Source organism: Arthrobacter sp. GCM10027362, assembly GCF_042679445.1.
Classification (GTDB): domain Bacteria; phylum Actinomycetota; class Actinomycetes; order Actinomycetales; family Micrococcaceae; genus Crystallibacter.
Map to the genome: position 1 here is coordinate 1 of NZ_JBHTML010000002.1, position 57,671 is coordinate 57,671.

Annotated in this window: 46 protein-coding genes and 4 pseudogenes (1 of these 50 running past the window's edge); 23 read left to right on the top strand and 27 right to left on the bottom strand. The window is 65.3% G+C overall.

Features of this window, described 5'->3' with window-relative positions; all coding sequences use genetic code 11:
• Positions 1-1,102: 1,102 nt before the first annotated feature.
• From ACFQ36_RS00505 to ACFQ36_RS00525, 5 genes and pseudogenes are all read left to right on the top strand, one after another.
• Positions 1,103-1,918 (top strand): annotated as a pseudogene (locus ACFQ36_RS00505) (NAD(P)/FAD-dependent oxidoreductase); the annotation flags it as partial.
• Positions 1,919-1,991: 73 nt separating this feature from the next.
• Positions 1,992-2,285, top strand: coding sequence for an oxidoreductase C-terminal domain-containing protein (locus ACFQ36_RS00510; protein WP_377009495.1), 294 nt, complete (start codon positions 1,992-1,994; stop codon positions 2,283-2,285).
• 62 nt (positions 2,286-2,347) lie between these two features.
• Positions 2,348-2,506, top strand: a complete 159-nt coding sequence (locus tag ACFQ36_RS00515; protein ID WP_377009647.1) for a hypothetical protein — start codon at positions 2,348-2,350, stop codon at positions 2,504-2,506.
• Entirely contained in the window at positions 2,496-4,178 is a 1,683-nt protein-coding gene (locus ACFQ36_RS00520) for an MFS transporter (protein WP_377009497.1), read from the top strand. Before ACFQ36_RS00515 ends, ACFQ36_RS00520 begins: the two co-directional genes overlap by 11 nt.
• Before the next feature lie 1,190 nt (positions 4,179-5,368).
• Positions 5,369-6,883: an MFS transporter gene (locus ACFQ36_RS00525; RefSeq protein WP_377009499.1), complete on the top strand. Its 1,515-nt coding sequence runs from the start codon at positions 5,369-5,371 to the stop codon at positions 6,881-6,883.
• Between the two features lie 724 nt (positions 6,884-7,607).
• On the opposite strand, the gene ACFQ36_RS00530 is transcribed toward ACFQ36_RS00525, so the two are convergent.
• Positions 7,608-7,991, bottom strand: a complete 384-nt coding sequence (locus ACFQ36_RS00530) for a MerR family transcriptional regulator (protein WP_377009501.1) — start codon at positions 7,989-7,991, stop codon at positions 7,608-7,610.
• 183 nt (positions 7,992-8,174) lie between these two features.
• On the opposite strand from ACFQ36_RS00530, the gene ACFQ36_RS00535 reads away from it, so the two are divergent.
• A complete protein-coding gene (locus ACFQ36_RS00535) occupies positions 8,175-9,698 on the top strand; it encodes a SulP family inorganic anion transporter (protein WP_377009503.1) in 1,524 nt (507 codons plus the stop codon).
• 524 nt (positions 9,699-10,222) lie between these two features.
• On the top strand, positions 10,223-10,588 hold the full coding sequence (locus tag ACFQ36_RS00540; protein WP_377009505.1) for a CGNR zinc finger domain-containing protein: 366 nt from the start codon (positions 10,223-10,225) through the stop codon (positions 10,586-10,588).
• Here ACFQ36_RS00540 and ACFQ36_RS00545 read toward each other — a convergent pair.
• The 10 genes from ACFQ36_RS00545 to ACFQ36_RS00590 form a co-directional block, all read right to left on the bottom strand.
• The gene (locus ACFQ36_RS00545) at positions 10,556-11,248 is read right to left on the bottom strand and encodes a GntR family transcriptional regulator (RefSeq protein ID WP_377009507.1); all 693 of its coding nucleotides are present in this window, start codon (positions 11,246-11,248) and stop codon (positions 10,556-10,558) included. The two genes, ACFQ36_RS00540 and ACFQ36_RS00545, sit on opposite strands and share 33 nt — an antisense overlap.
• Positions 11,249-11,404: 156 nt before the next feature.
• Positions 11,405-12,643, bottom strand: coding sequence for an FAD-dependent oxidoreductase (locus ACFQ36_RS00550; RefSeq protein ID WP_377009509.1), 1,239 nt, complete (start codon positions 12,641-12,643; stop codon positions 11,405-11,407).
• A gap of 47 nt (positions 12,644-12,690) precedes the next feature.
• Entirely contained in the window at positions 12,691-13,650 is a 960-nt protein-coding gene (locus tag ACFQ36_RS00555) for an ornithine cyclodeaminase family protein (RefSeq protein ID WP_377009511.1), read from the bottom strand.
• Positions 13,651-13,688: 38 nt separating this feature from the next.
• Positions 13,689-14,534, bottom strand: coding sequence for a substrate-binding periplasmic protein (locus ACFQ36_RS00560; protein WP_377009513.1), 846 nt, complete (start codon positions 14,532-14,534; stop codon positions 13,689-13,691).
• Between the two features lie 51 nt (positions 14,535-14,585).
• Complete coding sequence (locus tag ACFQ36_RS00565; protein WP_377009515.1) at positions 14,586-15,251, bottom strand: amino acid ABC transporter permease; 666 nt, start codon at positions 15,249-15,251, stop codon at positions 14,586-14,588.
• Positions 15,248-15,895, bottom strand: a complete 648-nt coding sequence (locus ACFQ36_RS00570) for an amino acid ABC transporter permease (RefSeq protein ID WP_377009517.1) — start codon at positions 15,893-15,895, stop codon at positions 15,248-15,250. Before ACFQ36_RS00570 ends, ACFQ36_RS00565 begins: the two co-directional genes overlap by 4 nt.
• Before the next feature lie 2 nt (positions 15,896-15,897).
• Positions 15,898-16,665, bottom strand: coding sequence for an amino acid ABC transporter ATP-binding protein (locus tag ACFQ36_RS00575; RefSeq protein WP_377009519.1), 768 nt, complete (start codon positions 16,663-16,665; stop codon positions 15,898-15,900).
• Positions 16,666-17,606: 941 nt separating this feature from the next.
• A complete protein-coding gene (locus tag ACFQ36_RS00580; RefSeq protein WP_377009521.1) occupies positions 17,607-18,299 on the bottom strand; it encodes a GntR family transcriptional regulator in 693 nt (230 codons plus the stop codon).
• A 173-nt stretch (positions 18,300-18,472) separates the two neighbouring features.
• Positions 18,473-19,573, bottom strand: a complete 1,101-nt coding sequence (locus tag ACFQ36_RS00585; protein ID WP_377009523.1) for a mandelate racemase/muconate lactonizing enzyme family protein — start codon at positions 19,571-19,573, stop codon at positions 18,473-18,475.
• 674 nt (positions 19,574-20,247) lie between these two features.
• Positions 20,248-23,826 (bottom strand): bifunctional proline dehydrogenase/L-glutamate gamma-semialdehyde dehydrogenase, encoded by a 3,579-nt coding sequence (locus tag ACFQ36_RS00590; RefSeq protein WP_377009524.1) that lies wholly within the window; start codon positions 23,824-23,826, stop codon positions 20,248-20,250.
• A gap of 205 nt (positions 23,827-24,031) precedes the next feature.
• On the opposite strand from ACFQ36_RS00590, the gene ACFQ36_RS00595 reads away from it, so the two are divergent.
• The 3 genes from ACFQ36_RS00595 (at position 24,032) to ACFQ36_RS00605 (ending at position 28,009) form a co-directional block, all read left to right on the top strand.
• The gene (locus tag ACFQ36_RS00595; protein WP_377009525.1) at positions 24,032-24,955 is read left to right on the top strand and encodes a LysR family transcriptional regulator; all 924 of its coding nucleotides are present in this window, start codon (positions 24,032-24,034) and stop codon (positions 24,953-24,955) included.
• Positions 24,956-25,597: 642 nt separating this feature from the next.
• Positions 25,598-26,887 (top strand): Glu/Leu/Phe/Val dehydrogenase, encoded by a 1,290-nt coding sequence (locus tag ACFQ36_RS00600; protein ID WP_377009527.1) that lies wholly within the window; start codon positions 25,598-25,600, stop codon positions 26,885-26,887.
• A 105-nt stretch (positions 26,888-26,992) separates the two neighbouring features.
• The gene (locus tag ACFQ36_RS00605) at positions 26,993-28,009 is read left to right on the top strand and encodes a proline racemase family protein (RefSeq protein WP_377009529.1); all 1,017 of its coding nucleotides are present in this window, start codon (positions 26,993-26,995) and stop codon (positions 28,007-28,009) included.
• 138 nt (positions 28,010-28,147) lie between these two features.
• On the opposite strand, the gene ACFQ36_RS00610 is transcribed toward ACFQ36_RS00605, so the two are convergent.
• Positions 28,148-28,294, bottom strand: a complete 147-nt coding sequence (locus ACFQ36_RS00610; protein ID WP_377009531.1) for a hypothetical protein — start codon at positions 28,292-28,294, stop codon at positions 28,148-28,150.
• 174 nt (positions 28,295-28,468) lie between these two features.
• On the opposite strand from ACFQ36_RS00610, the gene ACFQ36_RS00615 reads away from it, so the two are divergent.
• Positions 28,469-28,909 (top strand): nuclear transport factor 2 family protein, encoded by a 441-nt coding sequence (locus tag ACFQ36_RS00615; protein ID WP_377009533.1) that lies wholly within the window; start codon positions 28,469-28,471, stop codon positions 28,907-28,909.
• On the opposite strand, the gene ACFQ36_RS00620 is transcribed toward ACFQ36_RS00615, so the two are convergent.
• On the bottom strand, positions 28,906-29,037 hold the full coding sequence (locus ACFQ36_RS00620; protein WP_377009535.1) for a DUF4113 domain-containing protein: 132 nt from the start codon (positions 29,035-29,037) through the stop codon (positions 28,906-28,908). The genes ACFQ36_RS00615 and ACFQ36_RS00620 overlap by 4 nt on opposite strands.
• A 223-nt stretch (positions 29,038-29,260) precedes the next feature.
• Here ACFQ36_RS00620 and ACFQ36_RS00625 point away from each other — a divergent pair, with 223 nt between their 5' ends.
• A complete protein-coding gene (locus ACFQ36_RS00625) occupies positions 29,261-29,557 on the top strand; it encodes a hypothetical protein (RefSeq protein ID WP_377009536.1) in 297 nt (98 codons plus the stop codon).
• Positions 29,558-29,609: 52 nt separating this feature from the next.
• On the opposite strand, the gene ACFQ36_RS00630 is transcribed toward ACFQ36_RS00625, so the two are convergent.
• Both ACFQ36_RS00630 and ACFQ36_RS00635 read right to left on the bottom strand, forming a co-directional pair.
• Positions 29,610-30,077 carry a GNAT family N-acetyltransferase gene (locus tag ACFQ36_RS00630; RefSeq protein ID WP_377009538.1) on the bottom strand — a complete coding sequence of 156 codons (468 nt, stop codon included), beginning with the start codon at positions 30,075-30,077 and terminating at the stop codon, positions 29,610-29,612.
• 762 nt (positions 30,078-30,839) lie between these two features.
• Positions 30,840-33,404 (bottom strand): FAD-dependent oxidoreductase, encoded by a 2,565-nt coding sequence (locus ACFQ36_RS00635; RefSeq protein WP_377009540.1) that lies wholly within the window; start codon positions 33,402-33,404, stop codon positions 30,840-30,842.
• Between the two features lie 199 nt (positions 33,405-33,603).
• Here ACFQ36_RS00635 and ACFQ36_RS00640 point away from each other — a divergent pair.
• Positions 33,604-33,792 (top strand): annotated as a pseudogene (locus ACFQ36_RS00640) (IS110 family transposase); the annotation flags it as partial.
• 10 nt (positions 33,793-33,802) lie between these two features.
• Positions 33,803-33,985: pseudogene (locus ACFQ36_RS00645) on the top strand (transposase); the annotation flags it as partial.
• An 86-nt stretch (positions 33,986-34,071) separates the two neighbouring features.
• On the opposite strand, the gene ACFQ36_RS00650 reads toward ACFQ36_RS00645, so the two are convergent.
• The 7 genes and pseudogenes from ACFQ36_RS00650 to ACFQ36_RS00680 form a co-directional block, all read right to left on the bottom strand.
• Positions 34,072-34,827 carry a GntR family transcriptional regulator gene (locus ACFQ36_RS00650; protein ID WP_377009542.1) on the bottom strand — a complete coding sequence of 252 codons (756 nt, stop codon included), beginning with the start codon at positions 34,825-34,827 and terminating at the stop codon, positions 34,072-34,074.
• A 326-nt stretch (positions 34,828-35,153) separates the two neighbouring features.
• Positions 35,154-36,800 (bottom strand): L-glutamate gamma-semialdehyde dehydrogenase, encoded by a 1,647-nt coding sequence (gene pruA, locus ACFQ36_RS00655; RefSeq protein WP_377009544.1) that lies wholly within the window; start codon positions 36,798-36,800, stop codon positions 35,154-35,156.
• A 56-nt stretch (positions 36,801-36,856) separates the two neighbouring features.
• On the bottom strand, positions 36,857-37,531 hold the full coding sequence (locus ACFQ36_RS00660) for a GntR family transcriptional regulator (RefSeq protein ID WP_377009546.1): 675 nt from the start codon (positions 37,529-37,531) through the stop codon (positions 36,857-36,859).
• Between the two features lie 88 nt (positions 37,532-37,619).
• On the bottom strand, positions 37,620-38,531 hold the full coding sequence (locus ACFQ36_RS00665) for a proline dehydrogenase family protein (protein WP_377009548.1): 912 nt from the start codon (positions 38,529-38,531) through the stop codon (positions 37,620-37,622).
• A 381-nt stretch (positions 38,532-38,912) separates the two neighbouring features.
• A pseudogene (locus ACFQ36_RS00670) lies at positions 38,913-39,007 on the bottom strand (IS5/IS1182 family transposase); the annotation flags it as partial.
• A gap of 19 nt (positions 39,008-39,026) precedes the next feature.
• Positions 39,027-40,064, bottom strand: coding sequence for an FUSC family protein (locus ACFQ36_RS00675; protein WP_377009549.1), 1,038 nt, complete (start codon positions 40,062-40,064; stop codon positions 39,027-39,029).
• A 27-nt stretch (positions 40,065-40,091) separates the two neighbouring features.
• On the bottom strand, positions 40,092-40,712 hold the full coding sequence (locus ACFQ36_RS00680; protein ID WP_377009551.1) for a HutD family protein: 621 nt from the start codon (positions 40,710-40,712) through the stop codon (positions 40,092-40,094).
• A gap of 267 nt (positions 40,713-40,979) precedes the next feature.
• Here ACFQ36_RS00680 and ACFQ36_RS00685 point away from each other — a divergent pair, with 267 nt between their 5' ends.
• The 5 genes from ACFQ36_RS00685 to lysA all read left to right on the top strand — a co-directional run bounded on the left by ACFQ36_RS00685 (position 40,980) and on the right by lysA (position 45,669).
• The gene (locus ACFQ36_RS00685; protein WP_377009553.1) at positions 40,980-41,729 is read left to right on the top strand and encodes an amino acid ABC transporter ATP-binding protein; all 750 of its coding nucleotides are present in this window, start codon (positions 40,980-40,982) and stop codon (positions 41,727-41,729) included.
• Positions 41,726-42,364: an amino acid ABC transporter permease gene (locus ACFQ36_RS00690; protein ID WP_377009555.1), complete on the top strand. Its 639-nt coding sequence runs from the start codon at positions 41,726-41,728 to the stop codon at positions 42,362-42,364. The genes ACFQ36_RS00685 and ACFQ36_RS00690 overlap by 4 nt, the downstream gene beginning before the upstream one ends.
• A 2-nt stretch (positions 42,365-42,366) precedes the next feature.
• Positions 42,367-43,005 (top strand): amino acid ABC transporter permease, encoded by a 639-nt coding sequence (locus ACFQ36_RS00695; RefSeq protein WP_377009557.1) that lies wholly within the window; start codon positions 42,367-42,369, stop codon positions 43,003-43,005.
• A gap of 30 nt (positions 43,006-43,035) precedes the next feature.
• Positions 43,036-43,884: a substrate-binding periplasmic protein gene (locus tag ACFQ36_RS00700; protein WP_377009559.1), complete on the top strand. Its 849-nt coding sequence runs from the start codon at positions 43,036-43,038 to the stop codon at positions 43,882-43,884.
• Between the two features lie 498 nt (positions 43,885-44,382).
• Positions 44,383-45,669, top strand: coding sequence for a diaminopimelate decarboxylase (lysA, locus tag ACFQ36_RS00705; RefSeq protein WP_377009561.1), 1,287 nt, complete (start codon positions 44,383-44,385; stop codon positions 45,667-45,669).
• Between the two features lie 936 nt (positions 45,670-46,605).
• Here lysA and ACFQ36_RS00710 read toward each other — a convergent pair.
• The gene (locus tag ACFQ36_RS00710; RefSeq protein WP_377009563.1) at positions 46,606-46,839 is read right to left on the bottom strand and encodes a hypothetical protein; all 234 of its coding nucleotides are present in this window, start codon (positions 46,837-46,839) and stop codon (positions 46,606-46,608) included.
• 75 nt (positions 46,840-46,914) lie between these two features.
• Positions 46,915-48,219, bottom strand: a complete 1,305-nt coding sequence (locus ACFQ36_RS00715) for a Glu/Leu/Phe/Val dehydrogenase (RefSeq protein ID WP_377009565.1) — start codon at positions 48,217-48,219, stop codon at positions 46,915-46,917.
• Between the two features lie 417 nt (positions 48,220-48,636).
• Between ACFQ36_RS00715 and ACFQ36_RS00720 the strand changes: the two genes are divergently transcribed.
• On the top strand, positions 48,637-48,909 hold the full coding sequence (locus ACFQ36_RS00720) for a hypothetical protein (RefSeq protein ID WP_377009567.1): 273 nt from the start codon (positions 48,637-48,639) through the stop codon (positions 48,907-48,909).
• Positions 48,910-49,150: 241 nt separating this feature from the next.
• Here the strand turns inward: ACFQ36_RS00720 and ACFQ36_RS00725 are convergent, their stop codons facing one another.
• The 3 genes from ACFQ36_RS00725 to ACFQ36_RS00735 form a co-directional block, all read right to left on the bottom strand.
• Positions 49,151-51,931 (bottom strand): aminotransferase class I/II-fold pyridoxal phosphate-dependent enzyme, encoded by a 2,781-nt coding sequence (locus tag ACFQ36_RS00725; RefSeq protein WP_377009569.1) that lies wholly within the window; start codon positions 51,929-51,931, stop codon positions 49,151-49,153.
• A gap of 121 nt (positions 51,932-52,052) precedes the next feature.
• Entirely contained in the window at positions 52,053-53,309 is a 1,257-nt protein-coding gene (locus ACFQ36_RS00730; RefSeq protein ID WP_377009571.1) for an allantoate amidohydrolase, read from the bottom strand.
• Positions 53,309-54,451, bottom strand: coding sequence for an FAD-dependent oxidoreductase (locus ACFQ36_RS00735; protein ID WP_377009573.1), 1,143 nt, complete (start codon positions 54,449-54,451; stop codon positions 53,309-53,311). The genes ACFQ36_RS00730 and ACFQ36_RS00735 overlap by 1 nt, the downstream gene beginning before the upstream one ends.
• A gap of 132 nt (positions 54,452-54,583) precedes the next feature.
• Between ACFQ36_RS00735 and ACFQ36_RS00740 the strand changes: the two genes are divergently transcribed.
• The 3 genes from ACFQ36_RS00740 to ACFQ36_RS00750 form a co-directional block, all read left to right on the top strand.
• Positions 54,584-55,474, top strand: coding sequence for a LysR family transcriptional regulator (locus ACFQ36_RS00740; RefSeq protein WP_377009575.1), 891 nt, complete (start codon positions 54,584-54,586; stop codon positions 55,472-55,474).
• Positions 55,475-55,900: 426 nt separating this feature from the next.
• Positions 55,901-57,277 carry a flavin monoamine oxidase family protein gene (locus ACFQ36_RS00745; RefSeq protein WP_377009577.1) on the top strand — a complete coding sequence of 459 codons (1,377 nt, stop codon included), beginning with the start codon at positions 55,901-55,903 and terminating at the stop codon, positions 57,275-57,277.
• On the top strand, positions 57,274-57,671 hold the beginning of the coding sequence (locus ACFQ36_RS00750) for an Ldh family oxidoreductase (protein WP_377009579.1). The gene runs 580 nt beyond the window's last position; only the first 398 of its 978 coding nucleotides appear in the window; the start codon lies at positions 57,274-57,276; the stop codon falls past the right edge of the window. Before ACFQ36_RS00745 ends, ACFQ36_RS00750 begins: the two co-directional genes overlap by 4 nt.

Below are 57,671 nucleotides of genomic sequence, written 5' to 3' on the forward strand. Positions count from 1 at the left end.
CGGGGAAGGGTGGGGGAAGTGCTCATGGCGTCCGGTTCCTCCTGAGGGATCAGAGCGGGGCATTGGCGGTGCTGCGGTCTCAAATGGCGGCGGCGGTGCTGCGCTGCAGCGAAGCGTCGGCCGTGGTGGAGTCCGGCGGGCCGGTTCCGGCTGAACACACAACTGATATATAAGCACCGTAGTGTTCCGCCCCCTAGCTGTCAACGGCTTTTCGCGGCATCGCCCTCTGGCAGTTCCGACGAAGCCTGCGCTGCAGGACGCTAGCGAGGACGGCGCAACGAATTGCGGCGGCCTCCCAGGTGTGAGGTCTCGGCTTCCAATGTAAGGCCGTAAGGGACTTGCTCGCTGAGCTCGACAGTGAATTGTCCGGCTCCTGTTCTTGTGACCAAGATGCCGCAGTCGTGATCCCGTCGGGCCAGGTGCTGGACTTCCTCCGCCACAAGGTTCAGCAGCTTGTCTGCCTCGTTGGCAGGGGAGGCAGTGATATTTGTGGAGGTCAGTGATGGGGACATAAGGCTTCGTCTTTCTAGTGGTGCTTCCGTTGGTTACACCTCCGGGTCTCAGGAACTTCCGAGAGCCTGATTGGTTAGGCGGGACGCCGTGTCTGTCCGGAAATTCACGCGCCGATAACTGCCGCTATGTCCGGATGCGTGGCGGAGCAGGAGATGGACCGGCATGGGGACCGTGGGGCAGCTGGCTGCCGTGCCCGGCATGCCGGTGCTTGGCAATTCGGCGCCGGAGGTTTATGGCGGCGGCACCGGCGCTGACAACGGTGAGGGCGGCGGCCGCGAGCATCAGATGCAGCCACACCAGCGCCGATACCGGCGATTCGGGGCCGCGCAGCACTGTCAGCAGGCCGGACCAGCCCCGCTGTCCAGAACACCGCCACGCCGCCCGGCACCGTCAGGGGCGGCCCCAGGCCTGGCCAGCGCCGCGGCCTGGGGCCACCGCTTCGCCGGACTTTTCCTGACCGCCGATCCATGCGCCCAGTATTCAGGCGCTTGACATCACGCTGTGGCGTGGCTCACCGTTGTGTATCATGAAGCGTGTTGCGTCAAACGCAACCATCCCCCTCGAACCGCCCGCTCACGTCAGGAGCATGATGACGACCCTTGCCATTGTCGGTTCGTCCCTTGCGGGCCTCTCAGTCGCCCGCGCCGAGGGGTTCGATGGCAGACTCGTCCTGGTCGGCGACGAGTCCCACCGTCCCTACGACCGCCCCCCGCTGAGCAAGGATTTCCTGAGCGGCAAGATCGCCTCGGATGCACTGCGGCTCGAGGACGACGAGGAGGACCTCGCCGCCGACTGGCTCCTCGGCCAGAGCGCTGTCGCGCTCGATGCCGGGGAGCGGGCTGTCGTGCTCGACGACGGCGCGCGGCTCACAGCTGACGGGGTCGTGCTGGCCACCGGCTCGACCGCGCGGATGCTCCCGGTGTTCGACGGATTCGAGAACGTCCACACCCTGCGCACCCTCGACGACGCGGAGCGCCTCCGCAGCGATCTCGTTCCGGGCGCGCAGCTGCTAGTCATCGGCGCGGGCGTCATCGGCGCCGACATAGCCTCGATTGCACCGGCTGCCGGGGCGGACGTCGTGATCCTCGCCGGTGCGGGCGTACCCCTCGGCCGGTGCGTCGGCGTGAAGATAGGGGCGGTCCTCGCCGGGCTCCACGCGGCGCACTGCGTCGAGCCCATTCAAGGTCCCCCGGTCGAAGCCGTGCGCGCCGCGGGAGCGCGCGTCCAAGCGGCCGAGTTCAGCGACGGACGGGTAATCGAGGTCGACGCCGTGCTGGTCGCCGCGGGCGGCGAAGCCGCCACCGGGTGGCTCGCCGGTTCAAGCGTCGAGGTGGCGGACGTTGTGGTCTGCGACGAGCACGGCCGGACCCGGCTCCCCGGCGTCGTGGCTGTCCGGGACTGCCCGGCTTGGCACGACCAGCACCTGGGCCGCCCGCACCGGCTCGGGCACTGGAACGCCGCGCTCACCCAGCCGCCCCGTGCCGTCCGGGCCCTCCTTAACGCGCCCGACCCCAGGCCGCTCTCCGTACTTCTGGTCCCACCAGTACGGCATCCGCATCCAGTTCAGCGGCCACGCCGAGCTGTCCGGCCGGATCGAGATCGAGGCAGGCGACGCCGAGGGCCACAGCTTCCTGGCCTTCTACTACCGCGGGGACGACCCTGTGGGGATGCTCAGCAGCGCCCAGACGAGGCTCTTCGCCAAGCGGCGCGGCGACGTCGAGCGCTCCCAGCGCGCCCGCCGCGCGGAGACACACGGCGCGCCCCTGAACTAGGCACCGCCCACCGCCACCATCCTGACCTTTCCCCTTTCATCCCCACCCGAATAGGAGAAGAAATGACCACTGCACCTGGGAAGACCGAGGCCGCCAAGGGCGGAGTGCAGATCCTCGACAGCTTCATCGCGACCCTGCCGGGCTCGGCATACGTCGAACCTCCTGCCTGGCATCACGGTGGACGGCCGCGCTTGAACAGGAGCGAAAACTATGAACGCTGAACCTGGACAGAAAGTGGCCGAGCCCAACACTCATGGAGTGGCCTCCGGCCGCACCCACATCACGTTCCGGAAGCGCCGACTCAGGGTCGGCGACGTCAACGTCGTGGACAAGTCCATGCTGCGCCGGGCGGTCGGGGGAGCCGTCGTCGGCAACACGATGGAGTGGTACGACGTGGGCATCTTCGGCTACCTCATCACCACCATGGGCCCGGTCTTCCTGCCCGAGGCGGACAAAGTGGTCCAGACCCTCTTCCTGCTCGGGACCTTCGCCGCGACGTTCGTTGCCCGGCCCATCGGAGGCATCTTCTTCGGATGGCTCGGCGACCGGGTGGGCCGGCAAAAGGTCCTCGTTGCCACGCTTATCGTGATGTCTGTCGCGACGTTCTCCCTCGGCCTCCTGCCGGGTTACTCGACGATCGGAGTTTGGGCCGCGGTGCTGCTGGTCGCGATCAAGCTCCTCCAGGGTTTCTCGACGGGCGGCGAGTACGCCGGGGCCACGACGTTCGTGAGCGAGTACGCCGCGGACAAGCGCCGGGGCTACTTCACGAGCTTCCTCGACATGGGCTCGTACCTCGGATTCGCGGCCGGTGCCGCCCTCGTCTCGGTCCTGCAGCTGACGCTCGGCCATGCTGCCATGGGCGAGTACGGCTGGCGCATCCCGTTCCTCGTCGCGGGGCCGTTGGGAGCGATCGCCATCTACTTCCGCCTGCGGATCGAGGAGAGCCCCACGTTCCAGGCCGCCCTCGACGCCCAGGAGCGGCTGGCGAACGAGCGCATCGCCAAAGATGAAACGGCGGCGCAGGGGCCCATCGCCATCCTGCGCGCCAACTGGAAGCCGATCCTGGTGGCCATCATCGTTGTGGCGGCCGCGAACACCGTCGGCTACGCGCTGACGTCCTACATGCCCACGTACCTGACGGAATCAAAAGGCTACGACGAGGTCCACGGGACCCTCCTGACCATCCCGGTCCTCGTGGCCATGAGCCTGTGCATTCCGTTCGCGGGCAGGCTCTCTGACCGGATCGGGCGCCGACCCGCCCTGTGGATCGGCGCCGTGAGCACGGTCGTCCTCGCGATGCCGGCCTTCCTGCTGGTGGGGATCGGTACCGTTCCGGCCACGCTCGCGGGGCTCGCGATGGTGGCGTTCCCCGTGGCGTTCTACGTGCCCATCCTCGCCTCGACACTGCCGGCTCAGTTCTCGACCGGCTGCCGGTTCTTCAGCATGGGCATCGCATACAACCTTGCAGTGGCGATCTTCGGCGGCACGACCCCGCTGATCATCGATGCCCTCATCCAGTCCACGGGCAACGATATGATGCCGGCGTACTACCTCATGGGGACCTCGCTGGTTGGCGCCGTCGCGGTGCTGTTCCTGCGCGAGTCGGCGGGGCGCCACCTGCCCGGGTCGATGCCGAGCGTCGACACGCTCGACGAGGCACGCGCCATCGTCGCCCATCAGGAGGACGACCTGCGCATCGATCTCGAGAGCATGCCGCTCACCAACGTTCCCGTCGCCGTGAGGCGCGACGGCGCGGCGGCGCAACTGCCGCTCGACGACCCGAACGCCCTCGAGGCGGCGCAGCGGGAGGGGGTGGACCTCGAAGCGACCCTGCTCGAGGCACAATCGTGCGAAGAGCAGCCCGTGGCCTCCGGGCTATCAGGGGCGGCCTGAGCCCGACAACGTGGGCGGTCCGGACGCTCAGGAGCGACCCTGAGCGTCCGGACCTCCTCCCAGGACTTCACTGATCTCCGCAGGCCCTGCGGCGACCGCCGTGACGACGCCTCCCTTCGCCTTCACTTCCGTGCAGTCTTTGAAGACGTCAAACGCATCCAAGCCGCCACACCAAAGTTCTTTTCCGACGGCAGCGCACCGTGCCCGACCCGCCGCAGCGCCGCCCGCCTCGGCTAGCTGCCTGCTGCCGCCAGCCCGGGTTGTCTTGCACCTGCGCAGGCCGGGAATGGTTCCGGCCATCCACTTCTTTACTGCTGATAACGGGCGTCATGAAATTTCGCGGCCTTCCACAATCGCAGCGGCTGTATGTCATTTTTGCTGACGGGGCGCGCTGAAGGGTGGGCTTGTGCGTTCAGGTCTCGTGAAGGTGCTTCGGCCTGCGAGGCTAGGGAACCTTATGTCTGGTGGAGGTGCCGCGGTGAAGTATCCACGAGGAAGACCTGGCATAACGTCCGTTACGGACCGCATCCACGTGCCTCACGCTAAAGCGCCGATAACCGTGACTATGTGGAGTCCGGGTTGGATGCCTGAGGGACCGGTCCCTGGTATCAAAGCGGCTTGGGAAGTCGGGTCCGACCGACCAATGGCCGAGCTCGATGTAAAAAGAACCAACTGGTTTGACAATGGGAAGCTCCGGCCGAGCCCATTCCGCAGCGTAAACGTAGGGGAGGGGAATGGCCCTGTTTGCAGAAGGCATGATCTTGGCAGGTGCTTTCAGCATTTCCGGGTGAAGGCCCAGGCTGCAAGGCTTTTCAGGATCTTGGGAGATCCTTCAGCCTGCACATAGATGCGTTAGGCAACAACGCCTTGTGCAGCGGGATGGGAAGGGCCCCGGCCGCAGCGAGGAGAACGCTGTGAAAAGGGGGGAAGTGGTCGGCGGTATCCCCGGCTCCGGCATAGGCCGGCCGGTATGCGGGTTATTGCCGGATTCGCATGGCTGCCCGGTATGCCGGTGGCTCACCCCCGGGCCACGACGGAGGCCGGGTCGTGGGGGAAGGCCGCGGTTTTCATTGTTGTGCTTGGCCGGTGGTGGGAAGATGGTCGGAGAGTTGGGCTTGTCCCGACCAGGGATACCGGCAGTACGAACGGCACGTGCCCAGCCTGAAGACCGAGGCGGCGGTGACTGAGCCATGACAGAGCACCATCTGCAGCAGCGGCGGCTGCGCGTGTCCGACATCATCGTCGTCGACCACCGCACCCTGCGGAAAGCGCTCGGCGGGACCATCGTGGGCAACACGATGGAATGGTACGACGTCGGCGTGTTCGGCTACCTGATCACCACCATGGGTCCGGTGTTCCTGCCCGAGGCGGATCGGGCCGTGCAGAACCTGTTCCTGCTGGGTACCTTCGCCGCCACGTTCATCGCCCGGCCGTTGGGCGGCATCTTCTTCGGCTGGCTGGGTGACAAGATTGGCCGGCAGAAGGTCCTGGCTATGACCCTGCTGCTAATGGCGGCGGCGACGTTCGTCGTCGGCCTGCTGCCCGGGTACAGGGTGCTCGGCATCTGGTCCGCGGTGCTGCTGGTGGCCACCAAGCTGGTCCAGGGCTTCTCCACCGGCGGCGAGTACTCCGGCGCCACCACGTTCGTGTGCGAGCACGCGCCGGACCGCCGCCGCGGCTTCTTCGTCAGCTTCCTGGACATGGGCAGCTATCTCGGCTTTGCACTGGGCGCGGCGTTGGTGTCAGTCCTCCAGCTGCTCCTGGGGGAAGCACAGATGGAGGCGTGGGGCTGGCGCATCCCGTTTCTGGTCGCGGGTCCGCTGGGCGCGGTCGCCATCTACTTCCGGATGAAGATCGAGGAGTCGCCCGCCTTCAAGGCGACCCTGGAGGCCGAAGCCGTGGCCGCTGCCCACCACGAGACCGGAGACGAGCTCCGCCCGTTGGGCCCGGTGGGGATCTTCAAGGACCACTGGCAGAAGATCGTGCTGGCCATGATTCTCGTGGCGGCCGGCAACACGGTGGGCTACGCGCTCACGTCCTATATGCCTACATATTTGACGAGCACCAAGGGATACGACGAGATCCACGGGACGCTGCTGACCGTGCCCGTCCTGGTGGTCATGGCTGCGTGCATCCCGCTGGCGGGACGCCTCGCCGACCGGATCGGGCGGCGTCCCGTGCTCTGGATTGGGGCCATCAGCACGGTGGTGCTGGCACTTCCGGCGTTCCTGCTGATTGCAATCGGGACCGTTCCGGCGACGCTCGCCGGCTTGGCCCTGGTCGCGTTTCCCGTGACCTTCTTCGTGCCGAACCTGGCCTCGGCGCTGCCTGCGCTGTTCCCCACGGCCCACCGCTATGCGGCCATGGGCATCGCGTACAACTTCGCGGTGGCGATCTTCGGCGGCACCACGCCGTTCATCGTCGCCTCGCTCATCCAGGCGACGGGCAACGACCTGATGCCTGCCTTCTACCTCATGGCGACGTCGGCCATCGCCGCCGTCACCATCTACTTCCTGCCGGAATCCGCCCGGCGGCACCTGCCCGGTTCCATGCCCAGCGTGGACTCGGTTGACGCGGCCCGGGAGCTGGTCGCGACCCAGGACTCAAACCCCCTGCTGGAGATGGACACACTGCCGTTCGACAGCAGCTACGAGGCGGCGCGGGCGTCTCATCGGGGACGCCCTGACCGGCCGACGGCCATGTGAGCACGGCGAAACCATCCGCCAACCGGCCTTTCCGGGTACGGTATCCCGGCCGCAGCTTTGTCGAAACGCCAAAAACTTATCGTCTTCCCATGCGTGTTTGTCGGAGTTTGGGAATCAGCAGTGGTGCCACTGCACTTGTTGCCTGGCAAACCAAGACGGCAGCGCGGCAAGAAGCATCGTCCGATTCAATTCCGAGAACAGCGCAGATGCCAAGTGCATCATCAACGAGTCTTGACGACAGTCCCACGGACATCCACTTGCGAGACATTTCGAGGGGCTGAGGATCCAAGGGCCAGGAGTGTCTGACTGATTTGTCTTGCAAGCCACGGCCTGCAAGAGGGGGCCTCTAATAGCTGCTGCACTCGAGACACCTTCACGGGCATATTTGCGGGCGGGGCATACGCCGGTCCGGGAACGTCGGAAACACGGCGTTTTCAGCGTCTGGATTTTGCCGGGGAGGGGTGTGCCGGAGGACCGGCTTATACGACTGCAGGACCTGTGAGTTGAGCGGCCTCCTGCCTTTCCAAATAACCGGTAACCACGAATGGGTCCGGACGGTCCCGGACGCAGTTGTCGGCATCCGGAGGTCCGCAATCGGCATGAGGCCGGTCTGACGCTGGTCCGCTTCGTCCTCCATGCTGCCGACATGCAGGACAACAGCAGGAGTGTCAGGGACCCTGAAAACCGGATCCCGTCCACGGGCAGCAGCTGAGGATGCGTTTGGTCAGCTGTCCCGGTTGAGTCTGCTTATGAACTCGTCCGCCTGGGCGAGGTTGCGGGCCATTTTGGCCCGTTGGTGGACGGCCTCCTCCAGGAATTCCGCGAGCCTGGCCTTGTCTGCTTCCGGGCGGTCCGCGCCTTCGCGGGAGGAGAGTATCGAGAGGATCTCGGCCATTTCCTCCAGTGAGAACCCCAGGGGCTTCATCTGCTTGATGACCATGAGACGCTCGAAGTCGTCCTCGGAATACACGCGGAAGCCGCCCCCGGTCCGTGCCGTGGCTGGCAGGAGCCCCACCTCGTCGTAATGCCGGATCGTCCGCAGGGACAGGCCCGTCCGTTCTGCCAGTTCACCGATGTGCATGGTGGAACTGCCGGTTCTTGCCGTCATCGGATAGGCCTCCGTCCTTATCGTCGAGTCAAACTCTACCATCACGTTAGGGTAGGGTTGCTGGCAGGCGGCGAGACCTCCGAGGCTGGTTTCCCCTTCCCCGGCGCGGTGCCGCGCCCCCTCATTCTTCGACCAAGCGAAGGCGCATGTAGTGCGTCCTCCCAACCATGAACGGAGCCGGCAATGGCCGCCAAAACCGCCGGGGACGCCCCGGCCTTCACCCCCGAACAGCTGCAGTCTGTCCGGGAAACCCTGAAGTCCCCGCGCCGGCTCAAGACCGAAGTGCTCGCCGGCCTGGTGGTGGCGCTGGCGCTGATCCCGGAGGCGATTGCCTTCTCCATCATCGCCGGCGTCGATCCCCGGATCGGATTGTTCGCGTCCTTCACGATGGCCGTGACCATCGCCTTCGTCGGCGGCCGCCCGGCCATGATCTCGGCCGCGACCGGGGCCATCGCCCTGGTCATCGCCCCGCTGGTGAAATCCCACGGCCTGGACTACTTCGTCGCCGCGGTGATCCTGGCCGGGATCTTCCAGGTCATCCTGGGCCTGTCCGGGGTCGCGAAGCTGATGCGCTTCATCCCGCGCTCGGTCATGGTCGGCTTCGTCAACGCCCTGGCGATCCTGATCTTCCTGGCCCAGGTCCCCGAACTGATCAACGTCCCGTGGCCGGTCTACCCGCTCGCCGCGCTCGGGCTGGTGATCGTCTTCGGGCTTCCCAGGCTGACGAAGGCCGTGCCGGCGCCGCTGGTCGCCATCGTCGTCCTGACCCTCATCACCGTTTTGGCCTCGGTTGCCGTGCCGACCGTGGGCGACAAGGGCGACCTTCCGGAATCGCTGCCGTCCCTGTTCATCCCGAACGTCCCGTTCACCCTGGAAACCCTGCAGGTGATCTTCCCGTTCGCCCTGGCCATGGCGTTCGTCGGGCTTCTGGAGTCCCTGATGACCGCCAAGCTGGTCGATGATGTCACGGATACCCGCTCGCACAAGTCCCGCGAGGCCTGGGGACAAGGCGTGGCGAACATCGTCACCGGCTTCACCGGCGGGATGGGCGGCTGCGCGATGATCGGCCAGACCATGATCAACGTCAAGGCCTCCGGTGCCCGCACCCGGATCTCCACCTTCCTGGCCGGGGTCTTCCTGCTCATCCTCGTCGTGGCCCTCGGCAGCGTGGTCTCGGTCATCCCCATGGCCGCCCTGGTCGCGGTGATGATCTTCGTCTCCTGGGCCACCTTCGACTGGCACAGCATCCACCCCCGCACCCTGAAGATGATGCCCAAGAGCGAAACCATCGTCATGGCCGCCACCGTCATCGTGGTCGTGGCCACCCACAACCTCGCGATCGGCGTCGGCGTCGGCATCCTCGTGGCCGTGGTCCTTTTCGCCCGCAGGGTGGCGCACTTCGTCACCGTCGAACGCACCGTCCAGACCGTCGACGGCCGCGAAACCGCCACCTACGTGGTCAATGGCGAGCTGTTTTTCGCCTCCTCCAACGACCTCTACACCCAGTTCGACTACGCGATGGACCCGGACCGGGTGATCATCGACCTGCACGCCTCCCACCTCTGGGACGCCTCCACCATCGCGGCGCTGGACGCCATCATCGAGAAGTACCGCCGCCACGGCACGGATGTGACAATCACCGGCCTCAACGACGCCAGCACCGCCATGCGTGATCGCCTCGGCGGCAAACTCGACGCCGGCCACTGACCAACCCGGCGACCGAGCGAAGGATCCTGACCGGAAATATTTGGTCCGGGTCCTTTGCCGTTCAGCACGATGCCCGCGCATCCGCCGCTCCAGGCCGGGGGCCACGGATGTGAAATCCGTGCACCCCCTTGATCGAGGGAAGCCTGATGTCCCCTGATACTTCACGCCTGCCCATCAACCCTCAATCTGACGCGGAATCCGCCAGGCGCTCAAACAGGACACCGTCGGCGGCGCGATCCTGCTTGGTGCAACCGTCCTGGCCCTGAACCTCGCCAATTCCCCCGCCGCCGGATGATGGTACCGGATTGGATATTCCGGCCCTCCTGCCAGCCGGGCCGAGCGGTGCCGCACAGGACACTACGGTGTCATGGGTTTATGCAGTTCAACCATGACAACATGCCAGGGGTGTGACTGGCCGAGGAACTGGCCAACATCCTGGATGCGGACACCTGGGAAATTCCCGCGCTGGAGGACCGCCTGAAGCGCTACCTGTGCCGGCAGGCCGGGCTGGACCCTGTAGCCGGATGGGAGCTGCGGGAGTGGGCGGACCGGCTGCGCCCGGTCTTCAACGCCCCCAACAAGGGGGCACGCTGCGCGGCGGTCAACGAGCAGTTCGCCGACGCCGGCGACACTGTGCTCGAACGCCTGCGCTCAATGTCCGCCGGGGGCTTGGCCATTTTCATCGCCGAGGCAGGAGGCGCCGGCTCGGCTCCTGCGCCGGAAAGGAATGCCGGTGTGTTGTCGCCGACGTCAGCCGCGGCGGCCGCCGCGCCTACTGCTTGGCCCGCCGCGGCAATACCGATGCCGTCCAACGCTACCGTGACCGCCAAAGAGTTCTACGACACCGCGCTCGGAGCCTAAGTCAGTCTGCCTACCTCAAGTGCCGATAAACGTGACCATGTCCGCACCGGCGCTGGAAGAGGCCGCCGGCATTGAGTGTGTCGGTCGTGGTCCTCCATGGCGTCGAGGATCAGTTCATGTTCCTTCGTGGACTGCCGGAAGGAAATGGATCCGGCCATCTTGTCCAGGCCGAAGAGCCGGCTCTGGTCGCGCAGGGAGCCAACGATCTCGAGCAGTTTGGGATTGTCGAGGGCGGCGAGGATGGACAGATGGAATTCCCGGTCGGTATCCAGGAACCCCACCCATTCCCCGGCTTCGGCGAAAACCTGCGTCTTGCGGCTCAGGCTGCGAAGCGGGGCGAAGTCCTTGATGAGTCCCCGCTCGGTAATCTCGCGTACCGAGGAGACCTCGAGCATGGCCCGGATCTGGACGATGTCGTCCAGTTCCTTGCTGGAAGGCGTGCGCACCAGGAAGCCGCGGTTGCGCTTCATCTCGATCAAGCCCTCGCGGGCCAGGTCGTGCAGGGCTTCGCGCACCGGGGTGATCGAGACGTTGAGCCTTTCGGCGATCTCCCCGATGGAGTGCATGGAGCCTGGCTCAAGCCGCCCCGAGACGATCTGGGCCCGGATGATCCGTGCTGCCTGCTCGCGGTAACTCTGCCTGGCGACAGACTCTGCCGGGGCATCGTTCCAAGTCAACGGGAGGCTCACGATTTCCTTCTCCCCGTAAAGCGCCGTCCGTCGGCCGCCTTTTCGGGCCTTGGCGGTCCCGGCGAATGCCTCGCAGATCGGGGAAATGGCCGGGCGTTCAAAGGCTCGAGGCAAGCTACGTGCCGGGATGTACGCCCGGTGACTCTTTTGCTTCCGCTAGAAGCGGTCGGCCGCCAGAGCGGCCCGGTGGCGGGCGGGAAGTTGGCCGGTGACCATCTCGGCGATCAGCCGGCCGGTGGGCGGGGCGAGGCTCACACCCAGCATCGCGTGGCCTGTCGCGACGAGGACGTGCGGTTGGCGCGGCAGGGGGCCGATGATCGGCAGCCCGTCAGGAGTCATCGGGCGCAGCCCGGTCCACGGATGCGGCGGCCGGGGAAGGGCGGGCCACTGCGTGAAGTACGAGGGCAGGCTGGAGAGCAGGCCTCCTGCGCGGATGGAGTTGATACGTTCATCGATCCCGCCGAATCCCATCGTGCCGGCAAAGCGGACCTTGCTCTGCAGGGGAGTGATGGCCACCTTCGCCTCGGCCAGGTACAGGGGGTGCGTAGGGCCGCCTGGCTGGCACGGCAGGTCGTAGCCGTAACCCTTGCCCGCCTGCAGGGCGACACCCTCGTTGATGTCGGCCAGTACCTCATTGGTCCAGACTCCGGCGGCCACCACGACCCGGTTGGCCTGGAGCACCTCCCCTCCGACGACCACCGAGATGGAGGCATTGCTCTCCTGCTGCAGGGAGGCGCGCCGACCCAGGCGGAACTCGACGTCCTCGCGCGCACAGGCGGCAGCGAGCCCCTTGGTGAAGGACTCGGGATCGAGGGAGCGGTCACCGAGGGTTTGCAGCCCGCCGGCCACGCCGGCGGCTACATGGGGGAGTTCCCGGGCGAGGTCCTGGCGGTCCAAGGCCCGCCAGGAGAAGCCCGGAATGAGCTTCGCCATGGTTTCGAGCTCGGCTGCGTGGGCGTCAAGTTTCCGCGCGTCCTTGAACAGCATTGTCAGGGGACCGGTATGGCTTTCGAACCGCACCCCGTCGGCGGCCATCTCGTCGAACAGCTGCAGGGTTTCGGCGCTCAGCTCGGCCAGGACTTTCAGTCCTGCCTCGAACCGGGCGGTGGTGCAGTGGCGCAGCATGGTCAGCATGAACCGGAGGAACTGCGGGTTGACGGCGGGGGAGATGTAGAGCGGGCTGTCCCGGCGCAGCATCCAGCGCAGGGCCTGGGGCAGGACCCCCGGGGCCGGCACCGGGGTTGACATGCTGGGCACCACCCATCCTGCATTGTGGCTGGAGGCTTTTGAACCGGGCGGTGCCGGGTCCACGATGGTGACCTCGACCCCGCTCTTGCGCAGGTAGTATGCGGCGGACAGCCCGATGGCTCCGGCGCCGATGACGATTGTTTTCATGTATTCCTCCTGAGGCGTGGGTGGCGTCGGGACAGTCCGGGAGGTCCTCAGTGGCCGGTGGTGCCGGGGCTGGGGGCGAGGTCCTCATAGACGACACAGGCGGTAACCAGGTCCTGCCATCCCATGCCCACGCTCTTGAAGAAGGCAGGGCCCCGGCGGGGTTGGGGACCGGTGCGGACCAGGGACGAGAGACCGTGCAGGTCCTCGCGGGTGATGGTCCCGTTCCGGACGCTGATGATCACGTCGCCGGCCTCGCGCAGGGCCGTCTCGACGTCCTCCACGTAGACAGTGCTGCGGGCGACGAGGACGTCGTCGACCTCTCGGGCATCGGGCTCGTGCGAGCCCATGGCCACGACTACCGCGTCGTCGGGCACAAGGGAACCGTCGAAGAGGGGCTCCCGGGCGCTGGTGCAGCACGTGATCACGTCGGCGTAGGCTACGTCGGCGGCGGTGCCGCGGCGGGCGTCATAGCCTTCGGCCCGTAGCTGGTCAACGAAGGTGCCGGTCCTTGTCTCCGACCGCCCCACCACCGTCACCGTGTTCAGCTTCCGTACCGCCGCGACTGCCCGCACGTGGTACAGGGCCTGCGGCCCGGTCCCGAACACGAGCAGGGAGACGGGATTGGCGGGGGCCAGGTGGTGGATGGCCAAAGCCGAGATCGCCGGCGTGCGGATGGCGGTGAGGGCGACTCCGTCGATCAGCACCAACGGACGGAGGGTATCGGAGTCGAAGAGCAGGTAGCTGCCCTGGATCTTCGGCAGCCGCCGTTTGTGATTCTCCGGCGCCACCGTGAGGATCTTCACGCCGGCGTATCCGCCGTGCTCCCCGGGCATGAGCAGGAAGCTGCCCCGTTCCAGGGGGACGCTGCTGCGGGCCAGGGACTTCTCGGGTTCCAGTCCGGATTTCAGCGCGTGTTCCAAGGCCGAGATGGCCCGGTCCATGGGCAGGTGCTCGGGCACCTGGTCTGCGCTGACCACCGCGATGTCAGGGGATTGGATGAGTGGCACGTGTGCTTCTCCAGGCTGTCGTGTGAGATGGGGGCGGGTCAGCCGATCAGGCGGGGCTTGCCCACCTCGGCGGCCGAGTCCGGCAGTCCGTGCTGCTTGAGGATCTCCACCATCCGGCCCGTGCTGTGGAGGTTGTTGATCGCCTCGTCCAGGGCGGTGCCCATCCCGGTGTTGTCCTTGGTGTAGGGCAGGGTTGTCTGTGCCGGCTGCACGGTCGCAGCCACCGCCGGGTCCGGCTTGACGGTGGTGACCTTGTACTTGGAGTCCTTGAAGTTGTACAGCGCGGTTCCGTAGGCGTCGACGCCCACGTCGAGGCGGCCGGCCTCGATGTCCTGCTTCAGCTCCACGCTGGAGGGGTAGACCTTCAGGTCCCCGCCCAGCATTTTCCTCATGTCGCTCACCCACATGTAGCCGTCGATGGTGCCCACCTGCTTGCCCTTGAGCTGCTCCATGGAGGTAATCCCTTCCTTGGAGATCACGCCCAGTTCGTCAAGGTACATGGGAGCGGACAGGTTGACGATCTCGGTGCGTGCCTTGGTGCGGTACCAGTCTCCGACGGTCAGATCGATGCGCTTGTTCTGCACGGAGGGGACGGCGGCGGTGTAGGCCACCGGCTGGTACTTCACCTCCAGGCAGTTGGCCTTGGCGAATTCGTTAACGATGTCCACGTCGACGCCGGTGGGTTTGCCGTCCTTGGTGTAGCTGAAGGGCGGGATTTCCGGCAGCCCGACGGTGAGGGTGCCCTTGGAGACCGTGGGGAAGGTGTGGGCGGGCTTGCAGTCCGCCGCCACCGTGCTCTCGGCGTTGCGGCTGCATGCACCGGCGGTGAGGGCCACCCCGCAGGCGAGGGCGGCGGCGGTGAGGGTGCGGAACATCTTGTTCATGGGAATCTCCTGAGTAGCGGAAGGAGTTGGTGGGAAGGGGGCGGCGCGGCATTACGCGGCGCGGGCCAGGTGCTTGGACATCCTTTTTTCGGTGACCTCCACGAGCCAGGATGCCGGGATGGTGATGACTGCGTAGAGAATGCCGGCCAGGGTCAGCACGCTGAGGTATTTGAAGGTCGAGGAACCAATCGAGTAGGCCTGGCTGAGCAGCTCGGGCACGGCGATGGTGAAGCACAGCGAGGTTGCCTGGAAGATGAGGATGGCGAACCCCATCAGGGCCGGCAGGGCGATGCGCAGTCCCTGGGGCACCACGACGAACCGGAGGGTGTCCAGGCGGGACACGCCCAGGACCTGGCAGGCCTCCGTCTCCCCGGCCGGTACGGCCTGGAGCCCGGCGCGGAGGATCTCGCTGGTGTAGGCGGCGGTAGTCAGGCCCAGGGCGCAGAAGGCGGCGACGAAGGAGGACATGGTGATTCCGGTGCTGGGCAGGCCGAAGTAGAACAGCTGCAGGACCACCAGGGCCGGGGCCCCGCGGCCGATTTCCACCACCGCCACGCAGGTGGTGCGGAGGACCGTGTTGCGCGAGGACGCCAGTACGGCCAGCAGCAGGCCCACGGGCAGGCCCAGTGCCAGGCTGAGGCCGGTGATCTGCAGGCTCAGCCACAATCCGTGCAGCAGGGTGGGGAGCCATTCTGCCCAGTCGGTGAGGACGTTCATCGGGACACCTTCTTTCGCAGGGAGGCGTCGAGCTTCCGGGACAGCAGGCCCAGGGGAATGCTCAGCACCACGTACATCACCGCGGCCAGAATGTAGACGGTCAGCCCCCCGCCGCCGGAGCGCGCGTTCTGGGTGGTGTAGAAGACGATCTCGGTCACCCCGATGGTGGAGGCGATCGAAGAGTCCTTGAGCAGGCTGATCGCGTAGGAAGCCATGGAGGGAATCGACACGCGCAGCGCTTGGGGGCCGACGATACGGGAGAATGTCGTCCAGTTGCTCACGCCCAGGGCGTGGCCTGCCTCCCACTGGCCGTGGTGGACGGCCGAGATGCCGCCGCGGTAGATCTCGGCCAGGTAGGCGGCCGAGATGAGCCCCAGTCCCAGGATGGCTGCCGGGACGGAGGCGAACTGGTAGGCTCCGATGCTGACGCCGAAGTAGATGATGAACAGCCACACGATCGCCGGGATGCCGCGCAGCAGGTTGACCAGGTAACGGCAGCCTGCCCGAACCGCAACATTGCGCGATCGCAGCCCGAGGACCAGGGGAACGCCCAGTACCGCGCCGATGGCCAGGGACGCGGCCATCACCAGCAGGGTCAGGGGCACGCCCACGAGCACCGCTTCAAGAGCGTCGAGAAATTGCATCGTCACCTCCCCAGAACGGCCCGCAGGAACAGCTTCGTGCGGTCGTGCACGGGCTCGGACAGGATCCGGCGGGGATCTCCGCGCTCGATAATCTGGCCGTCGGCCATGACCACCAGGGTGTCCGAGACATCCCGGGCGAAGCCCATCTCGTGGGTGACGATCATCATCGTCATGCCCTCGCGGGCCAACTCCTTCATCACCGCCAGGACCTCCAGCCCCACTTCCGGGTCCAGGGCCGAGGTGGGCTCGTCGAAGAGCATCACCTCCGGGTCCATCGCCAGGGCACGCGCAATCGCGATGCGCTGCTGCTGGCCGCCGGAGCAGCGGGCGGGATAGGAGCCGGCGAAGTCGGCAAGCCCAACACGGTCCAGCAGGGCCAGTGAGCGCTTGTTCGCCTCCTCCCGGCTGCGCTTGAGTACCCGCACCTGGGCGAAGGACACGTTGTCCAGAACGGTCATGTGCGGGAAGAGGTTGAAGTGCTGGAAGACCATGCCGGCCTTCCGGCGCAAGGCCTCCACCTCCCTGCGCGGAGCGTTCTGCCCCGCCTGGATGGTGTGTCCGGCCACCGTAATCTGCCCGCTGGTGGGCTCCTCAAGAAGGTTGATGCACCGCAGCAGGGTGCTTTTGCCGGCCCCGCTGGGCCCGATGATCGCCATGACCTCGCCCGGGGCGACGTCGAGGTCGATACCGCTGAAGATGGTGCGCTGGCCGTAGTTCTTGGAGACACCACGCAGGCTCACCATGTACTGCGGCCGAGGGGAAGCGTCCATGTTCCGTCCTGCCGTGTTTGTGGTTGGCGGGTGATGAGAGTGTGAGCTGGATCTCATGCAAAGAATCCTAACACCCGGGTGTAATACCTCACTACTATTTTGTGGAACTTTTTCCAAGACTGGAAGAGAGCGGTTTCCCGGCCTCCGCAGACCAAACCATCCGCCCTTGAACATCAAGGTCTTTGCCGGCATTGAACAGCCGCCCGGGGGCAGAACCGCGGGCGGTCGACTCGCGTTCGCCGATGGTCGGGTTGGCCGGTACCTGGATGACCGGGGTGGCGGCCAGGTGCAGCCACGGTCGTCAGTATCAGCGGTGGTGGGAGCAGGAGAAGCCGTAGACGGTGGTTCCGGCCAGCGTCGAGCCTTGGGGGTCTCCGGGTAGGCCCCACATGGCACAGGGGTCGAATGCAAGAGCCTCGGGTTCCGATCCCAGGATGAGACATCGTGGGCCATAGCCGTGACCGCCACGGCAATCAGCGGCCCGGCGGCCCGGAGGTGCCCCTTATAGCCGAGACTGGGGGCACATGCCGGCCAAACAGGCCCGGGCATACGGGATCCACCGGGCCTCGGGGGAGGCCGAGTGGGTGCCGGGCCACCGTCAGGCACAGCAGCTCTGCGTCCGTGAGCACCGGCCGGGGCCCGGGCCGGTGCTCACGCGAGACGCCGAGAGCGGGCAAGACCCGGCCCGCAGAAAAAAGGTACAGCGAAGTCGGGAAAGTGATCAGTTTTGATTCCACAAACCCGGCTTAACGCTCTCTGCCTCACGTCTGCAGTTCCGGCCGGCCTTTTCTGCGAAAGGAAGAGATCATCCAGGCGACATGGAGCGGGTGCTGGGATGCCTTTTGTGATGCCCGGCCTTCGGCCCGCGAATGGAACCCGGGACCGCCCAAATCACGAACGTCACCAGAAGGAAGGCGCGGCGCAACCCTGAGGGATTTGCCTCAGGGTTGCGCCGGTTCGCTCTGTCCGGCCCAGATGCCCCGGACGTGGCGCAGATGGGTGGCCATGATCGAGGCGGCCCGTTCGGGGTCGTGGTCCTCCATGGCGTCGAGGATCAGTTCATGTTCCTTCGTGGACTGCCGGAAGGAAATGGATCCGGCCATCTTGTCCAGGCCGAAGAGCCGGCTCTGGTCGCGCAGGGAGCCAACGATCTCGAGCAGTTTGGGATTGTCGAGGGCGGCGAGGATGGACAGATGGAATTCCCGGTCGGTATCCAGGAACCCCACCCATTCCCCGGCTTCGGCGAAAACCTGCGTCTTGCGGCTCAGGCTGCGAAGCGGGGCGAAGTCCTTGATGAGTCCCCGCTCGGTAATCTCGCGTACCGAGGAGACCTCGAGCATGGCCCGGATCTGGACGATGTCGTCCAGTTCCTTGCTGGAAGGCGTGCGCACCAGGAAGCCGCGGTTGCGCTTCATCTCGATCAAGCCCTCGCGGGCCAGGTCGTGCAGGGCTTCGCGCACCGGGGTGATCGAGACGTTGAGCCTTTCGGCGATCTCCCCGATGGAGTGCATGGAGCCTGGCTCAAGCCGCCCCGAGACGATCTGGGCCCGGATGATCCGTGCTGCCTGCTCGCGGTAACTCTGCCTGGCGACAGACTCTGCCGGGGCATCGTTCCAAGTCAACGGGAGGCTCACGATTTCCTTCTCTGCAGTCCGGGGTATGACACCCAGCATAACGTGTCGGCCGCTTCGAATCTTTCGGAATCAATCATTCCGAGCAAGTGTGCGCGCTGCACCGGCACCAGCGCGTGCCCGGAGGTGCCGGAGGGCCGGCATGGCAGGAACGCCGAGCCTCCGGAGGTGTGCTTCTACTGGAAAGTTGCCAACGGCTCCAGCTGGCTTTCGTCCACCTCGACGCCCAAACCTGCGCCTGTGGGCGCGCTTCCCCGGCCATTGGCGGATCGGGGCTGGTGCCCGGCGATGTGCTCCAGGTTCCAGTCGTTGAAGAAGGACACGTTGAAAAGGCTGTCAGGCCTGGTGCTGGCGGCCAGATGGCTCACCGCCGCAGACGTCAGATCGCCGCCCCAGGTGTCTTCCATCGAGACCTTGAGTCCGATGGTCTGCGCGGCGTTGCGGAGGAGTGCCGCCTGGGTCAATCCGCCGACCCGGCTCAGCTTGATGTTGATTGCCACAGCGCGTGCATCGTACTTGACCCGGTACAGGTCATCGAGAGTGGTGACGCACTCGTCCAGGATCATGGGAAGCTCCATGCTCTGTTTGACGATGATGTTGTCCTCCATCGAACGGCAGGGCTGTTCGATATAAACCGGGAGCCCCTTCATGGCGTCCGCGGCGGCGGTGGCGTCGGCCACGTCCCAGCCGCCGTTGGAATCGGCGATGATCCGCACCCTTCCACCAAAGGCTTCGGCCACGCTGCGTGCACGGGCGGCATCATCGAGGGGATCGTTGCCCACCTTCAGCTGGAAGCTGCGGATTCCGGCGTCGTAGCGCTGCTGGACGTACTTGACCATGTTCTCGGGGGTATCCAGGGATACCGCTTCGTAGAGGCCGAAGTCTTCGTTGAGGACTCCGCCGAGAAGGACCGACACCGGCTGGCCCGTAATGTGCCCGAGCACATCCCAGGCGGCAACGTCCACGGCGCTCTTCGCGGCCTGCTGGTCCAGCAGCAGATCGTCCATGACCTGGTGGTAGGCGGAGATGTTTGTGGCGTCCAGGCCGACGAGGGCCGGCCCGATCTCCTGAAGGGCCGCGCGGATCCCCTGGGCAAAGGCGGGAAGGTAGGTTCCGCCCAGCGGGGCCACTTCGCCCCATCCCTGGATGCCGGATTCGGTGGTCAGCCGGACGACAGTGGAGCTCTGGGTCTTCGCTCCCCGTCCGCCGGACATCATGTACTCGCCGTGCGCGTAGGTGAGCTCGTACTTGAAGAGGTCAACTCGGGTGATTTTCATGGAAACCCTTAGATGATCAAAGGCGACACCTGATACCTTACTGTTGCGTCTGGTGCATGGGAAGGGATTTCTGGAGCTGTTTGGTTGGCCGATGCGCGGAATCGACCCGTAGCGTTTGGTGCAGGGTCAAAGGGGTGCTGCATACAGCCATGGGACAGCACGTCTCCGGTGCGTGGGCATGAGCGAGCCCTGGAAGAGCTGTCTCCTGTCGTGGGGAAAGCCCTCCGGCGCCCACCATCCTGTAGCCGGGCAGTGGCTGCCTGTGTTCACTTTGAGCCCAATGGACACGGGGATCCGAAGCTGGCCGAGCATATGCGGAGTTTGTCTGATCATTCGCTGTCTCCTTGGAGTTCGGACTGGCTGAGGAGCCTCCCTAGCGCTCACGGTCGAGTTCATCGTGCGACCTGTGGCCCTATGCTGAGGGCAGCTTTCGGGCGAGGGGCATCCAGCCGGTCCCAGGCCGGAGGTTTCTCGAGTGCGGGCAGCCGCCTGCCGGGAGTTGCGAAAGGCAGCGGCCGGCTGCGCTCCTCCGGGAAGCCGGAAGGGTCAGCAGCGTGGCACAGGGAACGCCAGGGACGGAGGCTTAGGGGCCAGGCCGCATCTGGCCTGTGGGGAGGGCCGGGCGAGGCCGCTGACGTCTACCGACAGCGGCCTCGCCCGAGACCGGCCTGTTTTCAGATGGCCGCGTCCGAGAGGCGGTTCGGTGTGCCGAAGCGGTGAGCCGTGACGGAGACGGCCTGCTCGCGCAGGAAGGTCAGCAGCTCCACCCGCCCGGCGGCCACGACGTCGTTCGCGTAGACGGCCACGTCGGGCTTGCCGCCGGTGGCTTCCGCGGTTGCCGCCGCCGAGCCCCCGATCAGACGGATGCGCGCTCCGGAGTCCGGCCCGGTCTGGGCGGCGAGGCGGGCTGCCCGCGTGGCCCAGGCCGTATTGTCTTCGACGACGGGCGTCAGTCCTGCCTGGGTGAGGGCTTTGGCGATCTCGGCGGGGAGGCTGACTGCCGTGCTGAGCGCGGCTTCGCCGGGGACGGTGCCGTCCCAGGCGGTCAAGCCGGCAGCTGCAACGCGCAACAGCTCGGCCAGGCCATGACCGCTGGTGGGGGACTCGAAGCGGATCGTCACCGGCACGGACGCGTAGCGGAAGACGTTACGCTCGGCTTCGAGCCCGGAAACGTCGCGGGAGACACCGAATTCGTCGCCCCAGGCCTTGGCATCGGAGGCCAGTGCCTGCTCGAGCCAACCGGCGTCCGCAGCGGAGATCTCCGGCGTGTGGTGGGCTTGGGCGAGCAGCTGCCGGACAGGTCCGCTGACAGCCGAGGCGGGGACGGGCTTGCGGACCGGTGCGTCCTGCCAGGCGCCCAGACCGACGAGGTAGTTCGGGCCGCCGGCCTTGGTGCCGGCACCGACGGCGGACTTCTTCCAGCCGCCGAAGGGCTGGCGCCGGACGATGGCGCCGGTGATGCCGCGGTTAATGTAGAGGTTGCCGGCCTGCACGTTCTCCAGCCAGTACTGCAGCTCCGCCGGGTCCAGGGAGTGCAGGCCGGAGGTTAGGCCGTAGTCGATGTCGTTGACGATGCCGACCGCCTCCTCGAGGGTTTCGGCGGTCATGACGCCCAGGATGGGGCCGAAGTATTCGGTCTTGTGGTACTCGTTGCCTCGCTTGACGCCGGCGCGCACGCCCGGGCTCCACAGCTTCCCGGACTCGTCCAGCTGCTTCGGTTCGAGCACCCAGTGCTCGCCCTCGCCCAGGGTGGTCAGGCCGCGCAGCAGCTTGTGGGCCGCCGGTTCGATGACCGGGCCCATCTGGGTCTGCGGGTCCACCGGGTAGCCGACCTTCAGCGACTTCACCGCGTCGACGAGCTGGTGGTGGAAGCGCCGGGAGGTGGCCACGGAGCCGACCAGGATGACCAGCGAGGCGGCGGAGCATTTCTGCCCGGCGTGTCCGAAGGCCGACTGCACGACGTCGCGGGCGGCCAGGTCCAGGTCGGCGCTGGGGGTGACGATGATGGCGTTCTTGCCGCTGGTCTCGGCCAGCAGCGGCAGGTCCTTGCGGAAGGAACGGAACAGCTCCGCCGTCTCGTAACCGCCCGTGAGGATGACCCGGTCGACGGCCGGGTGGGAGACGAGCCGGCTGCCCAGCTCCCGCTCGGCGACCTGCACGTACTGCAGGATGCTGCGGTCGATGCCGGCCTCGTCGAAGGCCTCCCAGAGGGCTTCGACCATCACGGCGCCGCTGCGGCGGGCCTGCCGGGCCGGCTTGATCATGACGGCGGAGCCGGCGGCCAGGGCCGCCAGGGTGGAGCCGGCAGGGATGGCGACCGGGAAGTTCCACGGCGGGGTGACCACGGTCAGTTTCGAGGGGACGAACCTGGCGCCGTCGACGGCGTCGAGTTCCTTGGCCAGTTCGGCGTAGTAGTGGGCGAAGTCGATGGCCTCGGAGACCTCGGGGTCGCCCTGGTCCAGGGTCTTGCCGCACTCGGAGGCCATGACCTCCAGCAGTTCGGCCCGGCGGGCCTCCAGCCGGACACCGGCGCGGTGCAGCACGGCGGCGCGCTCGGCGCCGGTCAGCGCGCCCCAGTCAGTGCCCCGCTGCACGGCCGTGTCGATTACGGCATCCAGTTCGGCCTGGGTGTGCAGTTCGTGCGCGTCGGCGGTGGCCTGTCCGAGTTCGGAGGAGGGCACGCGTTCCAGGATGGCCCGGCCCCAGGCGCGGTTGGCCGGCAGGTCCGGGTCGGTGTCCGGGGTGTTCTCGAAGCTGGCCGTGGGGCCGCCGTAGCCGTTCGCGGCGGTCTGGCGGGAAAGTTCTGCCCTGCGGGCTTCTTCCTGCTGGGCGGCTTCGGGATCGAACAGGTTTCGGTTCTGGATCCTGTTGGGTCCCGGGACGTGGTCGGTGAGTGCGGCGAGGGAGGCCAGGAAGCGGTTCTTCTCGCGCTCGAAGAGCTCTTCGTTCTTGTCCAGCTCGAAGACGGCGGACATGAAGTTGTCCTGGCTGGCGCCTTCCTCGAGGCGGCGGATCAGGTAGGCGATGGCGACGTCGAACTCTTCCGGGTGCACCACCGGGGTGTAGAGCAGCAGCGAGCCGACGTCGCGCTTGACGGCCTCGGCCTGGCCGGTGGCCATGCCGAGGAGCATCTCGAAGTCGATTCCACTGGTGATCCCCCGAGCCTTGGCGAGGAGGTGGGCCAGGGCCAGATCGAAGAGGTTGTGGCCGGCGACCCCGATGCGAATATTCGAGATCCGCTTGGGCGTGAGCGCATAGTCGAGGACGGCCTTGTAGGAGGTGTCGGATTCCTGCTTGGTGCCCCAGGTGGCCAGCGGCCAGCCGTGCAGGTCGGCGTCGACGCGTTCCATGGGCAGGTTCGCGCCCTTGACCACGCGGACCTTGACTGGGGCCCCGCCGCCGGCGGTGCGGGCCGCTGCCCACTCCTGCAGCCGAATCATCGCCGAAAGGGCGTCCGGCAGGTAGGCCTGCAGCACGATGCCGGCCTCGAGGCGCTGGAACTCGGGCCGGTCCAGGAGGCGGGTGAAGACCGCAATGGTCAGGTCGAGGTCCTTGTATTCCTCCATGTCCAGGTTGATGAACTTGTGCGGGGTGCTGGAGGCGGCCAGCCGGTAAAGCGGGGCCAGCTTCTCCACGATGTGCCCGACGGCCTCGTCGAAGGCCCAGTGGTTGTGCGGAGCGACTGTGGAGGAGACCTTGATGGAGACGTAGTCGACGTCGTCGCGGGCCAGCAGGCGCCGGGTACCATCGAGGCGGCGGGTGGCCTCTCCCTCGCCGAGGATCGCCTCGCCGAGCAGGTTCACGTTCAGCCGGATGTCGTCCTTTTTGATCTTCGCAATGGAGCGTCCCAGCTTTGCGTCCGTGGCATCGACGATCAGGTGGCCGACCATCTCACGCAGCACCTTGCGGGCGGCCGGGATGACGACGCCCGGAATCACGGGCGCCAGTGTGCCGCCGAGCGCGACCGCGGACTTCATGTACCAGGGCAGGAAGGCCGGCACCTTCGGGGCCAGGGCCTTGAGGTTGCGGGCGGCAACGGAGAGATCCTCGGGGCGGACGACGCCGTCGACGAACCCGACCGTGAAATCCAGGCCGTTGGGGTCCTGCAGCACGCCGGCCAGCTGCGCGGCCGAGGCGTCGACGGGCACCTTCGCGCCCTCGGCAAGCCAGCGGCGGACCAGAGCCACGGCGTCATCGGCCAGATCCTGCGGCCGGACGATCTGTGCGCCGGCCTGGGTGGTGGGGGTGGTCACGGATGTACTCCTTGCTTGGGTAAAACACAAACAGCCAGCAACCCGGCAGGACTCGCCGGGGGCCGAGTGGCTCGAGGTGGATGAAGGCCGGTTTTGCCGACTTGATTTTCAGTATGAGACCAGGCCCAATTAAGGAAAAGCGATGTTTTCCGAAGGATAAAGTTCACCTTTCCCGAATGAAATCAGCAAAGGAAAGTTAGGTCCCATGCTTGATCTCCACCGGCTGCGCCTGCTGCGCGAACTGAGCATCCGCGGCACCATCGCCGAAGTAGCCGCAGCCCTGAGCTACAGTCCCTCCTCGGTATCCCAGCAGCTGTCCCTGCTCGAGCGCGAGGCCGGGGTCGAACTGCTGCGCAAGAGCGGACGGCGGCTGCAGCTGACGCCCCAGGCCCAGGCCCTGGCAGCGCACACCGGGGAGTTGCTCGAATCCCTCGAGCGCGCCGAAGCGGCACTGGCCGCTGCCCAGCCGGTGGTCTCCGGCACCGTGCGCCTGGCCGTTTTCCAGACCGCGGCGCTGGCCCTGATGCCGAACATGCTGCGCAGCATGCGCGAGAGCCATCCGCATGTGCGGGTGGAACTGGTCCAGCACGAGCCCGAGACTGCGCTGCACGAGACCTGGGCGCGGAACTTCGATCTGGTGGTCGCCGAGCAGTACCCCGGACACGCCGCCCCGCACCATGCCGGCCTGGACCGCGAGCCCCTGACCCGGGACGAAATCCGGCTGGCCGTGCCGGCGGACCTGGCCGACGCGCCGGAGGCGTTCCGCACGGTCCGCTCGCTGCAGGACGCCGCAGGACTGCCGTGGGTGATGGAACCGCACGGGGCGGCGTCGAGGCACTGGGCCGAACAGGCCTGCCGCTCGGCCGGCTTCGAGCCCGACGTCCGCTTCGAGACCCCGGACCTGCAGGCCCACGTGCGCCTGGTCGAATCAGGCAACGCCGTGGCCCTGCTGCCGCAGCTGGTCTGGGCACATCGGCAGCAGGCCGCCCGACTGCTGGACCTGCCGTCCCGCCCGCAGCGAACCATCTTCACCGCCATGCGCCGCTCCAGCTCCAGGCACCCTGCCATCGCTGCAGTCCGGCAGGCGCTGGCGGCCGAAGCCGCGGCGCTCGAGGCCGCCGCCCGGTAACTGGGCAGGATACGCTCCTCTCCGCCCCGGGCCTCCGGAGAACGCGCACATCGGGGGCGGCCAAAGGAGTCCACTGGTTTGGAGCAGGCAGAAGCGATCCAGCTCGTCCTGAGCCCGACGCCAGCCTGTCCTGTTCTCAGATCCTTCGCCTTTTTCGAAGGATAACCATCGGAAACATTTACTTTTGCTGATGTCCCCTCAGGGCGCATGGTGGTGACACCAACTCTTCGGCCCCGAACCTTATTGGAGGCGACATGATCCGCGACCTGGTCTCCCGTCTACCCGGCACCGGTGCTGCAGCTCCTGCGGAGGCATGCAGCGACACGTGTGACTACTGCCAGGGGCCGGAAACGGACTGAAGCCAGATCCCGACCGCCAAGCACCCCCCACAGGCCGGCCCCACACTGACAGGAAAACAATGATGTTCCCTCGTCCTGCGCCCAATCCCTACCCCGTCCTCGCGTTGTCTGCCATCGGATCCGACCTCTTCACCCTGCCTGCGCCCGGGCCTTGCCAGGCGGCCACCCCCGAGTACGACTGCCCCTTCTGCTCCGGTCCTGAGACCGACTGAGCACACGTCCCGGCCGACTCCCAGTCCCTCCCTGCAAGACCGTTCCGTCCCATTCCCAGTAAGGACCGCAGATGACCACCAACGTTCCGCTCCTTCAAGAGACCGGCAGCACCGCCCGCGACGAGGGACCACTGGCTGATGCCCAGGCGCAGCTGGCCGCCGCCGTGGCCACCTTGGGTTACGAGCCGGGCCTCCACGAGCTGCTGGCCCGACCCCGCCGGGAGATGACGGTGAGCATCCCGCTGCGCCGCGACGATGGATCCGTGGAGGTGCTGACCGGCCACCGGGTGCAGCACAACTTCTCCCGCGGACCGGCCAAGGGCGGAGTACGCTACTCGCCCCGGGTCTCCCTCGACGAGGTGCGCGCCTTGGCAATGTGGATGACTTGGAAGTGCGCCCTGCTCGACGTGCCCTACGGCGGGGCCAAGGGCGGAATCACCGTGGACCCCCGCCGCTACACCCGGCCCGAGATCGAGCGCCTGACCCGCCGCTACACCTCAGAGATCCTGCCGATCATCGGCCCCGACAAGGACGTCCCCGCCCCGGACATCGGCACCGATGAGCAGACCATGGCCTGGATGATGGACACCTACTCGGTCTCGTCCGGCTACACCGTGCCCGGGGTGGTCACTGGCAAGCCGGTAGCCCTGGGCGGGTCCCTGGGGCGGGCCTCGGCCACCTCGGCCGGTGTCGTCCACATCGCCCTGGCCGCCCTGGAGCATCGCGGCATCACCGCCACCCGGTCCACCGCGGCAGTGCAGGGCTTCGGCAAAGTCGGCGCCGACGCCGCCCTGTTCCTCGCCGAGGCAGGGGTCAGGGTGGTCGCGGTCTCCGACCAGTACGGGGCGGTGCATCAGCAGGACGGCCTCAACATCCACACCCTCCAGCAGCACGCGGCCGCCACCGGTTCCGTCGTCGGCTTCCCCGGGGCTGAGGCCATCTCGGGGGAGGAGTTGCTGACCCTGGACGTCGATCTGCTCGTGCCAGCCGCGGTGGAGGGGGTGCTGACCGGGGCCAACTCCCGCGACGTCCGCGCCCGAGTCATCGTCGAGGGCGCCAACGGCCCGACCACGGCCGAGGCCGACCGGATCCTCGCCGACCGCGACGTACTGGTGGTCCCGGACATCCTGGCCAACGCCGGCGGGGTAATCGTCTCCTACTTCGAGTGGGTGCAGTCCAACCAGGCCTACTGGTGGTCCCGCCAGGAGGTCGACGACCGCCTCGCGCGGCGAATGCACACGGCCTGGCACCACCTGCTGGATGCGGCCGCCGCCCGGGGACTGACCCTGCGCGAGGCTGCCACCGTCACCGCCGTCGAACGCGTGGCCGACGCCCACCGTACCCGCGGCCTCTACCCCTGAACAGCGGCCCGCCTGAAGGGACGATCCGGTTCGGCACTTCTCCACCGCCCCTCCGTTATGTCCCGGGGCACGGCCTTACTCCCAGTAAGAGATGGAAGGTAAGAGATGATCAAGCCCATAGAAACCTGTGACTACCACACGGCCGGGGAGCCTTTCCGGATCGTGGAGAACCCCCCGCTGGAGTTTGCCGGCAGCACGGTTGCCGAACGTCGCGTGAATGCCATCGGCGACGAGGCCGTCGAGCATCTGCGGCAGGTGCTCTGCTACGAGCCGCGCGGCCATGCAGACATGTACGGCGGATTTATCACGCCGCCGGATGATGAGGGCGCATCCTTCGGCGTGCTGTTTTGGCACAAGGATGGGTTCTCCACGGCGTGCGGGCACGGAACAATCGCCCTGGGCGTCTGGGCCCTGCAGACCGGGCGCGTCGGCATGGATCCGCGGGGGACAACCGATGTCACCATCGATGTTCCCTCCGGCCGGGTGACCGCGCGGGTGCATACGACCGGCCGCAAAGTCACGTCGGTCGACTTCATCAACGTTCCGAGCTATGTGCTCGCCGAAAACATCGTGGTTCCCACCTCGCGGGGGGACGTGACGGTCGATGTCAGTTTCGGCGGGGCGATTTATGCCCAGCTGAACGCGGCGAGCGTCGGCCTTTCGGTTGAGCCATCCAACATCACCGAGCTGATCTCCATCGGCCGGGAGATCAAGTGGAAGCTCAATGATTCCGCGTACGCCGAGCACCCGGTTGACCCGCGGTTGAGCGGAATTTACGGAACGATCATTTTCGAGGAGCTGGAACCGGACGAACAGGGGAACGTGTGCCAGCGCAACGTGACCATCTTCGCTGACGGCGAGGTCGACCGCTCGCCGTGCGGCTCGGGCACGGCCACCCGGGTGGCAACACTGGAGGCCAAGGGGCAGCTGGGCGAGGGCAGGGCCCTCATCCACCACTCCATTGTCGGATCAACCTTTCAGGCATGCGTCAGGGAACGCCTGAGCGTGGAAGGGCGCCCGGCTGTCATCGCCCAGGTGACGGGAATGGCATTCAAGACCGGAGAACACCGCTTCGAAGTGGACCCGGATGACCCCCTGGTTCCCGGATTCGTGCTGCGATAGGCCCCTGCCTCAGGATGGATGGCCAAACCCCGTGGCCTCGGATGGCGTTGGCTCGGGGACGCCGTAGGCCCCCTGTTTCCCGTGCGGAAAGGAAACGGGGTTCGGGTAGTGGCAAGCGGCCACATTATTTTTGGTGCGTTACTTCTTCAAGGTCGCCTCGATGATCTCGAGGATGAAGGGCGCGATGACGGTCCGGGAGATTCGGAGGTCTGCCAGGAGGGTGCCGCGGGCCCCGGCCTGGACCCAGTCCTCGACGGCGTCGAGGTCTTCCAGGGTCTCGGCCACGATGCCGGTAGCCCCGAATCCTTCGGCGAGTTTGCTGAAGTCGGCGGCCGGAAGCTTCGTTGACAGGCACAGGGCCCGGGCGTCTACTTGAAGCGGCGCCGGCCCAAGCGGGTGCCGTGCCAGGGAGCGGCCCGACCGCGCTTCGCCAGGGCCGCCTGATGAAGGGAGGCCACCATGGGAGAGGCGCGCGAGGTACTGGACCGCATGACCGCGGCCACGATGTCAAACGATACGGCGGCCCTGGAGGCGTGCTATGCCGAGGACGCGGTCGCAGTCACCCCGGACCGGGGCGAAATTACCGGGCGCGAAGCCATCATCAGCTTCCTGTCGCAGTGGGGGCAGGCATTCCCGGACTCGGCCTTCGAATACCTGGAAAGGTACGAGGCCGGAAACGTTGCGATTGATGAGGGGTTCATCAACGCCACGAACACGGGGCAGCTGCAGATGCCCACCGGTGAGAGCGCGCCGCCGACGGGGAGGCCGGTCAGGCACAGGGTCTGCGGCGTTGCCCGCGTCGAGAACGGACTGATCACTTCACATCACTTTTACTGGGACCAGCTGGATCTCCTGGATCAGCTGGGCCTGCTCCCGGCACCGGATCCCAAGACCCTCTAGCCGGCCCTGACAGCCAACAGCTCGTCCCACTCGCTGGTGCAGCGGGGCGACCGGTGCCGGCGGGCCATGGTCCAGTGCGGCTTCACCGCGATCCCGGCCCCGTGCTCGCCCCATGTCTTCCGTGACAAATCCCCCTCATGGCGCATGCAACGGCCGGACCCGGCACGGGTAACGCCGTGCCCTGCCCTGGGGGTCTTTATCCTTCAGGGCAGGGCACCGGGTTTTGCCCGGATCCCGTGAGCAAAGGCGCAATCCCTTACCGGCCCCTCTGTTGCTGCCTCGCCGCGTACGAGCCGAGGCCAAGCGCAGCATCGCCTGCTACGCCCGGGCCCTGGTCTACGACGGCGGACGGTGCTTCTCGATGCCGGTTCGACCGTGGCGGCTCTCGCCCACGAGCTGCGCGAGGACATTTCGCTGACGATTTCCACGACCTTCCTGGCCGTCCTCGAGGAGTTCGCCGAGCCTGACGACGTGCACGTGGAGTGCCTGGGCGGCACCCTGCGGCATCCGAGCCAGGGATTCGTCGGCCCGCTCACCGAAGCTGCCCGCGAGCGACTGACCTTCGACAAGGTGTTCCTCGGCGCCGACGAGGTCACGCCCGGCACCATCTGCGAGGCTGACCTGCAGCAGACCCGGCTCAAGAAATGACCGGGGTAGTTGGAAGTCTTCCAACCAGGCCGACAAACATCGGCTGAAGGAGTCAGAGCTCGCGGAGGTAGCACAGCATCCGGTAGTCCTTGCCCGGCTGGACGTTGGTGAAGCCGTGGCGTTCGTAGAACCGGCGGGCGTCGGCGTCAACCTCGTCGACGTTGATGTGCACCTCGGCTGCGCCGCGCTCGCGGACCCGGAGGATCGCTGCCGTCAGCAGGGCGGTGCCGATGCCCCGGCCGCGCAGGCCGGGGCGTACGTAGAGCTCCTCGAGCTGGGCCAGGGCCCCGTCGTAGTACGGGGTGGGCCGCAGGGTCAGGAACGCGAAGCCTGTCGGGGCCCCGGGGTCCCCTGACAGCAGTACCAGCACGTCATCCCGGGCCAGGAGGAACCTGAACCGGGCGGCCAGCTCCCCGGCAGTCGGGCCGGGTGTCTGAAACTCGGCGTTGAAGTCGTACAGCAGGCGCCCTACCGCGCCCGCCTGCCCGGCCGATGCGGGGAAGACTTCGGTGGTGGTCATGGAGCCATTCTGCATGGCTGGCCTCCGCCTCTGGAAGTCCTGCCATCGGCACGCGGGGAAGTCCAGTGCGGGCACCGGCATAAAGGCGCGATGCGCGCCAGGCTGCTGCCCGAAATCGGGGTTGGGTGTCATATGCGCTGTTATCGGCGCTTCTTAGCGCCGTCGTAGCCCTGCGGCTGACGCGCTGGGGCAGCGGGACGCCTGCCTGCGCTGAACCGGTCCCGCGGCCCGGGACTACCGAGGCCACAGGTTCGCTCCGTGCCGGCGACACCCCGGACGGGCTCGGGGATGTGCAATCGGCAATGAAGCCGCCGGAGAACAGCCGGGCAGCGGGGCAGGCAGGGACAGCGGACATCACCTGCGACATCAGCATCCCCTGGGACGGTGCAGCCTGGCGGGAAACGGATAACACCCGGGGGCACGCCGGGGTGCGCTCTCCGCATCCCCGGCGGGCGGCACCGCGGAAGCGCCCGTCGCGGATGCGGAACAGCCTAGGCAGCATCGGGATATGAGCCGATGAACCCGCTCATTGTGACAGGAGAATCAGCAGCCGCGCCGGCCCATACCTGATCCCCTGTCACAGATGAAACCGCCGCTCCGAAGCGCGGGAGTCTGTCCGCCGCTTCCGCATGCGGGAGCCCGGGCGCGCTGGGATCCGACCGGCGGGAGACCGGCTGCCAGCAGCAGGGGAACCTGCGGTTCGCACGTCCTGTGCCTGAAAGGCCCGCCTTCCGGGGAGCCGAAGCAGAGGACACCCGGTGATCAGGCCGACGGCACGGGAGTCGGGTCCCGGCGGGAATCGTTTCCCGCCGGGACGGGGCGGCCTGGCTCAATGATCCGTTCCTGCGCCCCTGCAGACTTGTCCAGCCGGCTGCTGATTCCCAAGGGCGAGAAATCAACGCGGGCGGAATACCTCCTATCCAGATGCAGGATCTCTACGTTTGTGCCCTTGGCGGCTGCGAAGGGATCGAGCCACGCGAACGCAAGGAAAAGGCCGGACGTCGGGTCTTCAGCAGTGCTCGTAACAAAACCTACGGCGACGCCGTCCTTCGTCACCGTTTCACCCGGGACGATGGCATGACGTGTGTCTTGGAGTTGGATGCGTACGAGGAGACGGTGCCCGGGGCGCGGGCCATCATCCTCAGATCGCCCTGACAGGAGGCCGGCCTCGAAAGCGTTATCCTGGGGCCCGTAGTCGGTTCCGAAAGTCGGGACTCCGTTCGCAATGCGCAGGGCGCTGAATGCCTCGTCCCCGACAGGTGTGATCCCGTGCCCGGCGCCAGCTTCGAGGAGCATGTCCCACAGGTAAAGCCCGTGCTCGGTGGCGGCATATAAGGTCCAGCCGCCTACTCCTGTCTTAGTCTCGGCCACAAGGCGGACCGGGACGCCTCCGATATCGGCCAGTGGTGCCTCCGCCGTACCATCCTCAGGCAGGGCGTCAGCGCTGAGCGAACGGAGAACGGCCGACGATTTAGGCCCGATCAAAGCCAGAGCTGTGGTCGCCGAGGATTTGCCGGCCACGGTCACGCCATCGAGGTGCCCGGTTTCCCGGCGAAGATGCCATACGTCCTCGGGACCGTTGCCGATGATGAGGAACGTGTCCTGCGCAGTCCGCACGATCGTCAGATTGGCCGCAATTCCGCCGGCGGAACTACGCACCAAAGCGCTGTCCCATGCGTTGACCGGCAAACGAAGGTCTGAGGACAGCACCGACCTCAGATGCTCCTCAGCGCCCGGGCCGCTCACCAAGAAAACGTTGAGGGACCCCTGGTCGACAAGGGCTGCGCCGGTGGCGGCTGCCCGGGCCTCCGCCGATATGTTCGGCGCCCACCCGTAACTTCCCCAGGCATCCCGTTTGACGGGCGCGAAGCCCGCAGGTTCTGGCGACGCGTACCACAGCGGGCGTTCCCATCCACGGGATTGGCCGAATACCGCACCGAGCACCTCCTGCCTGAGGTAGAAGGGAGTCGTGGCGAATCTCTTGAGTTGCTTCGTCTGCTTGCGAGGATGGCTGACATCGTATACCTCGTCGTAGTTCTCGCTTGCCCGTGCGATGCTGACGGTGCGGGTGAGATGGGCCTGGTCGAAGCGGCGGAAGTCAAGGCTCGTCGTATCGATACCGGGGTCACCGGTGACAATCCACTCGGCGAGGACCTGGGCCACGCCGGCGGACTGGGTAAGCCACACTGACTCGCCCAGCCAGAGGCCCTTAATTCCGGGCACTTCGCCGAGAATCGGGTTGCCGTCAGGTGTGAAGGAGAAGATTCCGTTGTAGCCCGCTGCGGGCTGGCACTGGTTCGCGTCGGGAAAAAGGCGCCGGACTTCATCCCACCCGTCCTTCAAATCATCCCAGGTCAGCGGGTGGATGGCCGGCTCGATCTGTGTGCGGGCGAATTCGGCCGGTGATGCGATCTCCGTTTGGTCAACCACCATGACACGGTGTTCGTACGTCCCCCAGCACAGGCGGTCTCCGGCCTGGCGGAAATACGATCCTGTGGCCTGATGCCGGATCATGGGGCGGTCGATCTCGACTTCGTCGCTGAATCCCGCAAGGGACGGAAGCGTGCTGGTGGAGGAGGAACAGTGCTCCATCGGCACCATCGGAAGCTCAAGTCCGAGCAGTTTCGCAAGTCCGGGTCCCCAGAGGCCGGCACACACGACGACGATGTCCGCCGCAATGAAATCGGTCCCGGACGGGAGTTCGTCGCCTTTCGAAGGGTTGCCGGGTACTGGCGGGGTGGAGCAAACATTGACGCCGCGCACGCGGCCGCCTTCGACGCGGAAGCCGGTGACTTCGGTGTGCCCGTAGAATTTTGCCCCGTTTGCAATCGCACGACGCGCCTGCCACTCTACCGCGCGCACCGATTTGACGACCCCGTCCGTCGGCGTATGAAAACCACCGAGGACGGCAGACGGGTCGAGTCCCGGGAAGAGTTCAGCGCACTCATCGGCCGATACGATCCGTGAGGGGATGCCCCAGGACTGTGCAAGATTGTGTCGCCGGTGGAGGTAGGACATGCGTTCGTCGTCGCATGCGAGCTCGAGCCCGCCGACGCGCTTGAGGATCCACTGCCCGTCCAGCGACAGGCCGTCGAGCTTGTCGAGGGTGCGCCGAGCCAGTTCAGACATGACCGATGAGCCGGTCGTCTGGAACGCAAATCCCGGGGCGTGGGACGAGGATCCTCCGGTGCGGTAGAGGGGGCCCTGGTCCACTACCGTGACAGAGGACATCCCAAGTTGGGTGAGGTCGTCTGCCAGCGCCGCTCCCACCACCCCCGCACCGATGATCACGATTCGGGTGTCTGCCTCAAGTCTTGTGGTCGCCACGTAATCTCCCTTGTTTGCAGGGACTGCCATGCATCCCTAGTCAGATTTTTGAGCTGGTTTCACAGCGCGAGAACGCGTTCTCGTCCAAAAAAGCGGCCAGTCGGCGCCGCTGGCGATCCGCGAAGTGGCTGCGTAAACCGTAGGCCGGATCACAGTCTAGGATGAGATATGTGATCACACAATAGGGCGGTGGTTGCTTTTGCCCAACCACGAGGCGAGACTTCGGCACATTGTCGCGGATCCGGGCAGCCACGGGAAAGCCCTGCCCGTGGTGGACCAGCCGGCCGACGTCGGGGCGCTGCCCGTGGCGGTCTCCCGGGGCATGGGAGCTGCGGCCGGCTACCTGCCGGAGCTGGCAATGCGCCGGATCACGGACCTGCGTCCCGGCCTTCATGGCCCCCTTAATACTTAAGTCCTGCCCGGTGCCCGGCATCGGCGTCAGGACCTGCGCCCGCTTCCTGGCCGAAATCGTCGGCAAGGACTTCAAGGACGCCGGCCGTCTGGCCTCTTATGCCGGCATCGCCCCGGTCACCCGTCGCTCCGGCAGCTCGAGACTTCTGACCAGATGGCGCGTTTCGTGAGGAAGCCGCCCTGTGCGTGGTGTTTGCGCAGGAGAGGATGACGAGCCTGCCGCCGATAGCAGGGCGCGGTGTGCCCGGGATGGTTCTCAGTGGGAGAGGAGACGCTTTTCAAGGCGGCGCCGGGCACTGGCGAGCGATTCTTCGGTTAATGCTGCGGCGGCTGCAGTGTCCCGCGCTTTCGCTGCTGCCAAGATGGCAGGCTGGGGCGTCCACAAGGATCCGTCATTGTTGGCGATCGCTTCGGTAGCTCCGATGACTTTATAGGGCCGGCACTGAAGCCAAAGATTTTCAATGCTATCCATCAGGACGGGATTGCCCGCCGCGGAGTAGAGCGTGCGAAGAAGATCCTCGTCATCGTCCAAGGCATCCCACACTCGGCCTTCGGCTACCGCCTTCTGCATTCTGGCGCAAGCAGCTTCCATGCGGGCGATGTCCTCGTCATCTACGTTCGGGGCCCCCCGTCGCGCAGCCTCGACTTCCAAAATCTCCCTGACTGCATAGATATGAATAAGCTCGGCCACGGTAAATTCGCGTACCACCGCACCCCTGTGCGCGGCGAGGCGCGTGGCAAGACCTGCTTCTTCGAGCCGGCGGATTGCCTCCCGAACCGGCATGACACTGGTGCCGACCATTTCGGCGACGTCCCTGACCCGCAGAGGAGTTCCCCCGGCGAGCTCACCGGTGAGAATGGCATTGCGCAGTACGTCATAGACCTGGTCAGCCACCAGAGTGGGAGTGACGGTGCGCCTCAAGAGGGGCACTGCGTTGTCATTCTGTTCGGCCATGTCTGGCCTTGTCTCTGCGGCAGACAGCCGAGCGGCAGGCTGCTTTTTTCCTGTCATGGAATCGATCCTAAAGGACTCCCTCATGCTCCAGATAGTCGACGAATCGCCGCCGGCAGCCGGGCAGGGATGCCAGGGCGGCCCTGGTCCGGCGGATTGGATGAGCGAGCCAGCGGCCGCAGCGAAATGCTCCGATGCCCGGTCCTCGTTTTTCATCCGGGAGAAGGTTCAAAGTGCCGGGCTTGCAAGTCCCGGAATGGGGCAGCCGCCGCTTGTACAGATCAAGCGGCGGCTGCCCGAAGCCGTCCAGGGCCGTGGCGGGAGGAAAACCGGACGGCAGTCGTTGGAGGTTGGATGCGGGGGACAAGCGCCCCGCATCCAACCGGTCACTGGGCGAGGTAGGGGTAGCGCCAGTCGGTGGCGGGTGCGAAGTTCTCGTGCACGAACCGTCCGCTGATCCAGCGCTGCAGGGCCAGGCGGGAACCGGTCTTGTCGTTGGTGCCGGAGCCGCGGCCACCGCCGAAGGAGACCTGTCCCATGAGGGCGCCGGTGGGCTTGTCGTTGATGTAGGTCATGCCCGAGGCGTTGCGCAGCCTGTCCAGGGCCACCGAAACGGCGCGGCGGTCGTTGGCGAAAATGGAGAGCGTCAGGGCGAAGTCGCTGGTCTGGTCAACCAGCTCCAGCACGGCGTCCCATTCGCTGTCCTCGTAGACGTAGACCGCCAGGAGGGGTCCGAAGAACTCCTCGACCAGGGTGAAGGCGTGCGGGTCGTCGGTTTCGAAGATGGTCGGGTCCACGAACCATCCCTCCTCCGGGCGCACGGTGCCGCCGGCCAGGAGCGTGTGGCTCGGGAGGGCCTTGGCCTTCTCGATGGCGCCTTCGAGCTTGCGCAGCGAGCCCTCGTCGATGACCGCGCCCAGATATGTCTCGTGCTCGGCGACGTCGCCCACCCGCAGGGATTTGACGGTTTCGACCAGTTCGTCCTTGATGCGGTTCCAGATGCTGCGGGGCAGGTAGGCGCGGGATGCGGCCGAGCACTTCTGGCCCTGGTATTCGAAGGCGCCGCGCACCAGGGCGGTGCGCACGGCGTCGGCATCGGCGCTCGGGTGGGCGAGGACGGCATTCTTGCCGCCGGTTTCGCCCACCAGGCGGGGGAAGGCGCGGTAGCGGTCGATGTTCTCGGCGGCCTTCTTCCACAGGCTGCGGAAGACGCCGGTGGAACCGGTGAAGGTCAGGCCGGCGAAGTCGCGGTGTCCCATGGCGTAGTCGGAGACTTCCTGGCCCGAGCCGTGCACGAGGTTGATCACGCCGGGCGGGAGGCCGGCCTCTTCGAACATCCGCATCAGCACGTCGCTGCTCAGGGCCGACTTCTCGGACGGCTTCCACACGACCGTGTTGCCCATCAGGGCCGCGGTGGTCGGCAGGTTGCTGGCGATCGCGGTGAAGTTGAACGGGGTGATGGCCAGCACGAAGCCTTCCAACGGCCGCTGGTCGAGGTAGTTCGCCTCGCCCTGCAGCGCCGGGGGCTGGTCGTTGTAGATCTGCTGGGCCAAGTGGGCGTTGTAGCGGAAGAAGTCCGCTACCTCGCTGGCGGCGTCGATCTCCGCCTGGTGGAACGTCTTGGACTGGCCCAGCATCGTGGTGGCTACCAGCTCGTCGCGGTACTTGCCGGCGGCGAGGTCTCCGGCGCGCAGGAAAATCGCGGCGCGCTCCCACCAGGGGGTGCGCGACCAGTCGTGCTGGGCGGCCAGGGACGCATCGATGGCCGACTGCGTCACCGCGTCGTCCGCGGCCGGGATCCGGCCCAGCACCTGGGAATGGCGGTGCGGCGCCACGACGTCCCGCAGCCCGCCGCCGAGGGAGCGTTCGCCGTTGATCACGTGCGGCAGCTCCCGGACGCCGGCCGCTACCTCGGCGATCTTCTTCTTGACCGCGGCAGCCTCGGGGGAACCGGGCCGGAATTCGCGGGACGGCTCGTTGCAGGGGGTGGGCACCTTGAAGTTTCCGGCAAGGCTGACTGACTGGGTAGACATTTTCTGGTGTTCTCCTATGGGATGGGCCGGGAGCGCGGACGGTCCCGTCGTTGGGCTTAGTGGGGCTCGAGGCGGAGCTCCAGCCGGCGGCGTGCGCTGGCGAGGGAGTCTGCCGTGATGGTGGTGGCAGCGGCCGTGTCACCGGCCATGAGGGCCTGGACGAGTGATGGCTGCGGTGTCCAGAGCGTACTGTCGTTTTTGGCAGCGGCTTCGGACGCACCGATGACCTTGTAAGGACGGCACTGGAGCCAGAGCTGTTCGATTATGCTCACCAGGACCGGGTTGCCTGAGGCCTTGTACAGGGTCCTGAGGACTTCCTCATCCAGGTTCAGTGCGTCGACGATCCGGCCGTCATCGACCGCCTTCTGCATCCGCTTGCATGCCGCATCCATGTGGCGGACGTCGCTTTTGCTGACGTTCGGCGCCCCCATTGTGGCCGCCTGGACCTCGAGGGTGGTCCGCACGTCGTAGATATGGATGAGTTCGGTCACGGTAAACTTCCGAACGGCGGCGCCCTTGTGCGGGGCGCGGGTGGCCAACCCTGCCTCTTCCAAGCGGCGGATCGCCTCCCGCACAGGCATGACGCTCGTGCCCACCATGGCGGCAAGATCCCGGACACGCAGCGGTGCCCCGGCTTCGAGCGACCCCGTCAGAATGGCGTTCTCCAGCACCTCATACACTTGGTCAGCCACCAGTGTGGGGGTAACCGGGTTTGCGATCTGAAGACCCATGGAGAACTCCGTTCTGTCGGCTGGACGCGGCTGGATCTCATTATGTGATTTGTGATCCAAGCTCAATAATAAACCGCGGCGGGAACGGTCAGCCTCCGACGAGGGAGCGCAGGAAGAGCAGGAGGTTCGCAGGCTTCTCGGCCATCCGCCGCATCAGGTAGGGGTACCACTGCGTGCCGTACGGCAGGTAGACGCGCACCCGGTAGCCGTCCCGGACGAGTTCTTCCTGCAGGTTCCGCCGCACGCCGTAGAGCATCTGGAATTCGAAGGACCGCTTGTCCAGCCCCAGGCTGCGGGCATGTTCCTTGACTACCTCGATGCAGGTGTCGTCGTGGGTGCCGAAGGCCGGGTCGGGCAGGTTCTCCAGGGTCCAGCGGGAGAGGTACTTGTACTGCTCGGTGACCTCTTCGGCGCTCTGGAGCGCGTCCTCACCCTGCTCGTCGAAGGCACCCTTGACCAGCCGGATCCTCGGCTTGATGTCGGTGAAGGAGAGGAGATCCCCGGGGGTCCGGCGCATGCACGCCTGGATCGCCACCCGTGTTTGCGGGTAGTCGGGGAGGATGCTCTTGTAGACGGCAAGCTCGTCCCGGCCGACCGAGCTGTGCTCCATGTCGACCTCGACGACGGCGTTGTTGGCCGCGCCGGCCGCGAGGAGCATCTTGAGGTTGTTCGCGCATTCCTGGGGGTCGATCACAATCCCGAGCTGGGAAAGCTTGACGGAAACCGTTGACCCCGGGGCCTGGGTCTTGATGTTCTCGATGGCGCCTTGGTATTCCTCGGTCGCCGCGCGGGACTGGGCAAGGTCGTGGACGGACTCGCCCAGAAGGTCGAGGCTGACGTCGATCCCGGCCTGGTTGAGGGCCTTCGTGGCCCGCCAGGCCTCGTCCAGGCCCTGGCCGGCGACGTACCGGTCCACAATGGGGCGGGTCAGCCGGTTTCGCGTTGCGATGGCTTCGAGTCTCTTGTTCTCTGCAACGTGCAGGAGAAGGCGGTTTGGCATGGGGGTTCTTCCTGATAGTCACATGTGCTTAGGCCGCGGGTCCGGCCATTCCTTGGATGTGGGTGCGGTCGCCAAGTCTGTGGCCCAGCTCTCTTTCGAGTGCTGCAGGTAACACCTTACTGTGTGATCACAAATCACACAATAGGGGGAGTTGGATCTCCTGGATTCTGCCGCACAGGCTCGAGAATCAGGGTGTATCCATGCTTAGCTCGGCTGTGGTTGGTATCTTCCTCGGCGGATTCGTCGGAGGATCACCCTCGGACCGCCGCCGGCAGCGGGTCATTTACGCCTCGGACCTGACAATGCTGATCGTCGCAGGCATCACGCTCTTTGGCCTCCCGGTGTGCCCGCGTCACCAATTGCGCAGCCGCCCGGGGCAGGCTTCCAAGGGCCGTAGCGTTCGGGCAGATCCCGCCACGGCGCCCCGGTGGCGCCCCGGTTCGCAGGTTGAGCAGGACCGCGTTGATCAGCTGCCGGACGATTCACAGGACAGGCCTAGGCTCCTGGCATTCGACGCGGTAGGGCCAGTTCAGCTGCAACGCCCACACCCAGCCCGACTATGGCCCCCATCAGCGTCTGCACGCTTCGGTCAAGGAAAAGCTGTCCCCCATCGGTCCCGGAAAGATCGACCAGCGCCGTCATGGCCAGGATCAAGGGCGTGAAAAAGGCCAAAGCCAGCGCATAGTTTCTGCGCATGTACATCTCGGTGGGAAACATCATCAGCGCTATTGCGGCCATTAAGGCCACGGGCGCCTGGAGCACCGCGAATACCGGGATTGCCAGCAGCACGCCGGCAGCAGTACCCAGCATCCTGTGCAGCCCGCGTCCAACGATGCCGGTAAAACCGACGGCCGAGAGCGGCACCACAGCCGATGCCATTGCCCAGTATCCATGCTGGGCGCCGACCCGCTGAGCCAGCAGGCCGGCCAGGGTCACCGCACAGACATGCGAAATCAGGGATGTCCAGGCCGCGGACCGGCACCGGGCCTGTCCACCTCCTTTGTTGTCGACACGGGTTTCCGGACGAAGCAGCATGCCGCCCAATATTGCAGCAGTTGCGGCCAGGACAAAGACGATCACCGGACCAGAGGTCCCGGCTTGGGTCGGGGCAGAGGCGGTGGCCCCGAAGGCGAACAGGCCAAAGAACGGCCCCGGGGGAGTACTGCGGATCTTGAATGTATACAGGCAGGCGCCCGCACAAAAGAAGGTTTCCCAAAGGACCAACTCGGCCGGGTGCGTTCCGGCGGCATTCAGGAAGGCGCCGAGCAGCACGCCGGACGCGACCATCACTGCAGCCCGGAGTTCGGCAGCGGCTCTGCCTCTGCGTCCTGGATATCCGCGTCCGAACATCACGGGGAAAACACCGAACACCGCAAATATCGTCAAGTCCGGCCTCTGGAAGACGGCCACCAAAGTGCACGCCGCGAACAGTGTGACGCATATCCTTATGCCTGCGGAAACGTCCTCACGTCCCACGCGCAGTTGGACGAAGGTCGAAACAAGTGCCCCGGCGCGGTGCATGACGGAGGACATGAGGATTCCAGTGTTACTTTGACTCAACTAGCATCCCAGCACGGTAGCGGTGGCCAGAAGTGCACCGTGTGTCGTGAGCCGCTGTGCTTCGTCTCCCATGACCAGGGTGTCAAGCTCCTTAAGTGTCCGTCCGTCGATGAGCCGCGCGCGGCCTGCAAGAACCATAGTTGATATCACGCCTTCGTCCGGGTCAAGGTGAACCTCGCCGTCCCGGAATTCAACGCTTAGCTCGCCCGTACAACTGTCCTGGCGCGTCATCAGGTTCAAGCCCAGCTGGGGCGATCCCGCCGGCAGGGTGACAGTCACCGATGCTTCGCCCGGAAATCGGGCTGCCTGGCCCAGCTTGAGAATAGAAGCCATACTTTCCACGTTTATGATGACCGGACCTGTGGTCGCCAATACAAAAACCCTGTCAATACCCGGCAGTGTAGAGAAATCGGCGTCTGCTTCAAGCTCCGCAAGGCTAAGCCTCCAGATGAAGCCGCCGGCAGTTTCTCCAGCAGCCACGTCAGGCCGCCTGCTGATCACCCGCGTGCGGCCCCTGCCATTGGCCCAGGCCGACGGGACAAGTTGCTGCGGGCGGACGATGCGGGCAGGGGGCCGGTCTTGCATGCGATTCCTTTGCATTGCCGCGGGCCAGGACGGCATAGGGCGAAGAATTTACGCCGCTGTTACCGAAAACCCTTGACCTGATATGTGATAACAGATTACATTTTAGCTGTGAGGCCGACCACATTCGGCCGCTTCGGACCAGCCGGATGACGAACCGGCCCGCCATCAGTAAGACACGCAGGGGCCGCCGTCCCTGCCCCCTCATACACGCGCCGGCCCGGCGCACACCCGGAGGATGAGCAGCCAGTGAACCAGAACCGACAAGACCGCGCCGGAACGGCCGCTTGCAGCACCCCAGCGGGCGTGCCCCAATTGCAACTGAGAAACATCCACAAGGAGTTCCACGGCCACACGGTGCTCTCGGACGTCTCCCTGGACGTAAGGGCAGGCGAGGTCGTCGCTTTCATCGGGCCGAGCGGGGCGGGCAAGAGCACGCTTCTGCGCTGTGTAAACTACCTGGAGACGCCCTCGGGCGGGGAACTGCTCATTGACGGCCGGCCCGCCGTGGCCGTTGCATCCAAGCCCACGCGCAATGAGCTGATGAAGCTGCGGCGCCAGGTGGGCATGGTGTTCCAGTCCTTCAACCTCTTTCCCCACATCAGCGTGCTCAGGAATGTGGCCCTGCCCCAGGAACGGGTCCTCGGCCGGTCGCACGATGAGGCCGAGGCCCGCGCAATGGAGCTGCTGACCCGGGTGGGCCTTTCGAACAAGGCCGACGCCCGCCCCGGCAGGTGCAGCGGCGGGCAGCAGCAGCGCATCGCCATCGCCCGCGCCCTCGCGCTTGAGCCAAGCATCATGCTGTTCGACGAGCCGACCTCGGCGCTGGACCCTGAACTTGGCGGGGAAGTCCTCGCGGTCATGCAGGAACTGGCGGCAACCGGCATGACGATGCTCGTCGTGACCCACGAAATGTCGTTTGCACGGCGTGTCTCGGATCGGACGGTGTTCATGGCCGACGGCCGGATCGTCGAGCAGGGCCCTCCCGAGGAGGTCTTCGACGCCCCGCGTGAGGCGCGCACGAAGAAGTTCCTGGAGGCGGTGCTGGAGCGGTGATCGAGGCAATTCCGTTCCTGCTGCAGGGGCTGGGTACCACCGTCATCATCACGGTCGGTTCCTTCCTCATTGGCGCCCTGTGCGCCGTACCCGTTGCCCTCGCACGAATCTCCGACATTCCGCCACTTCGCTGGCTCGCCACCGCTTACATCGAGATTGTTCGCGGCATCCCCCCGATTGCCTGGATGCTCGTCCTTTTCTACGGCCTCGGCCGGTACATCACGCTGCCGCCGCTGCTGGCGGCCTGCCTCGCGCTCGGAGCCGTTTCCACCGCCTACCTGGCCGAAAACTATCGGGCAGGAATCCAAGCCGTGGCGGGGGGACAGTGGGAAGGGGCCAATGCGCTCGGACTTTCAGGCCGTGACACGTTCTGGCGTGTTATTGCACCCCAAGGCATAGGGGTCGCCCTCCCGCCGTCGGCATCCTACGCCGTGGGGCTGCTGAAGGACTCTGCCGTCGCCTCGGTCATCGGAGTCAGCGATATCGCCTTCCAGGCCCTGACGCTGAACCAGCAGGGAAACCCCGGCCTGCCCATCTTCCTGGCGGCTGGTCTGGTCTATTTGACCGTCAGCATCCCCATGGCTGTCCTCGCCCGCAAGGCTGACAGCTTCATCCGAATCAGAAGCGCGGTGTGATCATGTTTGAGCAGTGGATTCAGTGGCTGCCGGGCCTGTTTACCGGCCTCCAAACCAGCCTCGCCGTGACCGGTCTCAGCCTCCTGCTGGGCCTCCCGCTCGGGCTGCTGTTCGCGTTCGGGATGATCTCACGCTCCCGGTTCCTGCGGCAGGTAACCATCGTGGTAGTCGAACTTGGGCGGGGCATCCCGCTCCTGGTCGTCCTCTACCTGATCTACTTCGGTTTGCCCGACTCCGGCATTGTGCTGGAGTCATTCGCAGCCGCCGTTGCGGGCATCGCCGTCAACACCGGCGCGTACACCAGTGAGATTTTCCGCGCAGGCCTCCTGAGCGTTCCCCGCGGGCACATCGAAGCCGCACAGAGCCTGGGGCTGAACTGGGCAGACGAGGCCCGGTACATCGTCCTGCCCCAAGCCTTCCGCGCAATCGTCCCCCCGCTGATGTCATACAGTGTCATCGTTTTTCAGGCCACAAGCCTCGGGTACGCGATAGCCCTTCCGGAACTGCTGAACAGCGCCTACCAGATTGGCTCGGTGACTTTCGAGTTCCTGAGTGTTTTCGCATTGGCCGGTCTTATTTACGCGGCCCTGTCCATCGTGGTGTCCCGGCTCGTGGATGCAGTGCACAGCAAGACCCGTTAACCTCCGCCAACCTTCCAGGAATGAGTTCCAATGTCCAAAATCAAACTGTCCACCCTGATGATCGCCGCGATTCTGCCCTTGGCGGCATGCGGCACGGCGAGCAGCAGCGGTGCGGTGCCGTCCGACTGTAAGCCCGTAGTGTCCGGTGTGAAAACCGCGAACGAGGGCAAGCTCACCGCCGCCGTTGCCGAATACCCGCCCTATGTTTCCATGAAGGGCGGATCATTGTCGGGCGTTGACGGAGAGGTCCTCAAGAGGATTGCCAAGGACCTTTGCTTGGAGCCCGATGCCAAGACCTCCAGTTTCACTGCCATCATCGAGTCAGTTAAAAACGGCAGCGTCGACCTCTCGGCCGGTAACTGGTACATCAACAAAGAGCGAGCGCAGCAGTTCGCCATCAGCGACCCCGTCTACCTGGACAAGATGGCCCTGCTGACCTCCAACGGCGCCGACACCATCGACGGCATCAGCGGGGGCACGGTCGGCACCCCGCAGGGATACCTCTGGGTCGGAGACCTGCAGAAGACGCTGGGCAATGACAAGGTCAAGCTCTACGCCACCGAGGACGCCGTCTACCAGGACGTCAAGAATGGCCGCGTCGGAGCGGGCGTGATGACCTACGGCGCCGCCCAGCAGCTGCTCAAGAACAACAAGGACTCCAAGCTGACGGTCACCGAACTCAAGCCCGACCAGAGGATCCAGGCGTCGGTTGGAGCCGCCCGCACTGCCGTCCTTGTCAATAAGGACAAGACCGTGCTGCGGGACGCGGTCAATCAAATCGTGACCAACATGCGCGAAGACGGCTCCTTGAAGAAGGCACTTGAGGATAATGGCTTGCCCGGATTGGCAGCCAACGTAGACGCTTCGCCCGCCGGCTAGCAGGAGCTGTCGGCTTCAGCAACCGGATAAAGGGCGGCTGGATCCTCCAGCCGCCCTTTGCTGTATATGCACGACCACCGTTTTCGCACCCGGGACAGGGAGCATCCTGCACGAATGGGGTAACCGGCGGAACAAGCTGCAGTGCGGCACAACCCGCCGGCCGCCGCCGATCACCGGCAGGCTTCAGGAAGATCTAAGAAGACCTTTGTCGCAGAAGGCGCGGATTCGATTTGGTAGACGTCGTGGGGCCTGCAGATAAGCGTGCAGGAAGGAATCCAGATGAAGAAAGTCAAGCGGCTGGCTTCGCCGCTGGGGGTAAGCGGTTCCCGTAGGCGGCTCAGTGCATCCACGGGGACGCACTGCCCGGTGAGCGGCTGGTGGGCCCCGTCCGCAGTAATCAGCTCCGCATCGATGTTCGGCGAGGGCGCCATCATGCCAACCTACAGAGGAGACCGCGTTGCATGGGTCTTCCTTTCCGCGGCCTGACGGGAAACAACCATGACCGGTGACCGCACAACAGCATATGCCCGCACCTTTGCCGCCTGCCTCGACGGTCCGAGGATCATCGAGATCTCTCGCCGGTACGGCACACCGGTCTGGGCCTACGACGCCGACCGGATCCGCGCGCAGATCGACCGGCTGCGCCAATTCGACGTGATCCGCTATGCGCAGAAGGCGTGCTCCAACACGCACATCCTCAGGCTCATGCGTGCCGCAGGCGTCCTCGTCGATTCGGTCTCCTGTGGGGAAATCGAACGTGCGCTAACAGCCGGGTACAGACCAACCGGACCCCACCAGCCGATCGTCCTTACCGCCGATATCCTGGACCGCTCTACTCTCAAGAGGGTGGTCGACCTTCGCGTGCCCGTCAATGCAGGGTCTCCGCAGATGCTCGAGCAACTTGGAGCCGCATCACCCGGTCATCCGATCTGGATCCGCATCGACCCGGGCTTCGGCCACGGACACAGTCGCAAGACCAATACAGGTGGAGCGCACAGTAAACACGGCATCTGGCACCAACATCTCGAAGCGAGCCTTCGCCTCGTCGACCGTTATGGCTTGGACCTGGTCGGCTTTCACATGCACATTGGCTCGGGCGTGGACTACGCGCACCTCGAGCAGGTCTCCGGGGCCATGGTGCATCAGGTACGGCGAAGCGGCCGGGACATCCGGGCGGTATCTGCCGGAGGAGGCCTGTCCGTGCCGTATGGTCCGGATCAACCGGAACTGGACACGGACAAGTACTTCAGGCTTTGGGACGCAGCCAGGCAGGAAATCGCCTCGGACCTTGGCCACGCCGTCCGTCTGGAAATTGAACCGGGACGTTTCCTCGGTGCAGGGGCGGGAATCCTCGCCACGGAGGTACGCGCGCATAAGTTGATGGGACATAACCGTTTCCTGCTGGTGGATGCAGGATTTAACGATCTAATGCCCCCTGTCCTGTATGGCAGCCGGCACGCCGTTAGGCTGCTGACGCCGGACGGTACGCCCAGGTCGGGGCCGCCGGTACCCACCGTCATCGCCGGCCCCCTTTGTGAGGCCGGGGACGTATTCACCCAGTCCGAAGACGGGGAAGTGGTGCACATACCGCTGCCGGCGGCTGAAGTCGGGGACATCGTCGTGTTTTACGACACCGGTGCTTACGGCGCGAGCATGTCCTCCAACTACAACTCGCGGCCGCTGATTCCAGAAGTGCTGGTCGACGGCAACCACACGCGGTTAATCCGTCGTCGGCAGACCATTCAGGACCTCCTCGCCTTGGAAACCCTTGGCGCAGAGAGTTGATCCGGCACCACAGGCCGGGGCGCCGTGTTGCATGCAGGTGCCCGGAACTGCCCAAGCTAGTAGAAGGACAGGACACAGAATGCCAATTCAGCCTGCTTTTACCCCTCCCGGCCTTGATACCAGGGAATGGGACCCTTCCTCCTGGCACTCCGTGACCAGCGGTGGAACTGTAGCCGTCACCTCAGGGGACAACGTTGTGGCCCTCGGCACCATCGACGGCCACGCAAGTGACCGGTCCGTTTTTTGGCTCTGGCTTTCGACGATGGGGGAGCGTCGCTTGCTCCTGTCCGATGACGGCTTGGATGTCGGGACAGCCAGGGAGCCCCGAGCAACATTTGGAACCTTGATCCCCCGGACCGGGATGGGCAGATGCAATCTGACAAGACAGTTGGCGCAGTGACGGGGCAGAAGTGACAGCCATGCTGGCCACCTACAGTGCATGGCAGACCCCCGACCCGAGAACCGCCCCGGCTGACAGACGAACGCCTTCTCGACCAACAGGTGCATCGAAACAACCAGGAACGCAACGTATATCCTCAGCCGGGCCCGTGCATCGACTGTCCGGCCCGGTGTGCGCTGCCCGCCTCCCCCCCGGGGCACGCTTTGGGCACTGCGGCTTGGGGGAGGCCCCTCCATCGACCGGGTCTGGGGCGGGTTAGGAAACCAGCGACCGGGACATATCGACGTCGGCCGGCCTCGCGGCCGTCCGGTTCGCCCAACGCGTGGGCCGCCTACCAGGATTTCATGAAGCCATCGTGTCTTGAAACTGGTCTTCCGGGGTGGGCGGCGGATCTGCAGCCCCGCGTTGGAAGAGGCAGCCAGCCGCAAGGCGAGAGGGATGCGGTGGGCTGCCTTAGGTCAACTGCCGGCAAAACTGCTGACGTATTGACCCCCGGGCTGCCGCGGACCCGGGGAAGAGTGACGGTTGGAGACGGCTTAGTCGGTTTCCGGTCCCCAGCAGAACGGGCATTCCAGGAAATCGGCTCCATCCAGACAGGTTTTAACCGAGGCAGGCCGGGGCAGGCTCTGGGGTCCGTGTGCTGCCAGCAGGCCGCCGGCAGCAAAATCTGCGCTTTCCAGCGTGGTGATTTCTTCCATTTCCTTAGCTTTCTCAAAAATAGGGCCGTAGTGCTGATCCACAAAATCGGTGTCAAAGCCATTGCCCTGCACGCCGCAATTTTGCCCGGATACGGCCAATAATCGGTATGATCGGCGGATTATTCGGCGCTGGGGTGCAGGCCTGCGCTAGGGGTATAGCCCCCGGATTTTATGCGCCTTGGCGACCTTGTCCACAGCGGTGGCGGTCGCGGTTTCCCGGAGGGTCAGACCCAGTTTTCGCTGGGTTTCCAAAAGGTTATGCCACGCGGCAAGCATTCGATGTTCGAGCCGCTCGTCCACTTCTGCCTCGGTCCACCAGTAGGCCTGGTTTCCCTGGACCCATTCGAAGTAGGAGACGATGACGCCTCCGGCGTTCGCAAGAATGTCCGGCACGACCAATGTTCCCGCTTCCTGGAATATTGCGTCGGCATCGGCTGTGGTGGGACCATTGGCACCTTCGACAATAACCTTCGCCTGCACCTTTCTGGCGTTCATCCGGTTCAAGACACCTTCGACAGCTGCCGGTACAAGCAAATCAACGTTCAGTTCCAGCAACGCTTCGGAAGGAACCGGTTCCGCTTCCGCAAAGCCTGCCACACTTCCAGTTCGGCCTGCATGCTCGGCGAGGTGACGGATATTGAGTCCTTTGCTTGAATAGACCGCACCGTACTGGTCACCGACCGCAACCACGCGAACCCCGGCCTTGGCCAAGAGCTCGGCCGCTCCTGCGCCGACCTTTCCGAAGCCTTGGATCGCAGCGGTACAGCGGGCCGGGTTCAGGCCCTTGTGCTCCAGGGCTGCCAGAGCAATGTGCACCACGCCCTTGGACGTGGAGGACGAGCGCCCCAGGCTTCCTCCCACGCTCACGGGTTTACCTGTTACTACGGCTGGAACGGTGTACCCGCTGGCAACGGAAAAGGTGTCCATCATCCAGGCCATGGTGTGCTCGTCTGTTCCAATATCCGGAGCCGGAATATCACGTTCGGGGCCAATGATTGGAAGGATTTCGCTGGTGTAGCGCCGGGTGAGCCGCTCGAGCTCGCCGCGGGAATACTGCCTGGGATCAATGGTGATCCCGCCCTTCGCTCCGCCGTAGGGAACGTCCAGCAAGGTGCATTTCCAGGTCATCCACATGGCCAGAGCGCGGACTTCGTCCAATGAAACATGCGGGCTGTAACGAAGCCCGCCCTTGGCGGGCCCGCGGGAGAAATTGTGCTGGACGCGGTAACCCGTGAATACTTCAACTCCGCCGTTGTCGAGCCGCAACGGGATTTGAACAATCATCTCGCGCCTGGGATTTGCGAGAATTTGATGCATCCCGTGGTCAAAGCCGAGAGTCCGGGCAGCCGCTTCGAGTTGGCTCCTGGCATTGGTCAGTGGATTGTCTTGATCGGTTCCCAGACCAACCGACTCATGGCTGCTGCGGATTGAGGTCGAGGCATCGATAGTCATTGTCCAACGGGTCCTTGAATTGCGGAGTTGATCCGAACGGATGTCAGGAAACGGCTGCTAGTCGACCAATGCAGGCGGGCAGGCATCGTCCGAAGGTAGAGAAGATGCCATCCCGGGTCACGGATAGCCGGAGCGCCCCGTCGACGGACGGTGTTTTCGCAGACCCGGTGCCGGCAATTCCTTCGGGATTTTCGTGCCAGCTGCTGGTTTCCTTCCAGTAAGCCATATCGAATAAGCGAGGTCCAATATTTTTTGTGATCACATTATTTCGTGCACAGAAATAATGAAACTGATCAGGCCTGTTGCCTAAGTAGCCCGCGGAGCTAGCGGTGCCGTCGCTGGGCAGGTCCGCGGCACTGAGGCCTTGGAGCCCGGACGCATTCCGGACGCCTGTGCCTCCAACATGGGCCGCTGCCTGTGGTTCGGCCCGGTCCACGACGCCTTGACGCGTACGTCTCCCTTGGCGGCCTGTGGCTGGACCCGGTGCTGCCGGAGTCCTTCGGCGACCTGCACATCACCAACGCGCCCACGGGCGCCGGACCGGTCACCATCGATGCGGCCGGTACCGGCGCCACGGTCCATAACCTGCCCGAGGGCATGGTCCTCCACCGCGGACACCGGCCCTGGATCACCGAACTCGTGGAGCAGGCCAAACTGCGCCCGGAGAAACAGGGAGAGGCGCAAAGCTGACATGTGAACAGCCCTGCGGCCCCGAGCGGGCTCATTCCCGTGAACGACAATTAGCCACCCGCACGCTGGCCTGGAGAATTGTCACGCTGAAGCTCACTTGCTTTACACCCCCGCCATTACCAGGGCGCGGCCTCGGGAAGCGGTAATCCGGCCGGCTGCTGGTCCAGCAGACGCGATGTCAGGCGCGAATGTTTCCGTATACCTTGACGAATTACGGCCGGTGCCCGCGCGGCACCGCCGTTCAGGGCTCGACCGGCAGGCCTGCCGTGCGCAGCACTCGGTAGCCATGTTCGCGGTCGTAGCCGTGCACTTCCCGGGTGCCCAGGGCCGCCATGAAGTCCAGGATGTTCGAGGTGATCAGCTGGCCGGGGACCAGCACCGGAAAGCCCGGGGGGTAGGGGGTTACGAACGCTGCCGATGTGACCTCTTGGCCCCGGAGCAGCCGTTCCCGGACAGCTGACTCCGTCAGGTAATCGCAGGAATCCGGCGTGTATGTCTCGAAGAACGCGGTCCGCAGGCAGCCATCCGGCAGGACGGCGTCCGACCGGAACTTGGCGGCGAAGCTGCTGAAGTCCGGCAGCGGCGGAGCGCCCTGGGTAAGCCTGGCAATGTGCGCCCTGTGTGCGGCCAAGGCGCGCGGGCTGAGGGCCGCAGTGGCTGCCTCGAACGATTCTGCGAGCTTGACCAGCACTTCGATCAGGTAGGCGACGGAGCTGCGGGAGGTGCCGATATTTGTCATGAACAGAACGCTGTTCCGCGAGGTCTTGTTGACCTGGATGCCGTGCTCGTCCATGAGGTACCGGTGCCGGAAGGTGTCTCCATCCACCCCCGTGGCCCCGATATACATCGTCAGGCGGCTGGGGTCGACAACGAACTCGTCGTTCTGCCACGCTTCGGCCATTCGTGAGAGGCCGTCGAGCATGGGCGTGGGGGAATCGGTCTTGCGGTACTCGGCAGGCACGAGCTCAAGAGTGTTCAGGATCCTGAAGTACTTCTTCAGCAGCGGATGGTGTTCGATGGCCTCGGCGATGCTGGCCGCCAGATCGGCCTGCTTGTGTACGAGTTCGCAGCCTTCCAGCTCGGCCTGGCGGCGGCCGACGTCCAGAGACGCGAGTATCTGGTAGTTGGGAGAGGTGGAGGTGTGCGTCATGTAGGCCTCGCGGAAGGCCTCTTCGCTCAGTCCGGCGAAATCCTGGTCGTAAACATGGATCATCGATCCCTGCCGCAGCGATGTCAGCGTCTTGTGCGTGGACTGGGTGGAGTACACGCGGATCCTGGCCTTGGCCGGATCGGGGACGAGCCGCGTCTCCAGCCACAGCTCATCGTCGCAAGGCTCCCCGGTTGCGGGGTCAAAGAGTTCCGCCGCCTGCGCCTGGTGCTGCTCGCGCACCGAGGGGTCGCGGAACTTCCGTTCAAGGGCCTGGCTTGCGGCCATGGCGGTACGACGGCGGTATATGGGATGGAATCCTGCGAAGGCGAACCATGCCTCGTCCCAGAGGAAGACAAGGTCCGGCTTGATGGCCAGACATTCCTCCATGACTCGTTCGACATCGTAGACGATGCCGTCAAAGGTACAGTTGGTCAGCGCCAGCATCTTCACTTCGTCCAGACGTCCGGCACGCCGGTAGTCGAGCAGCATCTGCTTGATCCGTCTCAGGGGCACGCCGCCGTACAGGGAAAACCCGTTGAGGGAGTACGCCTCAAGATAGGCAACTTTGGCTCCTGCCAGCAGCAGGGCATAGTGATGGGACTTGTGGCAGTTACGGTCCACCAGAACGACGTCGCCGGGCGCCACCATCGCCTGATGGACGATCTTGTTCGCCGTAGAGGTCCCGTTGGTGACAAAGAACGTCTGGCGGGCACCAAACGCCCGCGCGGCGAGGCGCTGTGCTTCACGAATGGACCCGTGGGGGTCAAGCAGCGAATCGAGGCCTCCGGAGGTGGCCGATGTTTCCGCCAGGAGAAGGTTCAGGCCATAAAACTCTTCCATGTCCTTGATCCACTTCGAACTGGAGACGGAGCCGCCGCGGGATACCGGCAAGGCGTGGAAGACGCCCCCAGGGCGTCTGCTGTGGTTTTGGATGGCCGTGAAAAAGGGCGTCTCGTAGCGGGCGTTCACGCCCTGCAGGATCGACAGATGCAACTCCAGGCTGTCTGCGCGGAGGAAGATCCGGCTGAAGTGGCTGGTCAGTGAGCCGCCCAGCTTTTCGATCGAAACCCCGGCGACCAGGTACAGGTCCAGGGCGGGCCGCAGTTCAGCGATTTTTTCCGCGAGTTTGAGGATTCGCTGGATGGGCCGGCCGGGGTCGAGATCCTGGGGCGAGTTCCTGGCGACGAACTCGCGCATGTCTCCTTCGAGGGGGCGCCGGGACCGGGTCTGGAACCCGGGCCGGATCACGCAGGCCTGGATGTCACCGTTCAGCAGCAGCGCGGCGATGGCGTCTTCGAAGCTGGGGACAATGTTGATGTCATAGATGAAGGGGTCCTGCGGCCGCCTCTGCCGAAACATGTCCTGGACAAAAACCGCTCCGTCTTCGGGCGAACAGTCGTCAACGAGCAGGACCTCAAAGCGCGGACGGCCCTCCTGCCGCTGCCCGCCCCTGTCGCCGGCGCCGTCTGCAAAGGCATTCGGCGAGCCCTCCGGCGTCCGGCGCCGATAGTGCTTGATGGCCTCAACAGCCTCCGCGAGGGCCGCGAAGTCCCGTTCTTCGATCAGTTGGCGAAGCTCTTCAACTGCTGCCAGGCCGGGGTGGGCCCAGTAGCCCTCGACCAGGTCCAGACGCTTGAGTACCTGAAGCATCTCCCTGTGCAGATGTTCTTCCGCTTCCGCGGCCAGACCGGTTCCCACCTTGTCGGCCGTATACGAAAGGTACTCCCAAAGATCTTCCCGCATGCGCCACACGTTGCGGGTTGCGGCCTCGCTCGTGTCATGGACGGTGTACAGGTCTGGGGCGGCGGGATTCAAAGGTGTGTCCTTTTCCTGAGCGGAGCCTTCGGCGCTGTCGTCGTTGACGAACGCCACACCGCAAGCTCCGGGCGCTTTGGCTTTGTGGGGTGGGGAGGATTTCCGGCTGCGGTTGTGGCCGGCAGCCAGGTGGGAAGGAACCCGCGCCGCCTCAGTGACGCGGGTGCCTTTGTGGCGCTCAGCCCATCATGCTTTGAAGGGCGTCAGCCAGGGCACGTGCACCGGTCTCAGCATCCTCGTCGAGGACATGTTCTTCAGGCGAGTGCGAGACTCCGCTGGGATTCCGGACGAAGACCATTGCGGTTGGAACATAGGGGGACAGCACGCCTGCGTCGTGCCCTGCACCGGTGTCCAGGACGGGGGCCTGAGGCAGGGCACGCTCGAGGGCCTGCTGCAGGCCCGTATCAAAGTGCACGGTCTGGCTGAGGGACTCTTCACTCATCTCGACCGCGCAGCCCTCGTCCGCCGCAATCAGCCGTGCAGCTTCGTGGATGCTCTCAACGATAGAGGCAGTCACGGCGTCGTCCGGGTGCCTGACGTCGAGCCAGAAATCGACCCGGGAGGCAATCACGTTCGTTCCTCCCGGTACCGGCTGCAGGCGCCCCACCGTGGCACGCGCATGCGGCTGTTTCCGTGCGGTGTCACGGATGGCCACGACGATCCTGGCGGCCGCGACCATGGGGTCCCGCCGGTCGCTCATCAGTGTCGTTCCGGCGTGGTTGCCCTGCCCATGCAGGCTGAAGCGCCACCGGCCGTGCCCGATAATCGAGGAGGCGATGGCCAGCGGGCGGTCCAGGTCAATCAGGCCGCGGCCCTGCTCCACATGCAGTTCTACGAAGGCGCCGATCTGGGACAGGCGTTCCTCGTCCCGCCCAATGAAACGCGGCTCAACCCCGCTCGCCCGGGCTACCTCCGCGAACGTAGCCCCCTCGGGATCCTTCAGGCTGCGGGCTTTGTCCGGATCGATGGCACCGGTCGTCAGGCGCGACCCAAGGCACGCGACGCCGAACCTCGAACCTTCCTCTTCGGCGAATACAACAATTGCCAGCGGCCGGGACGGCGCCTGCAGCCTGGACTTGAGGATATCGACGGCCACCAGGGCAGAAGCCACACCCAGCGGGCCATCGAATGCGCCGCCGCCGGGCACCGAGTCGAGGTGGCTGCCGGTGACCAGGCTGTTGCTCCGGTCGCCCCAGGGAACATCCCACCATGCCCAGATGCCGCCGTTGGGATCGTGTTCGACCGCCAAGCCCCGCTTCGTGGCCTGGTCTACGAACCAGCTGCGCAAATCCATTTCAGCCGTGGAGAAGACAGGCCGCGTGTAGCCGCCACGCTGGCTGTCCGCACCCGTCTTTGCGATTTCAGCCAGAAGGCCGGTGACTGTTGCGCTCGGAACTGCCGCCGGCGGGGGGGTGGTCTCCACGTCCGGAGCCATTAGCGGGCACCGATCGCCGCAAGACGGAACTGCTCGGGGACTGACCCGGCACCGGTGGCCAGATCCGCGGCAAGTTGTCCGATCAGCGGGGCAAACTTCCCACCATGGCCGGAGCAGGGGGAGAGAACGGTAATGCCGTCGACGCGGTCGAGAATGAAGTCTTCGGACGGTGTGTTCGTGAACAGGCAGGTCGTTTCGGCGTAGGGTTCCGGAATGAGGCCGGGCAGGTACTTCTCCACGTACTCCACCACGCGGCGGCGGTTCTCCGGATCAATCCGGCCATCCTGTTCGGCGGCCGAGGGCAGGATCTTGCCGCCGTTGTACTGGGCCACCTTCTGGCCGCGGAATTCGGCGTCCCGGCCTCCCGGCAGGCCGTATGCCTGCCAGCCTGCGCGCTTGTGAATAAACGTCGGCCACGGCGTGTAGGCGGTGTCGGAAGCATCCGCGTAGGGAAAGTGGTAGGCCTGCTCCTGGCGGACTTCGAGGGAGGGCATCTGGGCGATGAAGGACGATGGCAACGCCAGCGATCCGAGCAGCCAAGGAAGCCAGCCGCCTGCGGCAACGACGATGTTGCCTGCCGCCAGTGAGCGTCCGTCGCAGGACGTCAGGACGTAGCCACTGTCGGACTGGACAATGGAGTCGACGGCCCAGTTGGTCAGCAGCTGGGCGCCGTGAGCGACGGCCTGGTCCACCATGGAGGATACGGATTCATGGGCATCGATTACTCCCGCGCCCGGATGCCAGAGGACCTGGGTGTCGAAGGCGATCTGCGGCCACCGGGTCCGCGCTTGCTCAGCGCTCAGCAACTCGTGGTCGATGCCGCAGGATTCCAGCACCCCTGCCAGCTGCTCGGGCTGGCGTAAGGCGCCGTAGTCGACGGCGCCCGCAGGGGTGATGAGCTCCTTGCCGCTGAGCCGGGCCAGCTCATCCCAGCCGTTTTTCGCCTCCTGGACAAGGCGTGTGTAGAACTCCTCCGGGTAGGCGTACCGAAAGATGCGCGCTGATCCGTGAGAACTGCCGGCATCGTTGGCGGGAGTTGAGCGTTCGAGCAGTGTGACCTCGTGGCCCCGGCTGGCAAGCTGCCAGGCTGTGGCGGCTCCGGCCAGCCCCGCCCCGATGACGGCGTATTGGGTCGATTCCATGATGGCTCCTTCTGGAATGGAATGGGGGAATCGTCTTGCGTATCCCCTTCTGTTTCCAGTAACCCACCCGGACTAGCATTGAGTCCAATATTATTTATATCGATATTGTTGCTCCTTCACGAAAGAGTCCCGATGGAAATCCGGCAACTCCGCTACTTCCTGGTTGTCGCAGACGAGCTGCACTTTGCCCGGGCCGCGGAAAGACTTCACATCACGCAGCCGCCCCTGACGGTGGCCATCCAGCGCCTCGAGCGCGAGCTCGGGGTTCAACTGTTCGACAGGACAACCAGACGGGTCAGCCTGACTGCGGCAGGCCAGACGTTTCGGGATCGGGTCCAGAGGGCTGTAGCCGATCTTGATGACGCCGCACGGGACGTGGCCGAAGTTGCTGCGGGCCGGAGTGGAAAGCTCAGTATCGGCTTCGTCAGCTCGGCGAGCTATACGACAATCCCGGAGGCCATCCGCGCATTCCGGGAACAGCGCCCCCGGGTTAGTCTCGTCCTGCGTCCATTGACCAGTGGGGAGCAGATCGAGCAGCTACTCGACGGCGAGCTTGATCTGGGGCTGATCCGCGATCCAAGCTATGTTCCCGGGCTGCGAACCGAACTGTTGAGCACAGAGGACCTCGTTGCCGTCCTGCCGGACGCCCATCCCCTGGCCAGGGCCGCCGAAGTGCGGCCTGAAATGCTGGAGGGCGAACCAATGGTTCTGTTCCCGTACCGCCTCATGCCCGGTTTCGTGTCCCGGGTCCTTGGCCTGTTCGACCCCCTCCAGACTCCTCCGCACGTTGTGCAGCAGGCCATCCACCAGGAAACCGTCCTTGGCCTCGTTGCTGCAGGTCTTGGCATTTCCGTTCTACCGGAGTCCGTGAGGCGCTTCCAGATGCCCGGCGTTACCACCCGGCCCTTGTCCAATAGGCCGCAGACCGAGATGCATGTCGCCCGCAACTTCGGGGACTCGCCTGCTGCCGAAGACTTTATTCGCTGCCTTAGGTCGCAGGGCCATAAATTGCCTCTTGTGTGATCACATATCTAATGGGTAATCTGAAGCGCATTGCGCAGTAGTCGAGCCCAACTCGTAGCGGCAGACAGCGCATCTATTGAACAGGATTGCCATGCTGCAGCGAACCACCACGATGGAAGCCTCCGCTTCGGGACTGCGCTTAGTGTCGGGCAACCGGTGCTGCGCCCGGGGCGCTGGCTGGCCCCCGTCCGGATTCCTGACCGCGCCGCGCCTTTGGCCACACGGGATCGAAATTCGGCATTGCCACGGGCGGCTCTGGGGGCAGCCGACATGCACGACGCGTACAAAGGTATCCGGACATACTGCCGCTGATCGCTGGTCGTGGACATTCTTTGGCGCCCTCCAAGTCCGTCAGTGCGCCGTCATGGCCGGAAAGCAACTTCAATAGGCCGCAAAGCAACAACCAGCCCAAAGATTGAGGACAGTATGACCGAACTGCATGATCTGGTGATTGTCGGAGCAGGACCCGCCGGCCTGGCGCTTGCCTACTGCCTGCGGGACATGGACCTCGACATTCAAATTCTCGAGGCCACAGACGACATCGGCGGACGCACGCAAAGCCTCGAACTCTCCGGCGCACCGGTGAACACCGGTGCCATGTTCATCTACCGGGGGACCAGAGCAGAAACACTTGCCCGGGAATTGGGACAGGCCACGGTCCCGTTTCATCCCCAGACCTACGGCATTCATATAGACGGCACCACGTCCGTGGCGAGGACGAATGCCGGCGTGGTTGAGGGCCTGCCCCTGTCGCCCGCCTCCAAGGCCTCGCTTTTGGCCTTCATGGACTCGCTGGCTCAGGAGTATCAGGCCAACGTATCGGACGGCACCATCGCCAACAGCGCCGCCGATCTCGCCTACGAAACAGTGGCCGACAGGCTCGAAGGACTGCCCGGACCTGTCCGCAGCATCATCGAATCGGCCGTGCGCGGGGGATCCGTCGGCGACGCATCACAGCTGTCGGCCAAATATGCCCTTCGATACCTTGCCAGCTACATCGCCCACGAGGATAACAACAGACTTTATCCGCTGAACGGCATGCAGGAGCTGCCGCGTGCACTTGCCGCCAATGCAGGCGCCCGGACCGCCGTTAACACCGGCGTGTGCGTGAACAGGGTGCAGGACCGGGGTGAATACTATGAGGTCCTTGCCTCAGGGGGCGGCCAGGCAAGGGTGCTGCGGGCACGGCACGTCGTCGTGACCGTACCGGCCCCCAAGGTCGCAGCCATATGCCCGGACCTGCCCGACTGGAAGTGCGAGGCACTTCAGGCGGCACAGACGCCTGGCAGCTCTACTTTGACAATTGCCGTGAATGTGGAAGGGTTGCCGGATCTCCTGGAGTGGTCATTTGTTTCCACGGTGGGCAAGCGGTTTGACGCGATTATCAACCCGATGCCGGGCGTTGCGCCGGAAGACGGAATTGTCCGGTTCACCTGTTATGGCAATTCAGCGGGCTTCATCCCCGGGTTCCAGGACGATAAGTGCGAGATCCAGTCATGGATCGACGACTTCCTGGAGGTAGCGCCGCAGCTTCGCAATCGGGTTGTGGGCGTCGCGGCAGGGACCTGGGAGCATTGTTTTTCGGTGCTTTCCCCAGGTAGGCATAAAGCCCTGCCGCATCTTCAGCGCCGGATTGGGAACCTGCATTTCGCAGGTGATTACACCTCCGAAACGGCCGGTTCGCATGGTGCGTATGACGAGGCATACCGGGTTGCCGAAGAAATCCGATCTGGCTTGGCTGCTGTCCTGCGGAAGCCAGGCGACCCCTACGCGCGTCGGATGAGAGGACTGGAGTTCCAGTGAGCACCATTAAGAGCGAAGAACTTGAGGCCTTGTGCGAGCGTGCGCTGCTGGCCGCCGGTGCCGGGCAGCAGGCTGCGCGGATCCTGGCCGGGGCCACGGTCGAAGCGGAACTTGTCGGCAACCGGGCCGTCGGTGTGGGGCATCTTTTCGACTATCTCGACGGCTACCGGCAGGGCCGTATTGCTGCCGGCGCCCAGCCCCGTGTCCGCCGCGCCGCGCGTGCCGTGATCGATGTCGACGCCGGCAACGGGCCAGCCCAGACCGCCTTCGAAGCCGCTCTCGGGGACCTTCTGGCCGCGACCCGGGAGGCGGGGATCGCCGCGCTGTGGATCCGGCGCTCGTACACGTGCGGTGAGCTGGGGTACTACGCACGCCGCCTGGCCCGGCAGGGCTG

Excerpts from the sequence above, each read along its gene's own strand:
- ACFQ36_RS00515 (WP_377009647.1), top strand. The coding sequence starts at position 2,348 with ATGACCACTGCACCTGGGAAGACCGAGGCCGCCAAGGGCGGAGTGCAG.
- ACFQ36_RS00520 (WP_377009497.1), top strand. The coding sequence starts at position 2,496 with ATGAACGCTGAACCTGGACAGAAAGTGGCCGAGCCCAACACTCATGGA.
- ACFQ36_RS00525 (WP_377009499.1), top strand. The coding sequence starts at position 5,369 with ATGACAGAGCACCATCTGCAGCAGCGGCGGCTGCGCGTGTCCGACATC.
- ACFQ36_RS00530 (WP_377009501.1), bottom strand. The coding sequence starts at position 7,991 with ATGACGGCAAGAACCGGCAGTTCCACCATGCACATCGGTGAACTGGCA.
- ACFQ36_RS00535 (WP_377009503.1), top strand. The coding sequence starts at position 8,175 with ATGGCCGCCAAAACCGCCGGGGACGCCCCGGCCTTCACCCCCGAACAG.
- ACFQ36_RS00540 (WP_377009505.1), top strand. The coding sequence starts at position 10,223 with ATGGGAGCTGCGGGAGTGGGCGGACCGGCTGCGCCCGGTCTTCAACGC.
- ACFQ36_RS00550 (WP_377009509.1), bottom strand. The coding sequence starts at position 12,643 with ATGAAAACAATCGTCATCGGCGCCGGAGCCATCGGGCTGTCCGCCGCA.
- ACFQ36_RS00560 (WP_377009513.1), bottom strand. The coding sequence starts at position 14,534 with ATGAACAAGATGTTCCGCACCCTCACCGCCGCCGCCCTCGCCTGCGGG.
- ACFQ36_RS00565 (WP_377009515.1), bottom strand. The coding sequence starts at position 15,251 with ATGAACGTCCTCACCGACTGGGCAGAATGGCTCCCCACCCTGCTGCAC.
- ACFQ36_RS00570 (WP_377009517.1), bottom strand. The coding sequence starts at position 15,895 with ATGCAATTTCTCGACGCTCTTGAAGCGGTGCTCGTGGGCGTGCCCCTG.
- ACFQ36_RS00575 (WP_377009519.1), bottom strand. The coding sequence starts at position 16,665 with ATGGACGCTTCCCCTCGGCCGCAGTACATGGTGAGCCTGCGTGGTGTC.
- ACFQ36_RS00585 (WP_377009523.1), bottom strand. The coding sequence starts at position 19,573 with ATGAAAATCACCCGAGTTGACCTCTTCAAGTACGAGCTCACCTACGCG.
- ACFQ36_RS00595 (WP_377009525.1), top strand. The coding sequence starts at position 24,032 with ATGCTTGATCTCCACCGGCTGCGCCTGCTGCGCGAACTGAGCATCCGC.
- ACFQ36_RS00600 (WP_377009527.1), top strand. The coding sequence starts at position 25,598 with ATGACCACCAACGTTCCGCTCCTTCAAGAGACCGGCAGCACCGCCCGC.
- ACFQ36_RS00605 (WP_377009529.1), top strand. The coding sequence starts at position 26,993 with ATGATCAAGCCCATAGAAACCTGTGACTACCACACGGCCGGGGAGCCT.
- ACFQ36_RS00615 (WP_377009533.1), top strand. The coding sequence starts at position 28,469 with ATGGGAGAGGCGCGCGAGGTACTGGACCGCATGACCGCGGCCACGATG.
- ACFQ36_RS00630 (WP_377009538.1), bottom strand. The coding sequence starts at position 30,077 with ATGACCACCACCGAAGTCTTCCCCGCATCGGCCGGGCAGGCGGGCGCG.
- ACFQ36_RS00650 (WP_377009542.1), bottom strand. The coding sequence starts at position 34,827 with ATGACAGGAAAAAAGCAGCCTGCCGCTCGGCTGTCTGCCGCAGAGACA.
- pruA (WP_377009544.1), bottom strand. The coding sequence starts at position 36,800 with ATGTCTACCCAGTCAGTCAGCCTTGCCGGAAACTTCAAGGTGCCCACC.
- ACFQ36_RS00660 (WP_377009546.1), bottom strand. The coding sequence starts at position 37,531 with ATGGGTCTTCAGATCGCAAACCCGGTTACCCCCACACTGGTGGCTGAC.
- ACFQ36_RS00665 (WP_377009548.1), bottom strand. The coding sequence starts at position 38,531 with ATGCCAAACCGCCTTCTCCTGCACGTTGCAGAGAACAAGAGACTCGAA.
- ACFQ36_RS00675 (WP_377009549.1), bottom strand. The coding sequence starts at position 40,064 with ATGTCCTCCGTCATGCACCGCGCCGGGGCACTTGTTTCGACCTTCGTC.
- ACFQ36_RS00680 (WP_377009551.1), bottom strand. The coding sequence starts at position 40,712 with ATGCCGTCCTGGCCCGCGGCAATGCAAAGGAATCGCATGCAAGACCGG.
- ACFQ36_RS00695 (WP_377009557.1), top strand. The coding sequence starts at position 42,367 with ATGTTTGAGCAGTGGATTCAGTGGCTGCCGGGCCTGTTTACCGGCCTC.
- ACFQ36_RS00700 (WP_377009559.1), top strand. The coding sequence starts at position 43,036 with ATGTCCAAAATCAAACTGTCCACCCTGATGATCGCCGCGATTCTGCCC.
- lysA (WP_377009561.1), top strand. The coding sequence starts at position 44,383 with ATGACCGGTGACCGCACAACAGCATATGCCCGCACCTTTGCCGCCTGC.
- ACFQ36_RS00715 (WP_377009565.1), bottom strand. The coding sequence starts at position 48,219 with ATGACTATCGATGCCTCGACCTCAATCCGCAGCAGCCATGAGTCGGTT.
- ACFQ36_RS00730 (WP_377009571.1), bottom strand. The coding sequence starts at position 53,309 with ATGGCTCCGGACGTGGAGACCACCCCCCCGCCGGCGGCAGTTCCGAGC.
- ACFQ36_RS00735 (WP_377009573.1), bottom strand. The coding sequence starts at position 54,451 with ATGGAATCGACCCAATACGCCGTCATCGGGGCGGGGCTGGCCGGAGCC.
- ACFQ36_RS00740 (WP_377009575.1), top strand. The coding sequence starts at position 54,584 with ATGGAAATCCGGCAACTCCGCTACTTCCTGGTTGTCGCAGACGAGCTG.
- ACFQ36_RS00745 (WP_377009577.1), top strand. The coding sequence starts at position 55,901 with ATGACCGAACTGCATGATCTGGTGATTGTCGGAGCAGGACCCGCCGGC.